This is a genomic window from Mariprofundus sp. NF, from assembly GCF_013387455.1.
Taxonomy (GTDB): Bacteria; Pseudomonadota; Zetaproteobacteria; order Mariprofundales; family Mariprofundaceae; genus Mariprofundus.
The window spans coordinates 57,672-115,342 of sequence record NZ_VWNC01000006.1 but is presented as its reverse complement, the minus strand read 5'-3'; the positions used below and the strand labels follow the sequence as shown (position 1 = coordinate 115,342).

The following is a 57,671-nucleotide window of genomic DNA, read 5'->3' as shown; positions in this document are numbered from 1 at the left end:
CATCTCGTGTTGGCGCAGGTGCTCTGGCTTCACTGTCGGCCTTGCTGAATGTGGCTGGCAGTGCACTCTCTTCGATCGCTGAGCGTACCCAGAAAGCGATCAGTTGCCGCTCTGGTGAGATTACCAGTGCCGGTACGCTAACCTGCAGTGCCTGCGGTAATGAGCTGCACTTCAAGAAGACCGGACGCGTACCACCATGTCCGAAATGTCATGCTACCGAGTTCACAAAGAGCTACTAATCGCGATCAATAAAAAAGGCCGGATCAATGATCCGGCCTTCTCTATGTCTTCTGTTCCTCGTGAACTGCGTGGGGAATGATCAGAAGCGGAAGAAAGCACCTGCGTAGGGGCCGCTAAAGGTGGCGTTGACGTAGACACTGTTACTGTCAATTTTAAGTTTCAGCTGGCGATAGCCGGCATAGACGCCAAGCGTCGGTAGCGGTGAAAATTCGATCTGGGCATCCGCATCAAGGATACTGTTACCCGAATAACCGAGGTAACCGACCCGGCCGGTGAGACCGATAAAATCAGCAAGTGCAACACGGGCGCGCAGGCCTACGGTAGGAATAGGAACGGTTGCACTTTTATTGGATGTGGCACCGGCACTTGTGATGGAGGTTTTGGCGTTGATGGTTTTTACAGAAGTCTCAATACCAAGCTGAAAACGGGATGGCAGATCATCCATATTGACGACGTAATAGGTGTAACCGATATCGATCATATCAGCTTTGAAATCACTGCTGACTGTTGTGCCTGCTGTATAGGTTGTTCCACCATAGGTGATGTTGCGACCTAGCAGGCTGGTGCCGCCAAAGCTCATTGGCACGAACGCCGCTGAGATGGATGAATCTCCCAGTTTGACAGTGATTTCACCAGTGGGCTGCTGACTGTTCTTCAGTGCCAGATCGGTCTCCATATCCACACGGGTGCCTACATTGTTAATCGTTGAGGCAAACTGGCCGGATGGGGAGAGCATCATATAGCCGACCTTTACGGCAATGGTTTCATCTGCGCTGGCAACACCCGCAAAGCCCAACATCATGGCTGAGAGAGCAGCCGATATTTTCAGTTTCATAAATAACACTCCAATCAAGAGATATGAATTTTTGTTCGCAAATCTTAAGTCTGCAATACTCAGTGGTCACACTACAAGGTATGTGCCCTGTCTCACAATGCTGCCTTTGATAAGGTTAGTTCATGTCAGCTTACAGCGTTAGCCATCAAAGGTTGCGACGGCTACAATCCTGACATGTTTTTAGGGGTTGATACAGGTGGCACCTTTACCGATTTTGTGTTGTTTGACCGGTCGGGGCTGCGTTTTCATAAAGAGCTCTCCACACCGGATGATCCATCACGGGCGATTGAGCAGGGGATCGCCAGCCTGGGTTTACATGCTGCTGAGCTGCATCTGATTCACGGCTCAACTGTGGCCACCAATGCGATTCTTGAACGCAAGGGGGTCAAAACCCTGTTTATCACCAACCGAGGCCTTGAAGATCTTCTCATCATTGGTCGGCAGACACGCCCCGAGCTCTATTCGTTGACACCCGTACCATCTGAGCCATGGATATCACGTTGTGATGCACTGGGTTTATCCGGGCATCTGGATTGTGATGGTCGGGAGATTGAAGCAACGCAACAGCAGGAGATTGCAGGGCTTGCTGATCTGATTGCAAAGGGCGATTACAGGGCGGTGGCTGTCTGCCAGCTCTTTTCATTTCTCAATGCGGGCCATGAGCAGCAGATTGCTGCGGCCCTGCCGGACGATGTTTTTATATCTCTCTCGCATCAGGTGCTTGCGGAGTATCGCGAGTATGAGCGGTCTGCAACCACATTTCTCAACGCTTATGTCGGGCCACTGGTTCAACGTTACCTCAAGCGCATCAGAGACACTTTGCGACCGAAACATCTGTTTGTGATGCACTCAGCCGGTGGTGTTATGGATGCCGAAGCTGCAGGTGCACAGGCCGTGAAACTTGCACTATCAGGGCCTGCAGGTGGTCTGGTGGCTGCGGAAGCGATTGGCAGGCAGCTGGGGGAGACCAATCTGCTCACTTTTGATATGGGCGGGACGAGCACAGATGTGGCGCTGATTCAGGGAAAAGTTGCGAAAACGACCGCATCCGGCATTGCCGGTATTCCGATTGCTATTCCTATGCTTGATATTCACACCATTGGTGCCGGTGGCGGCTCACTGGCCTGGATCGATGTGGCCGGACTGCCACAGGTTGGACCCGAGTCTGCAGGAGCAAGGCCCGGTCCGGTCTGTTATGGGTCAGGAGGTGTTACACCTGCGGTAACCGATGCCAATCTGGTGCTGGGTCGCATTCCATCTGATGCGCTGCTGGCAGGTCGTATGCCGCTTGATCGTGATGCTGCCATGGCTGCCTTTGAGCGTTACGGAAAGCCGTTTGGCCTGAGTGCTGAAGAGGCAGCCGATGCGGTGGTCCGTATTGCTGAAGAACATATGGCCGGAGCACTGCGTGTGGTATCTGTAGAGCGAGGGCATAATCCGGATGACTTTTCACTGCTCTGTTTTGGTGGAGCCGGTGGGCTTCATGCCTGCTCTCTGGCCGAGAAACTGGGCATGCACAGGGTCATTGTGCCGCTGGCCAGTGGTGCTTTTTCTGCACTGGGCATGTTGGCTGGACGCCAGCAGAGTGATTACTCGAGAAGCAGGCGTATTGCCGTCAATGATGAAAATGCGATGTCACAATTATCTGGGATGTTTGATGAACTGGAGCAGGAGGCGGCTGATGGTATGGCAGGGCTGAACCTCTCCTATGAGTCTGCTGTTGATATGCGTTATGCGGGGCAGGGATTTCATCTTACCATACCGTTTGAATCGGATATGCAGACGATGGTGAAAGCGTTTGAGGCTGAGCATCTGCGCTCCTACGGCCACTGCCTTGAGCGTCCGATAGAGATTATGACAGCGCGATTAACCGCATTTGTTGAGCGACCGGCTCTGAGCTTTCCAGAGTTGAGGGGTTGTGCTGAGCCTGTTGAGTCATCGGCTTTCTCATCTGTCTACGGGGCAGGAGAAGTGGGGCATCTGCAACGCTCTGAGCTCAGGCCCGGCTATAGATCATCCGGTCCGCTTCTGATTATAGAGGAGACCTCAACCTTGTGGCTGCCTCAGGGGTGGAGTATGCAGGTTTCTGCTCAGGGCCATCTGCTGCTGGAGAGAAGCAGTGTCTGTTAATGCGGTAGAGCTCAGCCTCTTCTCACACCGGCTTGCAGCGATCTGTGAGGAGATGGGGGCGGTGCTGAAACGCAGCGCGATCTCGCCAAATATCCGAGACCGTGAGGATTTCTCCTGTGCCCTGTTTGATGAGAAGGGAGCGTTGATTGCGCAGGCAGCACACATTCCTGTGCATCTGGGTTCAATGGCTTTTGCCATGGCCGACGTCATTCCTCTGTTCGCTTGGAAAAGCGGAGATGTGGTGGTGTTCAATGATCCGTTTCTCGGCGGCACCCATCTACCCGATATCACTGTTGTCACGCCGGTCTTTATGGCCGGTGAACTTGTCGCATTCTCTGCAGCACGGGCTCACCATGCTGATATCGGTGGCCGATCTCCCGGTTCGATGGGGGTGGAGACCCGGCTGCAGGATGAGGGGCTGATTATCTCTCCCCGCTACTGGTTTGAGGCGGGCATTGAAGACCCTGAGTTGGCTCGATTGTTCTATGGCTATGTTAGAGCACCTGCAGAACGTATGGGTGATCTCGCAGCGCAGAAGGCAGCCGCTATGGTCGGTGTTTCACGCCTGAACGATTTCCAAGCCTCTGAATTGCGCCAGATGTTTGCTGCACTTATTGCTGTGTCAGAAGGCTATGGGCGGACAGCTGTGGCTTCGATTCCGGATGGCGACTACTGTTTTGAAGATAGTCTGGAGGATGATGGCTGGGGTTCATCCGCGCTGGCTATTCGGGTCACTGTTTCGATCAGGGGTGAAGCTGCTATTGTCGATTTTGATGGTACTGCATTGCAGACCGTTGGTCCGGTCAACTGCCCGCTGGCAGTCACAGCTGCCAGTGTCTTTTATGTGTTCCGTTGTCTGATGCCTGACCATACACCGCAGACTGCAGCACTGTTTCACCCGATCTCCATTCGTGCGTCAAAAGGGTGCCTGGTGAACTCAGGGGAAGGGGCAGCTGTTGCTGCCGGTAATGTCGAGACAAGCCAACGTATTGTTGATGTGCTGCTGGGTGCTCTGGCCAAGGCGATTCCTGATCGTATCCCTGCTGCAGCGCAGGGCACCATGAACAACGTGATTTTCGGTGGCAAAAGCAACGGCGAGGATTGGGTCTATTATGAGACGCTGGCCGGAGGTATGGGTGCATATGCTGGCGGTGATGGTCTCTCCGCTGTTCAGTGTCATATGACCAACACCAAAAACTCATCGATTGAGGTGCTGGAGATGCACTACCCGTTGCGTATTTCAGCTTACGCGGTGCGTGAGAATTCCGGTGGAGCAGGGGTCTTTAGCGGTGGTGATGGTGTGGTGCGCGAATGGCGTGTGCTGGAGGATTGTCATCTCTCCCTGTTAACTGAGAGAAGAGAGTCTCAGCCCTATGGGTTGGCTGGTGGCGAATCGGGAAGCTCTGGTGTGAACAGCTTGTGGCGAAATGGTCAGTGGCGAAGTTTGCCTGCCAAGGGCAGCTTTGCGCTTAAAAGCGGTGACCGGATACGCATTGAGACGCCGGGTGGTGGTGGCTTTGGAAAAAAGAAGGGTGATGAATGAGAATTCTCGGTATTGAGACATCGTGTGACGAGACTGCGGTAGCGATTTATGAAGGTGATCCAGCTACAGGCAGGGGCACGCTTCTCGCTGAACAGGTGGCCTCACAGATTGAGACACATGCGCGTTTTGGTGGCGTGGTACCCGAGGTGGCATCGCGTGAGCATCTGGTCACACTGCCACCGATGGTTGAGTCGATATTGGCTGAGGCTGACTTGAGCTGGAAGCAGATTGATCATATCGCCGTTACCTCAGGCCCCGGTCTGATGGGGGCACTTCTGGTTGGTACCTCCTACGCCAGAGCAGCTGGCCTGGTACACAATATTCCTGTTGCACCTGTTCACCATATGGAGGGGCATCTGCTGGCACCGGGACTGGCCGGGCTGTTGCCTGAATTTCCCTTTATCACGCTTCTGGTCTCCGGTGGTCATACACAGCTGGTGCGGGTGGATCGCATTGGCTCATACAGTGTGATTGGCCAGACGCTGGATGATGCGGCAGGAGAGTGTTTCGACAAATCAGCAAGGCTGATGGGATTGCCTTATCCGGGTGGACCGGAGATTGCCATGCTGGCCAAGGGTGGGGACGCCAAATGTTTTAAACTGCCACGTCCGATGCTCAATAAAGACAATCTCGATTTCAGTTTCTCAGGCCTGAAAACTGCCGTGATGTATGCCGTAAAAAATGCAGGTGGTATCCAATCTTTTGATCTGCAGATGATGAAAGATATGGCTGCTGCCATTGAAGCTTCGATCAGTGAGGTGCTGGTCAAAAAGAGTATTCGCGCCTGCCTCAGAGAAGATGCGCCGAGACTGGTCATTGCCGGTGGCGTAGCTGCCAACCATACACTCAGGCATACACTGTTTGATCTGGCAGAAAAAAATGGTGTGGAAGTGCACCTGCCACACCCCAAACACTGTACCGACAATGCCGCCATGATCGCCTACGCCGGTTTTCAGCATCTCTATGCAGGTATCAGCGCTCCGGATGAGTGGGACGCCACACCACGCTGGGTTTTAACTGCAGGTTAAAGCTGGAAGGCATCTGGAGCGATGCCACTACATACGTCTGCATAGGCTTCACTGTTCGGTTCATTTCTCCAGTTCTGTTTCCTGATAAATATTCCGATTATGCATGCCTCATCCAGTTTGTTGTCGACAAGGTATGAGTAGAAGAGCTCTCTGTAGAGGCGTGGTCGCTCATGCAGTGAAAGTGCTCTGAGAATAAGCGAGTGCATCTCTGCAATCTGTCTCTGTTTGCCTGGAAGGTGGACCATCTCTGCTATTGAGAACTCAACAATATAGGGAAACAGTTGATCGTTAGCGGCCAGTTCAGTTGCGATTGAACCTTTGCGTGGATCTTTGTAGTCCATTTGCACCCATTGGCCAAATTTATGCCACGCTGTCGTAGTCTGGACAGTTCCTGACACCAGAAAAGCAAAGATAACAACGGTAATAGCCAATACCCACGTTTTCCTAGCTTGGAAAGTATGTGTTCGTAGCAGTGGCTTTGTACATATAGCAAGCATGAGTGCGAATAGAATCAAAGGAAAGGGTTCGGTTAAGGTCATGTTGAAATGGCCTTGTATCCATAGTACAACCACTGATGCAAGAGCAGGCCATCGCAGTGAATCGAGTTTGAGACGGTATAACCAAAGCAGACGAAATATTAACAGGGAGAGAGCCAGCCAGAGCAGAAAACCTGCAATACCAAACTCAGCCATAAGGTGCAGCAGAATATTGTGCGCGCTCTCTGTGTCGCGAAGCCCATGTGCATCAGGAGTTCTTTCCAGCGCTTTTGACTGGCCGGTAAGATAGTGCGCTTTAAGCTGAGATGGGCCAACGCCAAATAGTGGCGATGATTTCCACACCTCCCATGCACTTCTCCACAGCGTCACTCTCTCTGCCAGTCCTGCTTCTGTACTTTTCTCAAATTGATGCTGGATGCCGCCAATCTGCGGCAGATTGAATTGCGCCAGTGCATCTCCTGCACCCCAGGCAATGAATCCTGCAACTAGAAGTGTCGCTACTTTTTTTAAACACTTTCTTCTGAGTAGTTCAAACATGACCCATGCTAAAATGAAGAACTGTGCAAGCCATGCTCCCCGGGCCATTGAACTGAAGATAAATGTCCAGAAAAAGAGCAGGAGCAGCAACCAACCCCATTGATATCTGTTGGCGCTGTTCAGCCAGAACCAGACAGCGATAGACCATGCGCAAACAATGATGATGGCAAGTATATTGCCATTGGCGAATGGCCCGTTCATTTTGCCTTGGATGGTATCTGTGGTCAGGGCCCAACCATTAAAGTGTAACGCTTCACTGCCATTCCAGCCAAGCCACACATAGAGAGATATAAATATAATGGCTGCTATCGATATTGTGTAGATTTTATACAGTGGTCTCAGCTCATGGTGGGGTAGCAGGCTTGCATACAAATAGATCGCTGCCAGGGCGAAGCTGAACAGAAGCAGATCAGAGCCGATTAAAAAGGGAGTCGAGAGCAGGAAAAAAAAGATGGCAACGAACGGTGCTGGCAGGTAGCGATTTTTTTCAGCCAATAAATAGAGGATTAAACCTGCGAGTGAAATGGCCGGAACACTGTACATTGGTACGACGTTCGGATTGATCAGGTAGGGCGCAAAAAGCGGTGATAAAAAAAGTGCAAAAAGGGAGATACGAGTTGTGAACCTGGTGTTCTGTATCATTAGTTAAATGACAGCGTCTGGCTAATATTTTGCCCACGATGCGAGGTCATTTGCAGCAGTGGCAGCCGGAACATCAGCAGAGACTAGTGTGCCTGATTTATCAGTCTTTCTAAATTCAGAAAAATCGTTCTCAATAGCCAGAATCTGATCGCCGCCGGGATGGTAAGCACCAAAGTTCGCATATTGTCTGGTTCCATCAATGTTGACTACGATCTGTACATCCGGAGTTAATGATCTGATCTCAAACAGTTCAGTTGAGCCGTTATTAAGCGTGACATTTTTTGAGATGACGCCATCTGCACCTTTATCAGAAGGGACGACTGCAACATATTCCTGATGATCTGAATAAAAGCTGTGTTCAAACAGGGAGAGGTTACGAATGTCACTGGCTGCAGAGGCGTAATAACTTTTTACTCGATAACTTTGATAGGAGGGGATGGCAACAGCTAAAAGTATGCCAACAATAGCAACTGCGATCATCAGTTCGATCAGGGTAAATCCTTTCTCATTCACAATGCTGACTCCTTTAGCTCTCTCAAGCGTCGTTGGATCTGGCCATGGTAGGCTTCGGGCATCGTTGTAAGCAAGTACTGCAAAAAACTGATGCTTGCTTCCATACCCTGTTCCTGAGTAAGCATGCGGCTTGCCAAACCTATGGCTATTGGAGGTACACCCGGACGTTTGGTGGCCATTTTCATGAAATAGAAGGCCTGCTCATAATCTTTCAGACTGTCATAGGCAATAAAACCGGCCAGAAAAGGTAGTTCCCAGTCCCAGCTTCGGGCTTCTGCACCTTTTGCCAATATTGTAACTGCATCCCGCGTGCCATGCTCTGAGTAGGCCAGTAGGCCGCTTGAGAGGCGATAGGTGTCCATAAACAGGGGATCGATATCACTGGTGCGTTGAAGATATGACGCCAACTGTTGCCATGCATGCCGTTTTTCAGACTCAGGAAGTTTGTAGGTGATTTGATCATAGATCGTGAATACAGCCAGGATATTATAATCGGCGACCATGCCGACAAAAGGGCCAGCAACAATCTGTTGTGCCACACTTGGCAGAGGGCCGCTTTGAACAACTGTAGATAGTATTGAAGTGCTATCACTTACCAGCATACGACTTGCCCCATAGGTGATCGTTGCAAGTAGAAGCAGAGACCAGAGCAGACGTTGCATCAAAGATCGCGTCGCGAGAAAATGATCAGTGCCAGCACAAACATCATCAAGGCATAGCTGAAATGCTCTGTGAAGTGCAGAAAAATATCTCTGCTGCTGATGTTGACGCCATGCGCCAGTGCCACTGCGATATCACCCCCGTTGAGTTGGGGGAAGATATAACCAATGCTATTGGTCAGTGATGAAATCAGTGGTGGAACATGCTGCATCACCTCCTGATTCTGCAGGGCATGGATAATTGGTGGCAGTGTCCAAGTAAGAAAGATGGCCGCAATAGAGAAGACCAGCATTTCAGCCAATCCTGTGGCCCAGACGCAGATCATCATCACCATGGCCAGTGTGCTAATGTGTTGAAAGAAGCTTAAGATTGCCAGCGTAAAACCCTGCCCCTGTGTGATGCCGTGGCGATAGATCTCGGTCGTCTCCGCAAGGGTCAATGCAATCAAGAGCTCTCCTGAGATCATGGTGACGACCATCAACATCAGCATACAGAGGGTGAGACCTGCGAAACGGCCAGTGAGGTAAGCATGCCTGGATACCGGAGGCATAAGAAACTGATAACAGGTCTTCTGACCGATATCCCTTCCCATCAGTGTTATGGCAACAAACAGGATGTAGCAGGTGATCAGCAGACGCGTTGCCGCAGCAAAAACATCGATTCTTACTTTGCCAATATCGAATATAAAAATATTGGAGAAAACCAGCGCGATGATTGGGGTGATTAGAATGGCCACAGCAAAAAACTGAAAGATGCGCATGCGGATGATCTCTAAAATTGTGATGCGGCTAATTTCAATGGTTGTATTCATGGCTGGCTCAGTTTATCCAGTTGATCTTCAACAAAGGAGATCTCATCCATGGAGTGCTCCTGAATAGCTAAATCTGTCTCTAGCTTGCCGTTAGAGAGGATGAGAATGCGATCACAAAGTCTGACTAGATCAGGAACGATATGGCTGCAGACAAAGATGCCTGTACCCTGTTGATGTCGCAGTTTTAATAGCTTGAGCAGTTGTTTGCGCCCTACCGCATCAAGGCCGGACATCGGTTCATCCAACAGAAGCCAGGAGGGATTTCCTGCCAGCGCAAAAGCAAGGGCTGTACGCTGGCGCATGCCTTTGGAGTAGCTGCCTATTCTTCTGTTCCAGGCTGCATATTTCAGGCCAATCTCGTCAAGTGTGGCCTCTGCCAGGTGTGCGGAGGCTCCCTTAATACGCAGGGCGTGGCGTGTTAACTGCAGCGCAGTAAGGCTATCGGGCAGATGCGTCAGATCCGGCATATAACCGATGCTTGATGGGTGGGGCAGTACGGCTGAGCCTGCATCAGGAGAGATCAGCCCTAGCATCGATTTAAACAGGGAGCTTTTTCCGGCACCGTTAACACCTAGCAGTCCCGTAATCTGACTTGTCTTTAGTGTGAGGTCGATATCATCCAGTACAGTATCGCGCTGATACCGTTTTGTCAGATGTTGAATATGCCACGCTTGATCCATGCTGCCACCTTAGCAAAAAAAGGGCGGCTGTGAAGCCGCCCTTTTTAGGATATTACAATGCTTGTTACTAACAAGCAGTACCATCTATCAAGGACAAGTGCCTACGGCTGTAATGGCAGTACCTGCGGTTCCAGATTCAGCTACTGCTGTAGGAGCATCCTGATTTGCTGTGTAGCACGCATCACCACCAGTATGTTTGGTTCTGATCACGTAAGCGTTACCGCCACCAGTTGAACCACCGGTTACACCAGAAGAGAGGTTCCATGTGGTTGACGTTGCACCAGCAGAGCTGTCAAGTGTGGCTGAACCTGTAAACAGTGCTTCTGCCTGAGGGTAAGCATTTTGATCAGTGAAAAATGCTTCAAAAATAGTTACACCTGTACGTGTATCAGAAGCTGATGCTGTATTGAAAGCTTTAGTACGGTAGCTGGCGAACTGCGGAATTGCGATGGCAGCCAGAATACCGATGATGGCAACCACGATCATCAGTTCGATCAGTGTGAAACCCTTCTGTTTTTTAATTAAATTCATCATTGGATTGAATCTCCCTTTATTAAGTTACTGCCATCCATGGCAATGTGTACCTCTCTAATCGCAAGCATGATGCCAAGATAAATGTTGCTATATCGAGCTTTTTATCACCCTTGTGACAAAAAGTGTCAGCAAAGTGTGTCAAAAGAGGGCGCTTGCATGACTAATAATAGCACAATATTTGCATATAGGTATTTTATTTAGATGCGGTGTGTGCATAGTGTTAGGGATACACTGAACAATTCAGGGTATTCTTAGCTCATGGAGATATATTGTGGCTGTAAGACTGTTTAAGCTCAGGGATGTGCCGGATGATGAGGCAGAGGATGTGCGCCTGCTGTTAAGTGAGCATGATATCTCCTTTTATGAGACCCATGCTGGTGGCTTTGGCATTGGTACCCCTGCAATCTGGCTGCACGATGATGACAAGCAGGATCAGGCCAGAACTTTGATTGATGAATACCAGCAGAGGCGATCTGTTGAGCAGCAGGCTGAATATAACCGGTTGAAGGCAGAAGGGGAGCAGATGACCTTTTTCGACCGCTTTAGGCAGCACCCGGTTATGGTGATCGTTCTTATTCTTTTCTCGCTGTTTATTCTCTATGTCAGCCTTAGTCCATTTCTCAGTTTCGGAAAATAACACGCTCTGTAGCAGCTTCTCCACTTTCGAATCTATCTGTAATCCTCTACACTAATGCATATGAGAGTGCTTCTAATTCTTCTTGCTTTATGCCTATTGATATTGGGAACAACTGATCACCTGTATGCAGCTGAAGATCGAACCACCCTTATTCTGAACAGGGTTGATGATCTCTGGCGTGGTGATTCATCCTATGCAGTGGTGACGATGCGGGTGAAGACAGAGCATTATACCCGCACCATGCGTATGGAGGGGTGGTCCAAGGGCAAGGAAAAGACACTATTCCGTGTGCTGGAGCCGCTGCGTGAAAAGGGCACGATGACGCTTAAGTCCGATAATCATATCTACACCTACCTGCCCAAAACAGATCGCACGATACGCCTGACCAGTGGTATGATGATGGGCTCATGGATGGGCAGCCACCTCACGAATGATGATCTCGTCAAAGAGGCACGACTTGAGGAGGATTACGACGCCTCAATCAGCTTTGAAGGGGTGCGCGACGGTCAGGAAATTATTGAGTTCACGCTTACCCCTAAACCGGATGCACCGGTGGTGTGGGGCAAACTTCTACTGACGATTCTGGCTGATAGCTATACGCCGCTGGAGGAGCGATATTTCGATGAAGATATGCAGCTGGCCCGTACATTTACCTTTACCGATATGAAACTGCTTAGTGGTAAAATGCGGCCGGCACTATTGCGCGTAGTGCCTGCAGACAGACCCGATGAGTACACTGAATTTATCTATGAAGAGCTGGAACTGAATATCGAAGTTAGTGATGCGATGTTCACCAAAGCCAGTCTGAAACGCCGCTGATCCTCTTCTGATATGCGAATCCTGACGCTGGCATCAAGAAATGTGCGCAGAAACTGGCATCGCTCGCTGGTGACCATGCTGGCGATGGCGTTTGCCTGTTTCATCATGATTTTCTTCTCATCCCTGATGGAGGGGATGATGCAGGGCAGTGAGCGCAGTGTGGTGTCGATGAATATGGGGGATATCCAGATTCATGCGCAGGGCTACCGTGATGATCCTGATATCTATACGCGTATCGAGAGTCCGGACGCTCTGGTGGCGGAGATTGAGAAACAGGGCTTTAGAGCGGCCAGCCGTATCTACAGCTACGGGCTTCTGGCGGCCAACATGGCCTCCAGCGGCGTGCAGTTGCGCGGTGTTGATCTAAAACAGGAGATGAGCGTTACCGAGCTTCACAGGCATCTTGGCAGCGGTGTCTGGCTGGATGAGGATGATAGCAATGGCGTGGTAGTGGGTAAAAAACTGGCCGGCACACTTGGTGTTGAGCTGGGCGATGAGTTGGTCTTTGTCGGTCAGAGTGCAGATGGCTACATGGCCAATGAGCTGTTCAGGGTGCGCGGGGTGCTGAAGTCGGTCTCTGATGGTATCGACAGAATGGGTATGTTCATGCCGATGCAGACACTCAGGGATCTGATGGCCATGCCGGATGGGACGCATGAGATCGTGGTGATTCGCCCGGATCGAAGCAGTGATCTGGATATTGAGACAGCAAAAATTGCACTGTTGGCGGAGGGGCTGGAGGTAAAAAACTGGAAGCAGCTGATGCCGGTTGTCGCCCGTATGATCGAAACTGCCGATGTGCAGATTATGATCATGCTGGTGATCTTCTATATCGCCGTGGCAACAGTTGTACTCAATGCGATGCTGATGAATGTGTTTGAGCGCATCCATGAGTTTGGCATCATGAAGGCGCTCGGTGTCTCTCCATGGCAGCTGGTAGGTCTGGTCTTTGCCGAAACAATGATGATGGCACTACTGGCTGCGTTTACTGGCCTGCTTGGAGGCTGGTGGATTGCTGATTACTATCAGACACATGGTATTGATATGTCTGCCATTGCCGGCTCTATCTCCTATGGCGGCATTGCATTTGATCCGGTCTGGTATGCTGCTCTAACAGCTGAATCGTTGATCTACCCGTTTGTCTTCCTGCTGCTCGTTGCTGCGCTGGCCGTGATCTATCCGGCTGCTAAAGCCGCACTATTAAGTCCGGTCAAAGCGATCTATTTCCGATGAGTATGAAACCATGAATCTCAATCAACTGGCTTGGCGCAATATCTGGCGCAGGAAGCGACGCACGCTTATCACTGCCTTCTCCATCGGTTTCGGAGTTATGCTCTCGGTTACCTTTACCGGCTCCGGTGATTACACCTATACCAATATGATCGATATGGGGGCCAGCATGGGCATGGGCCATGTGACGGTGCAGCCGGTTGGGTATCATCTTAAACCGACGCTGGATAAACGCCTTAAACAGACAGAGAAACTGCACCAGCGCATTATGGGTATGGATGGTGTTGCCAATGTCACTGTGCGCATCACCGGCCAGGCGATGTTTGCCAGCGCTCGAAAAAGTGTGGGAGGGGCATTTATTGCGGTTGATCCGGCTTATGAGAGCAGTGCCAACAATCTGCTCAAACACTCCATTGTTGAAGGGGAACTGTTCTCCGACAAACAGGGGCGGGGCATTGTCATCGGTAGCAGACTGGCTAAAAAACTACATGTAAAGCTTGGTAAAAAGATCGTCTATACCACCACCGATGCCAACGGCGAGATCATCAGCGATATCACTCGCGTCACCGGCATCTTCACCACCGGCATTGATATGGTTGATGGCATCATGGCGCTGCTACCGATTGGCAGCGTGCAGAAGAATCTGAAATATGCGCCGGATGAGGCGACCGTGATCGCTGTGGTGATCAGCGATCAACGCCATGCCGAGGCCATGCGTGATGAGTTGGCGGCACTCCCTGAGGCGCATGAGGCAGAGGTGTTGACCTGGAAGAAGTCGCAGCCCGATCTGGCCGGTGTGATCGCCTTTGATAAAGCGGGTAACTATATCAGCCAGTTTCTTGTTGGCCTGCTGATTGCCGTTGGCATTCTTAATACCATGTTGATGAGTGTGCTGGAGCGAAGCCGTGAATTCGGAGTGATGATGGCCGTTGGTATGTCGCCGAAGGTGCTCTTTAAACTGGTGATGGTGGAGTCATTCTGGTTGGCCATTGTTGGACTGCTGCTGGGTATTATCATCACCGCACCCTGGTACTATTTTCTTTATAATACCGGCATCGATTTCTCCGGCGCATTCGGCACTGATTTCAGCTATGGCGGAGTACTGGTTGATCCGGTCTTCAAAGCCAGACTGTTCAAAGAGAGTATCATAGCGATCCTTGGCGGTCTGTTTATACTGGCTCTGCTGGCAGGAGTATATCCGGCATGGCGGGCAGGGCGCGTGCCTCCGGTTGAGAGCCTGAAGACGATATGAGGAGCGAAGATATGCCGTCTGAAGAGAGATATATTGTCCGTATGCAGGATGTCGTGAAAACCTATCGTCAGGGAAAAGTCGATGTGCATGCGGTCAATGGTGTGTCTCTGGCTATTGAGAGTGGCGATTTTGCTGTGCTCTGTGGGCCGTCTGGATCCGGTAAAACAAGCATACTGAATCTGATTGGTGGCCTTGATGTACCGACTTCGGGCCAGATTCTGGTTGATGGCATTGATCTCTCCACACTCGATAACAGCCAGCTATCCCAGGTGCGTAAGAATCGCATCGGATTTGTTTTTCAGGCCTATAATCTGATTCCAGTGATGACCGCTTATGAGAATGCGGAGTTTGTGCTGAATCTGCAGGGGGTAAGTGAGGCGGAAGCTCGTGAGCGGGTGATGGCAACATTGGCAGCAGTAGGGCTTGAAGGGCTGGAGCATCGGCGCCCTGATGAGATGAGTGGCGGTCAACAGCAACGGGTGGCGATTGCCAGGGCCATCGTAACTTCTCCGGCCATTGTTTTGGCCGATGAACCGACAGCTAATGTTGATTCACATACTGCAGAAGCACTACTTGATCTGATGCAGCAGTTGAACCGGGAGCAGGGCATTACCTTCCTTTTCTCCACCCATGATCAGCATGTGATGGATCGGGCTAAACGCACCATTCGTGTGCATGATGGCAAGATTGAGTCGGATGAAATTAGCGCTTAAAGCTGCCACCTTATCACTGTTGATGCTGTTTTTGTGTGTGCAGCCAGCGTATGCCTTTATCTCCTGGTCAGATGAGAAGAGCTCTCTGGAGATCAGAGGGCTGCTGCGCGGTTCCGGTCTGCTGTTAAAGAATCCGAATGCTCCTGTTTTTTACAATAAACGCTCTGTATCAGGTCTGGCTGGCTCTGGCCGGCTGATGATCGATGCAGGGATAAGTGACGCATGGAGCATTGAGATGCATGCTGTGCAAAATTATGTCCCGCTAACATTGCAACATGGTGGCAGCAATCTGCTCACCTTGCAGGGGGTGGAGCGCAGTGATCTTGTTGACTGGAGTTACTATAGCAGGGCGGCCCATCTGCTGATCGATCGTCTGAACCTGCAGTACGCATCAAACAGAGTGAACATCAAAGCAGGGCGGCAGCCGGTCAATCTGGCCACTACTTTCTATTTCACCCCCAACGATTTCTTTGCTCCTTTTGCTGCACAAACTTTTTTCCGCTCATATAAACCCGGCGTGGATGCGTTGCGGGCAGATGTTCAGTTGGCTGATATCTCACAGCTGTCGCTGATTTCGGTGCTGGGGTATCGACTTGATGCCGGCGGAGACAATGGTTGGAGCAATCGGGTTGATGCGGCTAGGAATTCGTACCTGGCCCGCATCTCCGCGCTGTTCGGTGATTTTGAACTGGCACTGCTGGCTGGTTCGGTGAAAAAGGATCGGGTGGTCGGTGGTGATCTGCAGGGTGAGTTGTTTGAGTGGTTGGGAGTCAGGGCGGAGGGACATGTGAATTTCCCTGATCAGGCAGGGCTAAAGCGACGGGTGGAGTTCGCTTTGGGGCTGGAGCATCGTTGGGAAAGTACATTGAGCCTGCGCGCAGAGCAGTTTTATCACGGTGGTGGTGCCTCAAACAGTGCGACTTATGGTGCAGTTCTGGCTACGCAAGGCAGCTATCTGGCGAGAAACTATAGTGCATTGGGAGCCAGCTATGAGTTTACACCGCTACTGAGCGGGGATCTGACAGTGATCTATAACTGGATGGATCACTCGGCGCTGGCGGCTGTTTACCTGCTCTACTCATTGAGTGATGAGTCCGAGCTTGCTTTCAGTGGGGCAGTGGCAAGGGGAGTAAGGCCGGTTGGTGCGCGCATCAACAGCGAGTTTGGTCTCTATCCTAATTCGCTAAGTGCAGAGATTCGCAGCTATTTTTAACCTTAACAGACACCTAGATAAATCTGCTCGTATTGACCTGCTCTACATGTTGTTCAAAGGATGCGTAGAGTTTCATAAAGGTGTTGAAAATATTCTCGGGCATCTCACACACCAGCGCACGCTCTTTTGTTCTTATTTCGGACTCAAAAGGCAGCTCGATGTGCGGATTAACCGTACCGAAGAAATCTCCACTGCAGAGGTTTATCTGTTGACCATCAGGTATACTCAACTCTGCTTCACCGGAGAGGATGATATGGCAGACAGGTGCAGAAAGATCGCTGATCGGGATCGCTTCCCCAGCTTCATATAAATTAACGACAGACTCTTCAGCAGCCCAGAGCTTGTCCTCTTCAGGCAGTTGGGAGAATGCAGGCATGGCATGAGTCATCGCATGTACCATGCGGGTCTGTACCGTACGGATAAGCTGATCACCTGCCAGAGGGGAGCGCTCTATCAGTTTGGTGATCGATTGGCTGGAGAACTCAAGCATTCGGGTCAAGCTGTTGGCCGTCACCGTTGCTGAACGATTCAGCTTATAGAGGCAGGCAAATTCGCCGAAGAAATCACCGGCTTTAAGTGTGGTCAGTGTTTTTGAACTGGCATCAGCCAGCATCAGGCGAACATCCACCGCACCTTCGAGGATCAGATAGAAGGTTTCGCTGGCCTCACCCTGGCTCACAATATCCTCACCGGCCTCAGCCTGTATCAGGGTTGCCTGTGTGATGAAATCGAGCGCTTCCTGATCAGAAAGTTGATCAATCAGGGCAAACAGGTGGCCTGATCCGGTACTTGATTCCTGAAAACCGGCGCTGGTGATCTGTGCCATATTCGAGAGTGCTTCGATCTCATCAGTTTTGGGATGATTAAGCTGTTTGCAGATCGCCAGAAATCCGAGCGCAAAACCGCCTTTGCCACTGGCCAGCATGCGTCTGGCCATGCTCAGCGCGAGATTGCGTGCCTCTTTGATACGCTCAGTTTTCTGCAACATCTGAATCAGTGGACGCACAATATGCATATCTTCGGGGAAGATATGATGCAGCAGCAGATAGCTGTGCAGGAGCTTTTGTTGACTCAGTGACATGGTTGCAAGCATAGCCTATGAAACGGGATTGTCATACATTGCTTGGGTATGGTCATGGTTGTCGCTAGTCTTAGCCCATGATTACAGAACATCCAATCTCTGGTAAGCCTCACGGCTCCATTTTATTCGCTCTTGAAGAGCAAGCAGGAGAAGCCAGTGCCAATTAAAGATGCGGTTACCCGACGCGGCGTATATCTGCTGCCTAGCCTGTTTACCACGATGGGCTTATTTGCCGGTTTCTATGCACTGCTTGCGGCTGTTCAAGGGCGCTTTGAACTTGCGGCCTGGGCGATTCTTGCTGCTGCTGTGTTTGATATGCTCGATGGCCGTGTGGCAAGACTTCTGCATGCCGAAACCTCCTTCGGTGCAGAGTATGACTCTCTCTGTGATATGCTCTCCTTCGGTATTGCACCTGCTGTGCTTCTCTATATGTGGGCACTGTTGAATCTTGGCCCTGACCTGCATAAATTGGCATGGCTGGGTGGTTTTTTCCTGGTTGCCGGAGCAGCTATCCGACTAGCGCGTTTTAATGTTCAGCTGGAGCATCAGGATAAACGTTATTTTCAGGGTCTGCCGACGCCGGGTGTGGCGCTGCTGATTGCCACCGCCGTACTTTACCATGTTGATGGTCAATTCAGCCCATGGCCATGGCTCTGGTTCTTCCTCTCGCTTTTACTTGCCTGGTTGATGCTAAGTAATGTCCGTTTTATTTCGGGTAAAGATATTGATCTGAAACAGCGTCACTCAACCGGTGTGCTGATCGGTATGATTCTGGTGATCGGTCTTGTTGCCATTGATCCGTATCGCGTGCCGTTCGGCATTATGTTTGTCTACTGCCTGCATGGGCCGATTTTGAGTCTGTGGCAGAACAGGCGCCTCACCCAGTACCGTCAGCAGCGAAAGCTCAACCGCAAACAGCAGAGTGATGGCGAAGAGTCTGATCAGGGTTAAGAGAATTGACCCGCCAGTTGCATGGTGCTTTAATGCGTCGCATGAACAAACAGTTGTCTGCATTCACCACTGCAACGAAGTACCTACTACTTCGAACGGGTCTGTGCGTCTGCTGATTGGATTCAGCTGATGATGTACAGGCCGCGGATTTCCGCGGCCTTTTTTGTTGGTGCTGATTTTATTGGATGAAGATAGGAGTTAATAATGTCTGATCGCTTGTATATATTCGATACAACACTGCGTGATGGCGAGCAGTCACCGGGCTGTTCGATGAACATTGAAGAGAAGATGCGCGTAGCCCATTCACTGGCCAAACTTGGCGTGGACATTATTGAGGCGGGTTTCCCGATCGCATCACCGGGTGATTTCGAAGCGGTTCACCGCATTGCCAGTGAAGTGCATGGCCCGGTCATTGCCGGTCTGGCAAGAGCCGCGCAGGGTGATATCGCCCGCGCTGGCGAGGCTGTAAAACCGGCTGGTGATCGTGCTCGCATTCACACTTTTATTGCGACAAGTCCGATTCATATGGAAGCCAAGCTGCGCATGAGCCCGGATCAGGTGGTCGAGCGTGCTGTTGCGGCAGTGAAGCAGGCCCGCTCACTGGTGCCTGAGGTTGAGTTCTCTGCTGAAGATGCAGGGCGTTCCGAGATGGATTTCCTCTGCCGAATCGTAGAGTCGGTAATTAAAGCCGGTGCCCGTGTGATTAATATTCCGGATACGGTCGGTTATATGACGCCTGATGAGTTCGGCTGGCGTATTCGCACTCTGATTGAACGTGTTCCAAACTCTGATCAGGCTATCTTCTCTGTGCATTGCCATAATGATCTGGGCCTTGCAGTGGCCAACTCACTGGCGGCAGTCGAAAACGGTGCGCGGCAGGTCGAGTGCACCATCAATGGACTGGGCGAGCGGGCAGGCAATGCGGCTCTGGAAGAGATCGTGATGATCATGAAAACCCGTGCCGACCGTTATGATGTTGAGATGGGCATTGATACCACCAAGATTGTGCCGACCTCAAAACTGGTTAGCCAGATTACCGGCATGCCGATTCAGCCGAACAAAGCGATTGTCGGGGCTAATGCTTTTGCCCATGAGTCCGGTATCCATCAGGACGGCATGCTCAAACATAAGAAAACCTATGAGATCATGACGCCTGAATCGGTCGGTTGGAGAGCCAATCGTATGGTTCTGGGTAAACACTCCGGTCGTGCAGCGCTTAAAGCCCGTTATGTTGAATTGGGCATAGAGCTGGATGATGAGCGTCTGATTGTGATCTTTGATCGCTTCAAGGTGTTGGCGGATAAGAAGAAGGATATCTTCGATGAAGATCTGATGTCGATTCTCTCTGATGACTCTAATATTGATACTGAACGTGTGAAGTTGATCAGTCTGCATGCGGCATCAGGCACCAATGACGCGCCGGTGGCTGCAGTTGAGTTGGAGATCGAGGGCGTTCGGCACAAGGCGACAGCACAAGGCGATGGCCCTGTGGATGCTGCTTTCCAGGCGATCAAATCGATGGTTGAGCCCAATGGCAAGCTCCTGCTCTATGCCGTGAACGCCATTACCGTCGGTACCGATGCTCAGGGTGAAGTGACAGTACGCTTGCAGGATGGTGAGCGTATTGTGAACGGGCAGGGGGCAGATACCGATATTATTGTGGCATCTGCCAAGGCACTGATCGCCGCACTGAATAAGCTTCCTAACATGCACGCCAGAGAGCTTCATGCGCAATACTCAGGGGTGTGAGGGGAGAGGAGTGAGGTGTCAGGCGTAAGGTGTCAGTCTCTCACTCCTAATCCTTCATCTGTTTGATGAAACATAGTGAAATCAAGAAAGGCCGGGCATTTGCCCGGCCTTTCTTTGTTATTGATTCCCTTACAGGTTCATGGTGAAGAGTGAGGTGAAAGGGTGAATAGTCAGGAGTGAGGTGTGAGCCCCTCACTCCTAACGCCTCCACTCCTAACCCTTCATCATAAACTCATCTGTTTCAGCCACTTCTCCAGGAAGTGAATATTGAACTCACCCTTCTGGAATCCGGGATTGGCCAGCAGACGCTGATGCAGCTCCTGATTGGTGGTGACTCCCAGAACGACCAGTTCATCAATCGCCCGCTGCATACGACGGATACACTTTTCGCGATCACGAGCATGGGTGATGATTTTACCGATCATCGAGTCGTAGTGGGGTGGGATTTTATAACCTGTATAGAGGTGTGAATCGACACGTACACTGCGACCGCCGGGTGCATGATAGAGCTCCACAGTGCCCGGTGACGGGGTGAACTTGAACGGGTGTTCCGCATTGATACGGCACTCAATCGCGTGCCCCTTGATCTTGAGGTCTTCCTGTTTGAAGGCGAGCTCTTCACCGTTGGCTACACGGATCTGCCACTCGATCAGATCAACACCGGTGATCCATTCTGTTACCGGATGTTCCACCTGAATGCGGGTGTTCATCTCCATGAAATAGAAGGAGTTATCCGCATTCATCAGGAATTCGATGGTGCCTGCGCCGACATAATTTACTGCCTTGGCTGCAGCCAGACCTGCGGCACAGATCTTCTCACGTGTTTCCGAATCTATTGACGGGCTTGGTGCCTCTTCAAGTACCTTCTGATTATTGCGCTGCATGGAACATTCGCGCTCGTAAAGGTGAACGAGATTACCGTGCGTATCGCCGAGCACCTGCACCTCGATGTGACGCGGCTCGACGAGGAACTTTTCGATAAAGACTGTATCATCACCAAATGCCGCACCGGCTTCTGCTTTGCACATGGAGAAAGCGTTTGAAAAAGATGCCTCGGAGTGCACCACCTTCATACCACGACCACCGCCGCCAGCAGATGCTTTGATAATCAGTGGGAAACCGGACTTTTTGGCGATTGCTCTGGCTTCTTCAATGTCGTTTACTGCACCGTCTGAACCTGGGACCAGAGGGACTCCAGCGATCTCCATCTTCTTCTTGGCAGTAACTTTATCACCCATGATACGCATCGATTCAGGCGTCGGGCCGATCCAGACAAGGCCGGATTCGTTAACGATATCGGCAAATTCGGCATTTTCAGCCAGAAAGCCGAAACCGGGATGAATGGCTTGCGCATCAGTCAGTTCAGCAGCTGCCATGATGGCCGCAATATTAAGGTAGGAGAGGGCGCTTGATGCAGGCCCGATACAGACCGACTCATCAGCGAGCCTTGTATGCATGCAGTCACGATCTGCTTCAGAGTAGACGGCGACCGAACGGATCCCAAGCTCTTTACAGGCACGGATAATGCGTACGGCAATTTCGCCACGGTTGGCGATCAGAATTTTGTGAAACATGTATCCTCCGATCAGCCCAGTGGTGTGATAACGAAAATCGGCTGGCCGTATTCTACTGACGTTGCATTATCGGCAAGAATGGCTTCAACCACACCATCATACTCCGACTCGATCTCATTCATCATCTTCATCGCTTCAATGATGCAGAGGGTATCACCCTTTTTAATTTTCTGGCCGATGGCAACAAAGGTATCAGCTTCAGGGCTAGGGGATGAGTAGAAGGTGCCTACCATTGGTGATTTAACCTGATTGGCCGTGCTTTCGGCAGGGCTTTCAGCTACGGCTGCTGGAGCAACAGGGGCTGCAACGGGTGCGGCAGGAGCTGCAGCATAAACCGGGGCTGCTGCCACAGGGGAGCCACGCGAGATGCGTACAGTTTCAGCACCTTCGGTGACTTCAATCTCTGTAACATCGGTGCTCTGAATCAGTTTAATAAGTTTGCGAATTTGAGAAATATCCAAGTTGATCTCCTTGTTTTAGTTAGTCTTTTATCTGACGCAAATGGTCTTGCAGGCCGCGCAGGGCCAGCTGGTATGAGGTTGCACCAAAGCCAGCCACGATACCTGTGGCGGCAGCCGCCAGCATGGAGTGATGACGAAACTCTTCACGGCGGTGAATATTAGATAGGTGCACTTCAATAAACGGGATGTTGATCGCCAGCATAGCATCACGAAGCGCAATGCTGGTGTGGGTGTAGGCTGCCGGATTGATAACAATACCATCGATATGGTCACTGGCAGCCTGATGGATGCGATCAACCAGCTCGCCTTCGTGATTGCTCTGGAAGCTGGATATCTCGATTCCGAGGTTGTCACCCAGCTCAATCAGTGACTGGTTGATATCAGCAAGCGTGAGATGTCCATAGTGGCCGGGTTCACGTGTGCCGAGAAGGTTGAGGTTTGGTCCATGCAGAACAAGAATGCGCAGGTTTTTCATGAGTCGGTCTCCCTCTCCCAATCGTTCTTAAGTGTTTGTAGTGAAGGATCTTCGGGCTGACGCATCATGAGCAGAGCAAGCATTTTAACTGCATGCTCTTTTTCGCCTTGCTGCCAGAGCAGTCTGGCCAGTGTGCTTGATGCGGGTGTTTGCGGCACCTGGCGGGCATTCTGCAATTTAAGTGCACGGGTAGCGCTCTGTATGCCTGCTTCAATCTTGCCGAGTTTTCTCTGTATGCGAGCCAGAAGCTGCCACGCAGATGTTTCAGAAGGGGCAAAGGCGATCAATTCATTGAGAATCTTCTCAGCTGATTTTAGATCACTGTTGGCAATCGCCTCTTTTGCCGCATGCATGCCAGCTGCGACACCGTACCAGTTGCCTGGCACAGGGGCTGACTTAGCTTTTAACTGCCGGGTATTGGGTGTGCTGGCGCTTGCTGTTAGCATGCGGCTCACACTAAGTGTTCGTATATACCGGGTCAATCGGGATGAATGCATAAACAGGTGAAAAAAGATCGATTCTGGTCAAAAAATGATCATTACGGTTGTTTTTTTGTGGATTTTATAGGGGCTTGCATGTCTGACGAGATTACCATCCATATCAATGGCGAAGACCGGATAGTGCAGGCAACCACCCTGAGTGAACTGGTAACTGAAATGGGACTGGAGAAACGGATGATTGCCATTGAGTGTAATCTTGAGGTGGTTCCCAGAAGCCAGTATGAGAGCGCCGCTTTGAAAAATGGTGACCGCATTGAACTGGTTCACATGATCGGTGGCGGATAAGGTTTGATCGATTCATAAAAGGCTTGCGTGGCTTTTACTTGTTTTCGCAGTCGGAAAGTGTGATTTTCGCCTGTTTACACAATTCGGAAGAATAGCCGAATTGGACGCATGCTGCGGGGCACAGCCTCGAAGGCTCAGGATAGCCTGAGTCAAAAGCCGCACGTCGTGTGCGGAAGGGAATTATTGCTTAGTGTATGGGATGATTCATCCCGTGCTTGCACAAAAGAGCAAAAGTTGCGACGTTTTCCCGTACAGATTGTGCGGAAGGGGAGTTTGATTAGATGTCTGATGATATGTTTAAAGTAGGTAGCCATGAGTTCAGATCGAGACTCATTGTAGGCTCTGGTAAATACAAAGATTTTCAGACCACCAAAGATGCTACCGAAGCATCAGATGCTGAGATGATTACTGTGGCTGTGCGTCGTGTGAATATTACTGACCCTGGCAAAGAGAATCTGCTCGATTATATCGATCCGAAAAAATATACCATTCTGCCTAATACAGCAGGCTGTTTTAATGCCGATGATGCGGTGCGCACCCTGCGTCTGGCTCGTGAAGCCGGTGGCTGGAACCTTGTGAAGCTGGAGGTGCTTGGCGATACACAGACGCTTTATCCCAATGTGGTTGAGACGATCAATGCCGCCGAGACGCTGGTTGCAGAGGGTTTTGAGGTGATGGTCTACACCAATGATGATCCGATTGTGGCAACACGGCTGGAGGAGATTGGTTGCGTGGCAGTGATGCCACTGGGTAATCCGATCGGTTCAGGACGTGGACTTGCTAATCCGTTCAATATTCGCGTCATCAAAGAGCGCGCATCGGTTCCGATTGTTGTCGATGCCGGCATTGGTACTGCTTCTGATGCTGCGAAATCGATGGAGCTGGGTGCAGATGCTGTACTGATTAATACTGCCATTGCAGAAGCCAAAGATGAGTGTCTGATGGCTAAAGCGATGCGCGATGCAGTCAGGGCAGGGCGTCAGGCCTATCTGGCCGGACGTATGCCAAAACGCGCCTTTGCCAGTGCTTCATCACCAACTGAAGGTTACATCTGGGATTAAATAAATTAGACGCTGATTAACGCAGATAAACACAGATAGTGTGCTTTTTTTGATCAGTAAATACGATAGAAATTGAGTGGAAGGATTAGGTGATATCGTTTTTGATAGTAATCCTGTTCATCAGCGATAATCTGCGTCCATCTGTGTCTAAAAAAGGAATATAATAAATGACTGAATTGAAAAATGATCTATTTTTGCGCGCCTGCCTGCGCCAGGATGTTGAGCGTACGCCGGTATGGATGATGCGCCAGGCTGGACGTTACCTTGCTGAATACAGGGCAACCCGAGCACGCGCTGGTGGTTTCCTGAATCTCTGCCGCTCACCTGAGCTGTGCTCCGAAGTAACCCTGCAGCCGATTGATATTCTTGATGCAGATGCTGCGATTCTCTTCTCCGATATTCTGGTTGTACCCGAAGCGATGGGCATGGAACTGACCTTTGGTGTCGGTGAAGGGCCTAAGTTCCCTGATCCAATCACCTGCCGTGCTGATGTAGAAAAACTGCCTGTATTGGATGATCCAACCAAAGAGTTGGGTTATGTGATGGATGCAGTGAGCACCATTCGGCGTGATCTCAATGGCCGCGTACCTCTGATCGGTTTTGCAGGCTCTCCGTGGACACTGGCGACCTACATGGTTGAGGGTGGCGGCTCCAAGAACTTCTCCAAAGTCAAAGCGATGGCATTCAATGATCCGGAAACTATGCATCTGCTGCTTGAGAAGCTAGCCGACTCTGTTGCCGCTTATCTCAATGGTCAGATTGCCAGTGGTGCACAGGCTGTACAGATCTTTGATACCTGGGGTGGCATCCTTAATACCCGTGATTATAAAGAGTTCTCCCTGCAGTATATGCAGAGGATTGTTTCACAGCTCACCCGTGAACATGACGGCCGTAAAGTGCCTGTAATCCTCTACTCCAAGGGTGGCATGGGCTGGTTGGAAGCGATGGCTGATACCGGTTGTGATGTGCTGGGTCTGGACTGGTCGATTGATATTGATGAGGCCAAAGCGCGTGTTGGTGATCGCGTGGCTCTGCAGGGTAATATGGATCCGACTATGTTATACGCTAAACCTGAGCGTATCCGTGCTGAGGTGAAGGATATTCTGGCCAAGTTCGGTCATGGTAATGGCCATGTCTTTAATCTTGGTCACGGCATCACTCCAGATGTGCCACCTGAGCACGCTATTGAGTTTTTCAAGGCTGTTCGCGAAGAGTCCGTTCAATATCATAAGTAACTGACTACTGCTTCACTTTAAAAAGGTCGCTCTCTGAGCGGCCTTTTTTGTTTACTGTCGCACTATTCCTATGCAGATTAAGGAGAAATGCATCATGGCATTTGAGTGGGGTAGATATCCTGAGATGGTGAAGAGCGAAGAGGTTGCTGACATGTCACATCTGCAAGCGGCAATAAAAGCCGAGCAGGTCTCTCTTCTGTTTAAGGCAATGGCCTCCTCTTCCATTGCGACTACCATTAACGCATCGATATTAACGCTCATGTTGTGGGATGTTATCAGGCACGACTATCTGATCGCATGGCTCGCTGTCCTGCTGTTTATCACATTGGGCCGACTGCTTCACAGCCACTATTTTCAACGTGATCAAGCTAAAGTCCAAAACTCTCAGCGTTGGGAGATATCTTTTTTAGCAGGAACCACGCTGGCGGCTTTGAGCTGGGGCTGCGCATCACTACTTCTGTTTGCCGACCAGTCTGTAGTACATCAGGTGTTTCTCGCCTTTGTGGTAGGTGGCATGTGCGCCGGGGCGATCACCTCACTCTCCCCACAAAAACTCCCCATTCTCATTTATCTATCTCTGAGCCTTTTGCCTCTCTCCCTCCGCTTTGTCATGGAGGCAACGCCTATGGCTTATGCCATGGGTTTTATGCTTTTCCTGTTTTGGATTATTCTGGTTATCAGTTCGCTAAGGATTCACCATCAAATTACTCAAAATATCTCGCTCAGGCTTGAGAGTCAGCATCAGAAAGATGAGCTGGAAAAGAGTGAGGGGCGATTCAGAGAGCTGTTTGAGAACAACAAGTGTGTGGAACTGGTTATTGATCCCGATACTGGAGCCATTATTGCCGCCAACAGAGCTGCGGAACTATTTTACGGTTACAGCCAGGATCAACTCATGTCGATGTCGATTTCTGCTATCAACAGTCTCTCTTCTGAAGAGATTGCGGTTGAGATGCAGCATGCAAAATCAGAGGGGCGAAGTCATTTCATCTTTAAACACAGGCTTGCTTCTGGAGAGGTAAAAGATGTTGAGGTCTATTCAGGTCCCTTGCACTGGAATGGAGAGCAGGTTCTCTACTCGATTATTCATGATATCACTGCCCGTATAAAAGCCGAAGATCAACTACGCAAACTATCTCAGGCTATCGAGCAGGCCGGCGAATCAATTATCATTACCGACAGAGAGGGGATCATTGAATATGTGAACCCGGCGTTTTCAATCATTACAGGTCATACTGCTGAGGAGGTCATGGGAGAGAGCCCGAGACTGCTTAAAAGTGGCAGGCAGAGTTCAGAGTTTTACGACGAGTTGTGGCAGACAATTTTGAGTGGCGAGGTATGGAAACGTTCACTGATTGAACGTCGTAAGGATGGCAGCCTCTATCCGGCATCGATGTCGATTGCTCCGATCTTCAATGAGGCCCATGAAATCACCCATTTTGTCGGTATCCAGCAGGATATGAGTGATCATGAGGAGCTGGAGAACAAGTTCCGGCAGGCCCAGAAGATGGAGGCGATCGGTACGCTTGTGGGTGGTATTGCCCATGATTTTAATAATATGCTGGGAGGCATGACCGGCAACCTCTATCTGGCCAAGAAACGCATGGTAGATTTTCCTGATGTGGTACACAGGCTGGAGGTTGTCGAGAGTCTGAGTTACAGGGCTTCAGATATGATCAAACAGCTGCTGATGTTTGCGCGCAAGGGTGTGCTGGAGATGCGACCTTTTGGCCTGACCTCATTTATTAAAGAGGTATCCAAGATCAATGAAGTCAGTATTCCTGAAAACATCTCATTCAAGACCCGCTTCTGTCTGGAGGAGTTGGTGGTCAATGGTGATGCCACGCAGCTGCATCAGGCGTTGATCAATCTTCTGAACAATGCCCGTGATGCTGTTGCTTCGGTTGCTGAACCGCAGGTCTCTCTCTCTCTTGATGAGTTTGAGGCAGATGCTGAGTTCTCACATCTGCATCCATCTATGAGCGGTACCCGGTTTGCAAGGCTGACAGTCAGTGATAACGGTTGCGGTATCAGCAAAGAGCAGCAGGAGCATATCTTCGAACCATTTTATACCTCAAAGGAGGTTGGTACAGGCACAGGCCTTGGTCTGGCCATGGTTTATGGTGCGATTGAAAGTCATGGTGGCATCGTTGAAGTGGAGAGCACTCCCGGTGAGGGCTCCTCATTTTATATCTATCTGCCGCTGCTGGAGGAGAAGCAGTCTGTAATCAGCCCTGAAGATTGTGACGCTATTATCAGTGGCCAGGGTGAGACGATTCTTGTGGTCGATGATAATGCCGACATTCGAATGAGTACCAAAGAGGTGTTGGAGAGCATCGGTTACAACGTGCTGGAGGCATCCGATGGACTGGAAGCCGTTGAAATATTCAGCACCAGTCATCGTGTTATTTCGTGTGTGCTAATGGATGTGGTGATGCCACGGCTGGGTGGTGTGAAAGCGGTAGAGAGGATGTGTGGCATTGATCCGGATGTGAAAGTGATCTTTACAACCGGTTACGATAAAGAGGATGCATTGAAAGGGGAGATGCCATCCAGTGATTACCTGATTCTCTCCAAACCATGTCATATTGAGATGTTGAGCAGGGTGATTCGTGAGCAACTGGACGCTTAACTATTCAGAGTAGCCAGTCAGGCTGGCCAACCCATCGCTAATCAGCAGTTCCGATCTCATCATTCACATCTTCAATCAGGCAGCGAATCTCTTCGATAGCACCTGTGTTGCCTGACTCGATAAGTCCGATGATGAAGCTTTCGATGGTGCGCGGCAGCAGGGTGGGTTCATCCACCGGGCCACGGGAGTAGAGAATGAAGCCGTTGAGGAAACCTTCAAACTGCTCTTCAGAGAGTTTCTCGTAGTTCTTGTTTTGTGATCCGGCCATAAATGCCTTGATCTGACTGCTACTGAATTCGAAGCCGCCAAGCTCGAAGATCTCTTTGATCTCGAAATGTTTGAGGTTGTTGGCGATGGTGATTTTCTTGAGAATATTGTTTTCGGTCATGGCCAAAGCTTAGTCGATCTGTGGTGGATTGGGACAGTTTTTTCTACAAACCTATTATATTCATGGTATCTTAATGCAATTATAGGCACTCTTCGCGGCCGGTAATTTCCGCAGGTATATAATTAAATGACTACAAATGAAGAAACTCAGCCTACATTCAGTGAGCTGAACCTACACCCGGACGTGCTTAAGGGCGTTCAAGATGTGGGATATGAAACACCATCTCCGATTCAGGCACAGACGATTCCACTGCTCTTAGAGGGCAGGGATCTTGTTGGCCAGGCACAGACGGGCACGGGCAAGACAGGCGCCTTTGCGCTGCCGCTGCTCTCCCATATCGATTTGAACAAAAGCACTCCGCAGCTGCTTGTGTTGGCACCAACACGTGAGCTTGCTATTCAGGTTGCCGAGGCGTTCCAGATCTATGCCAAGCATATGAGAGGCTTCCATGTGTTGCCGATCTACGGTGGTCAGAGCTATGAGATTCAGCTGCGTGCACTTAAACGTGGCGTACATGTTGTCGTCGGCACGCCCGGTCGTGTGATGGACCATATGCGTCGCGGCACACTCAATCTTGGTGGCCTGCGCGCTCTTGTTCTCGATGAAGCGGACGAGATGTTGCGCATGGGTTTCATCGATGATGTGAAGTGGGTTCTCGAACAGACTCCTTCAGATCGTCAGATCGCACTATTCTCCGCCACTATGCCACCGGTGATTCGCAAGATTGCTGAGCAGCATCTGAACAGTCCTGAACATGTTACCGTCAAGACGAAAACGTCGACAGTAGAAACGATTCGTCAGCGTTACCTTGTAGCTGGCGGCGTTCGTCAGAAGATGGATGCATTGACCCGTATTCTTGAGGCAGAGCCGTTTGATGGCATGATCATCTTTGTGCGCACCAAGTCTGCGACCGAAGAGATTGCTGAAAAGCTTGAAGCGCGAGGTTTCTCTGCATCAGCACTTAATGGTGATATCACCCAGAAAACACGTGAAGCGACTGTGAACCGACTGAAGAAGGGGCAGATCGATATTATTGTTGCTACAGATGTTGCAGCACGCGGTCTCGATGTGGATCGTATTTCGCATGTGATTAACTTTGATATCCCCAACGATACTGAGCCTTATGTTCATCGTATTGGCCGTACCGGTAGGGCAGGGCGCAAAGGTGATGCAATTCTTTTCATAGCCCCACGTGAAAAGCGCATGCTTTATGCGATTGAGCGGGCGACCAAGCAGACGATTGAGCAGTATGTCATGCCGACTACTGAAGATATCAACAACAAACGCATTGATGAATTCAAGCAGCGTATCAGTGACACACTGGAATCCAGTGATGGATTGGAGTTGTTTGCCGGTATCGTTGAAAAGTATCAGGCTGAACATGACGTTTCGGCTATTGAGATTGCAGCTGCACTGGCAAAAATGGCACAGGGTGATAAGTCTCTGCTGCTTAAGGATCAGCCTATGCGTGCAGTTCGTGAACGTGTCGAACGCAGTGATTCGCGTGATGAGAGTAGAGGCGAGAGAAGGCCAAGGGCTGAGCGTTCAAGTTCGTCTGTTAGTGCATCAGATCGTGCGTCGCGCAGGGACAAACCTGTAGCCAGAACCTTCAGCGGGCCAAAACCGGAGAGGGGCATGGCACGCTACCGCCTTGAAGTCGGTGAAACCCACGGTGTGAAACCGGGCAACATTGTAGGCGCTATCGCCAATGAGATGGGGCTGGAATCTGAATTTATTGATAAAATCAACATTATGGATGATCACAGTACCGTTGATTTGCCAGAGGGTATGCCCAGTGAACTGTTCAAGCAGTTCCGTGAGATCAGGGTTGCAGGTCGCACACTGGATGCCACATGCCTCAGCGATTCAGGCTCTGAGGGCCCATCAAGGCCACCTGCTGCCAAAAAAAGGAACATCAGGCCTTCGGGATCAAGGGGCGGTGATCGTCCTCCGCGTCGTGGTAATGTGGTGAAAGGCAGAGGTAAACCGCCACGCAAGTCATAGAACAGGCAAATTGAAGAGATAAAAAGAGCCGCCCGATTCGGGTGGCTCTTTTTTTGTTCAGTTTATATCACTATGGTGAATGCGATCTCTCCTGTGTATTGAATAGATTTCCTGTTGTGGCGTTCCCTGCTTGCACTGTTATGATTAATGCAGTCAGAAACATGACCGATAGAAGAGTATCGGAGGCGATATGCGGTTGGATGCCAATTCATCGAAAAAAGCTTTTGCCAAGAGGGCAGATAGAGGTCCGCTACGCAACCTCTTGAATATGATGTTTTTCGATGTGCATACCCAACTGGGACGCACTGTAAACTTAAGCATCACCATTTTGATTGTTGTCAGTGTGCTGGTTTCAATGACTGGGACCATGCCGGATCTTGAACAAATCTGGGTAGAGCGTGTTCATCAGTTTGAGATGATTGTCACCTTTGTTTTTGCCATGGAATTTGTTCTTCGCTGTTATGCGGCAAGAAGTGCCCGAGCCTATATTTTTAGTTTTTATGGCATCGTTGATATGCTGGCAATTCTGCCGATGTTATTGATTGGTGATCCGAATGTGGCCATCAGAATGCTCAGAATTCTGCGTCTGTTAAAGCTGGTGCGTTATCTGCGTGCCTTGCGCCTGTTTATATCGAGTATGCGTGACACGATGGAGATGCTGGCCATGGTGCTGGGTAGCATCGGACTGGGTGCCATACTCGCCGGAAACCTGATCTATACCATTGAGCCGGAGACCTTCAAAAGTGCCTTTGATGGTGCCTGGTGGGGTATCGTGACCATGACCACAGTCGGTTATGGTGATGTGGTGCCGCACACGCTGGCAGGACGTGCAGTGGCTGTCTGTCTGATGGTGGTGGGTATCTGTATGTTTGCTGCAGTGACCGGTGTGGTGTCGATTAAAATCGCCCGTGCTGTTCATCATGGCGTGAAGTGCCAGAGCTGTGAAAAGTCAATGGCTCCTGAGTTTCATTACTGCCCACATTGTGGTTACAAGCAGATTGATGAGAACGAAGAAGAGATCAACCCTGAGGGAAACAGAAAACAGTAAGTCTGCTGAATTTAGTTTGGCCTTTTCCAATCAGATCTATTCCAGCCAGAATTAAGCCTTAACCTTCGTTGTCGGAATCCTCTTTTTCCATGCCTTCCTGATATCGGATCACCTGATTACGTCCGGTATCCTTGGCAACATACAGTGCTGTATCAGCCAGATGAATACACTTGTCCAGATCATCAGAATCATCTGCATAGATCGCCACACCGATAGATAGTGTTTTATTAAAAGTACTGCCCTCGGCATTGAACTGATTCTCTTCCAGTGTTTTACGGATGCGCTCGGCAATCTCCAGCGTCTTCTCCTCTTCAGCCTCGGAAATAACAACCAGAAACTCCTCGCCGCCATAGCGGATGACGTAATCTGATGGGCGTATCGCCTTGGCAAGAATATTGGCCGTAGCAATCAATACGGTGTCGCCGACCTTATGACCATAGGTGTCATTGGTATCTTTGAAAAAATCGACATCGCACATCAGCAGGCCGATCTTCTTTTTACTGCGCTGGGCTGAAGCAATCAGCCGTGATTTGAATTGATCAAGGAAACGGCGGTTATAAAGATCAGTCATCGGATCCTTGAGAGTCGATGCATGCAACACCTCTGTGAGGCGCTTGGACTCAATCACCGGCGAAGCTTCACTGAAGTAAGTACGGATAAACGGCAGCTTCTTTTTGATCTCTGCGGCTTCGCTGTCGGCATGGATGATTTGCAACACAACCCCGATACGGCCACCCTGCATCAGCGGGATGCAGAAGTGGTGCAGATGAATCTCATCTTTGGAGCAGATGCGGTTACCGGCAAATGAGGTGCAGATATTCTCCTCCTCTTCAGAATTAACATCGTGGGCAGTTCTGCAGGCTCTGCATGCAGACGAATCGACATTGACCTCAGGGTTGCACCAGAGCGTTTGCTCTTCCGGAAGCCCATGCGCATAAATAAGCTTCATCAGCTGTTTGTCATGGTTCACTTCATAGAGTGAAAAGCGTTTGATCTGGAAGGTGTCTGTGAGTGCCTGAAAAATGCGTTCATAGACATCACCAAGGTTGCGATCCTCTTCAATAGTCTGTTTAAAGCGTACGGCACCCACCATAGTTTTTACCGAGTCCACCGTACGGGTGAGCAGGTTACCCTCACCAGTTGTGATGCTGTGAACCTCCATCGATTCGACCTCTTTGATAATGGTGCCAAAACTCTGCTCCAGCGTATCCATGAGGTGATTGGTTTGGGTTGCTACCTGACCCAGTTCATCATTGCGACCCTCTTCCATACGGCCAGAAAAGTTACCCTCCTTGGCATGGGCAACCACATCACGCATCGATGTGGCGGTAGCAACAATGGGCATAAGAAGTTGGCGAAGGATGTAACCGAGCACAATGGCGAAGACTATAAATGCAGCAATGAGAGCATAGGTTGAGGATAAGGCACTGGCACGCTGATCTGTAAGATCCAGTTCGATATTTACCAGGCCGAGCAGTGTACCTTCGTTGACGTCGTGGCACTGCAGGCATGTTTTTTCAGCGTAGTAGGGGGTGATGTACTGGTATTTTACACCCTCGGCCGTTTCGATCATGCGATCATTTGAAGTGCCGGTTCTCAGGGCTATTTTTTCTGCATCATTGGGCTCATGAGTCCCTTTGCCGTACTGCTTCTCTGTCGCCTGCGTGCGCACGATGCGGATTTCATGCAGATCGGCAATATGACTTCTAATATGTTTTTCCAATGCCTCATGATCGTAGTCGCCAGCAAGAAAGCTCAGTAGTAGTTCATTGCGAGCCAGTTCAGATGCCATCTCTCCATGTTCTCTCTCATTCTCCAGTGAAGTGGAGCGGAAGGAGAGCAGTGATACACCGGCCAGCATCACCACCATGGCCAGTGTGGATAGCAGAATAAGAATAGAAACTTTGGTCCGAATGCGCATATATTCACCCCGTTGAATATGACCTGATTCACTTTTATACGCATAAATCGGGCCAACTTAATGGTGATTCAGTCACGCTAACTCAACTGAAGCGAAGCGTTTAAGACAAATCTATGGAATGGGTGTCAGAGCTTTATCGAAGAGACGCTCTTACTAGTGAGGTCGGTCACAGTTGATGCATGTCAGGAGGTTAGTTTTAGTGCTGTGGATAAAGTGACGTTGTTTCAAAGGAGTAGATGTTATGATTGAAAAACAGGTTGAAAATGAAAAAGTGAACGCGAAAGCTGATCAGAACGACACGCGTCAGACCATTTACCCGTTTCCACGGCCGCTGTTTGCCAAATAACAGTTAAGATTTAACGTCTCCTCACGCGCCTTTTATGCAACGGGCGCTGAGGTTTTGCAGCTGATGACCCTCCTGCCTCATGCCTCCTCATCGAAGTGGATGGGATCAGCTGATCCGGGCCGTTACCGATAAGATCGGTGCGGCCCATTTTTTTGAGTGCTTCACGCAGTAGCGGCCAGTTTTCAGGATCGTGATAACGCAGAAAGGCCTTGTGCAGGTCTCGCTGTTTTTTTCGTTTGGGTGTAAATACCGTTTCACTTTTGTTGCTTATTTTGCGCAACGGATTTCTCTCCGAATAATACATCGCACTGGCTGTAGCCATGGGTGATGGCAGGAAAGCCTGCACCTGATCAGGCCTGAACTGGTTGGCTTTCAGCCATAGCGCCAGATTAAGCATATCCTCATCACTTGTGCCCGGATGGGCGGCGATAAAGTAGGGGATGAGATACTGTTTTTTGCCGGCTCGTTTTGATGCGGATTCAAACATCTTCCTGAACCGGTCAAAGCTGCCGATACCCGGTTTCATCATCTTGTTCAGCGGCCCGTCTTCTGTGTGTTCCGGCGCGATTTTCAGATAACCACCGACGTGATGCGTGGCTAACTCTTCAATATATTCCGGTGATTCAACAGCTAGGTCGTAGCGCAAGCCCGATGCGATAAAGATGCGTTTGATGCCGCGAATGGAGCGTGCTCTGCGATAGAGTCTGATCAGAGGGGCATGATCGGTGCCCAGGTTTTTGCATATGCCGGGAAATACACAGGATGGTTTGCGGCAGGCCGCCTCAATCTCTTTCGACTTGCAGGCCAGCCGATACATATTGGCAGTAGGTCCGCCCAGATCGGAGATGGTGCCGGCAAAACCCGGTGTTTTATCACGAATCTCTTCGATCTCATGGATGATCGAATCTTCAGAGCGGCTCTGGATGATGCGCCCCTCATGCTCGGTGATTGAGCAGAAGGTACAGCCCCCAAAGCAGCCGCGCATGATGTTCACGGAGTGTTTGATCATGTCATAGGCTGGAATTCTACGGTTTCCATAACTCTGGTGCGGTGTGCGTGAGTAGGGCAGTCCGAACACAAAATCCATTTCACCGGTGCTCAGCGGGATAGGGGGAGGATTAAGCCAGACATCCCGATTGCCATGGCGTTGCACCAGCGCCCGCGCATTGCCCGGATTGGTCTCCAGATGCATCAGACGGGAGGCGTGGGCGTAGAGAACCGGACTCTCTTTGACCTCTTCATATGAGGGGAGGCGAATCACTGTGTTGGCACTCTCCAGTGAGCGGGACATCAGACGCAGCGGTTCTGCCTCATCCTGAGTCGCACAGGCCTGTGTGGCACTATCTTTCATGGCATAAGGGTCAGGGTGCTCAATTAGCTTGCCCGGTGTGTCCAGTTCACGTGAGTCGATCTCATGCCAGCCATCGGGAATCGTGTTGCGCATGATGGCTGTGCCGCGCAGATCGGTAATCTCTTTGACCGAGTCACCATCAGCTAATCTATGTGCGACCTCGATGATCTGAGACTCAGCATTACCAAAAACCAGCATGTCCGCTTTGGAGTCAGGCAGAACGGAGCGGCGAACCGTGTCTGACCAGTAGTCGTAGTGGGCGATACGGCGCAGGCTGGCCTCAATACTACCGATAATCACCGGCACACCTTTAAAGGCTTCGCGGCAGCGCTGGGCATAGACGGTAACGGCCCTATCCGGCCGTTTGCCTGCTACGCCATCCGGGGTATAGGCATCATCAGAGCGGATACGGCGCTCGGATGTGTAGTGATTGACCATCGAATCCATATTGCCGGCAGTCACACCGAAAAAGAGGTTCGGCGCACCGAGCGTGCGGAATGCATCAGCAGATTTCCAGTCCGGTTGAGAGATAATGCCAACCCGAAAGCCCTGCGCCTCGAGTACACGGCCAATCACAGCCATGCCAAAGCTAGGGTGATCGATATAGGCATCACCGGTTACGATGATGATGTCGCAACTATCCCAACCCAATTGATCCATCTCGGCTCTGCTCATAGGGAGTTGCTGAGCAGGGGTAAGCTCAGACCGATATTTCGGCCAACTCAGAATCGAGCGTTTGTGAGTTTTCTGCTCTTTGGTCATGGCCGCATCCTATCAGTCAAAGCCGGTTGATGCTTATATCGAAAGTTGTGCCTATTCGATGTTCTGAGTTGCTTTTAAATTTAACTGGTTTTTAATCACAGGGTGGCCAAAATCGCATCCATCAAAGTGATGGAGTTACAATGATTTCAGCAATCAGATCTTTTCTTAAACTGGAGTCAGCCAGTGGTATCCTGCTCATTGCAGCGGCCTGTCTGGCTGTGATACTGGCCAACTCACCACTCTCACACTACTACGATCTTCTGCTTGATACGCCTGTAGAGGTGCGTGTCGGTGCACTGCAGATCGCCAAACCTCTGCTGTTGTGGATTAATGATGGCTTGATGGCTGTGTTCTTCTTCATTGTCGGTCTGGAGTTAAAGCGCGAGATGCTTGAAGGGGAACTATCCTCAGCCAGAGCGATTGCTCTTCCTGCTTTTGCTGCAGTGGGTGGCATGGTCGTGCCTGCGCTGATCTATATCCTTATCAATCGTGGTGATCCGGTAGCACTTGAAGGGTGGGCTGTGCCCACAGCAACAGACATCGCTTTTGCGCTTGCCATTCTCACTCTGCTTGGTGATCGCGTACCGCTGGCACTGAAAACTTTTCTGGTCTCTCTGGCAATTTTCGATGATCTGGGGGCGATCATCATTATTGCTATCTTCTATACCTCTGAGATCTCGACCATCAGCTTGATCATTGCTGCTGTTTGCATTGCCGGATTGGCGCTACTGAATCGCTCTCATGTATACAGATTGACCCCCTATATCCTTTTTGCAGTGATTATGTGGGTGGCAGTACTGAAATCGGGTGTGCACGCGACACTGGCAGGTGTGATCGTGGCGATGTTTATTCCACTGGCTCGTGACCCGGAGAGAGATCGCTCTCCGCTTAAAGAGTTGGAACATGATCTGCATGCTCTGGTGGCTTTTGTGGTCCTTCCTCTGTTTGCTTTTGCCAATTCAGGGCTGAGTTTTAAAGAGACGGGCTTGGATCAACTGCTGCATCCGGTGACCGTTGGTATTGCTCTGGGCCTGTTTGTCGGTAAACAGCTGGGTGTTTTTACCTTTGCCTGGCTGGCTGTGAAGATGGGGCTGGCGACGCTGCCTTCTAAGGTGAACTGGTCACTGATCTATGGCGTTTCACTGCTTTGCGGCGTTGGCTTTACGATGAGTCTGTTTATCGGTTCGCTGGCCTTTGAGAGTGGGGGGGAGAACCTCTTCTTCGATGAGCGCCTGGGTATCATTGCTGCCTCCACACTCTCCGCAATATGTGGCTACCTGTGGCTGAAGAGGGCTTTGATTAATCCTCAATAAGTTTCTGTCGATAGAATAGATGGTGATTGGGTGATACGCTCTCCAATGAGCTTTACCTTTTCTATTTCGACAGGAGTTGATTGAACTAGATGCTATCTTTCCGACTGAAGCGGTTCCTTACATTTTTTGTGCCGCTTGTGTTGATTACCACTGCCATTTCGTTGAACCTCTATTTTGCCACCATAGAGGCAGATCAGGCTCGACTGCAATCCAAACATGCCTCTCTGCTTACGTATCAGAAAGATGGTATTGAGAAGACCCTGAATCTGTTCATGTCGGATTTGATGGTGCTCTCCTCACAGCATGAACTGAAACTCCTGTTTGCCAGTGATGGCGAAACTCATCGTCATGATCTGGCCAATGAGATTGTAGCATTTATGGAGCATAAGGATATTTATGATCAGGCTCGAATCCTCGATCTTGATGGTAATGAAATTTTTCGCGTTAACAGCAATAGCGGAGCTCCCGTGGTTATTCAAGCATCCAAACTGCAGAATAAAAGCGAGAGGTATTACTTTAAAGAGATTGTCGCACTGGGTGAGGGCGAATTCTATATCTCTCCATTTGATCTGAATATCGAACACGGGGCAATCCAACAGCCACTGAATCCTGTCATTCGGATGGCAACTCCAATATTTGATGAGCGTGGCAATAAACGCGCCATAATCATTCTTAATATGGTTGGTGAGGGGCTGCTTAGTCCGTTTGAGAAGCTGGTATCTGCAGGCGTCGGGAAAACATTGTTGATCAATGCCGAGGGCTATTGGTTGAAGGGGTTGCAGCGTGAGGATGAGTGGGGGTTTATGTTTTCCGAAGGTAGGGATAGAACATTCCAGAAACGCTTTCCTGAAGCTGCAAAAATAGTGATGAGCAGTGAAAATGGCACCCTCTCTCTGGATTCCGGCTTTTTTGCCTATACGAGGATTTCAGCAGCCCCAACACTGGAAGGGCATTCGATTAATCCTTCTGCAACTTCGAATTGGTGGTGGATCATCTCCTATGTATCACCGCAGGAACTGGATTTGATGAGTCAGGTTCAACGTGAACGCTATATTCTTTTCAATGTTATTTTTGCCCTGCTGTTTGCTATTGGTTCATGGATTGGTGCCGATGCGATGAATAGGCACCATCTTGCCGAGAAGCAGTTAATGGTTTCAGAGCGGCGCTTTAGATCAGTCACTGAGACTGCAAAAGATGCCATTATTATTACCGATGGAGATGGAGAAATTGTTTCATGGAATGGCGGCGCCACCTATACCTTCGGTTATACGGAGTCTGAGACGCTTGGTGAACAGGTGACCATGATCATGCCTGAACGCTATCGGGAGATGCACAATCAGGGTATCCAGCACTATAAAGAGAACGGTTATCCAGTACTTATTGATAAAACCATGGAGTTGCATGGCCTGAAGAAAGATGGAGAAGAGATCGATATACGTTTTTCTCTCTCAACCTGGGGTTCGGATGGCGAGCACTATTATGGTGCGATTATTCATGATATCACCGAAACGAAAAAACTGGAGCGCCAACTGGAGGCTATGGCCAGCAAGGATGGCCTGACCGGGCTCTATAACCGCATCACATTTGATACGCGAATTATTGAAGAGCTCTCGCGCGCTAAGCGATATAAACATCCGATATCACTTATGTTTCTTGATATCGATTATTTTAAAAAGGTGAATGATCACTACGGCCATGCCGCAGGTGATGCCTGCCTGATCGAATTTGCTGAACTGATGCGCAAAATGACGCGAACTGTGGATGTGGTGGCGCGCTATGGTGGTGAAGAGTTTGTGATCATTCTGCCTCATACCGATTCAAAGAGTGCCACTATCCTTGCTGAGCGGTTGCGGGAGGCCGCTGAGCAGATGAGTACCATCTATAAAAATGAGCATATATCCTGGACTATATCCATCGGCCTGGCTTCTCTTGAGCAGAGCTGGGATATCTCTATTGAGTCCTGGTTGGAGCGTGCGGATGGTGCCCTCTACAAAGCCAAGGATAGTGGGCGAAACCAGGTTGTGATCTCTCCAGAAGAGCACGTTTAAAGAGGTGATGCTATTATCAACCCATCTGATTGCGGTATGAGATATAGCAATCCAGAGTAGAGCGCAATTATGACCACACTTCGCTTTAATAAACCCTATCAGGTACTGACCCAGTTCACTGATGAAACGGGTCGCCAGACTTTGGCCGATTATATCGATATGCCGGGGATCTATGCCGCAGGTCGACTCGATCGCGATAGCGAGGGGTTGCTGCTGTTAACCAGTGACGGCCAGCTACAGAACCGCATCTCACATCCGGACCACAAGCTTAGCAAGGTCTACTGGGTTCAGGTGGATGGCCAGGTTAGTGCTGAAGCGCTACAGAAGCTGCGTGACGGCGTTCAACTCAAGGATGGCATGACGTTAGCCGCACGGGCGGAAGAGATCCCTCCACCAGCATCATTGTGGCCGCGAGACCCGCCGATTCGTATGCGGGCGGAGATTCCCACCTCATGGCTTCAAATCGAGATATGCGAAGGGCGCAACCGTCAGGTGCGTCGTATGACGGCCGCAGTCGGTTTTCCAACCCTGCGCTTGATTCGTTATGCTATCGGCCCGATCAGCCTCGATGGATTGAGTCCCGGTGAATATGCCGAAGTAGAAGAGCAACCGTTGTGGGAGCTCTTTCCTAAACAGAAGGCCTCGCGTTCAAGAGGTAGCAACAAGCCGGGCTCGACAGCCAGAGATCGAGGTTCGAACAGAGGCAGAGAAAAGAGAGTTCGCAGATGAGTGAAAGCTGGCAAGAGGGAATCAAGGCGCTGCTTAGTCATTCGAAAATAAGTTTTTTAGCTACACAGGGAAAACATGGCCCAGAGACATCGATGGCACCCTTTGCCATTTGTGAGGGTTATGTTCTTCTGCATCTATCAAAACTGGCAGCCCATACTACGAACATTGAGAACAGTGCCAGTATTGGTCTGATGATCTGCACGCCTGAAGCCAGAGGTAATTCACCTTTGGCACTACCCAGACTTAGTTTGCAGGGAGAAGTCAGACTTGTTACAGATGAAGAGTTTGAAACAGCGAAACTCACTTATCTAAAAGCCCTTCCGGATGCTGAGCAGCTATTTGCTTTTACGGATTTCTCTCTGTTTCAATTTAAACCTGAGTCTATTCATTGGGTTGGGGGCTTTGGCAAGGCTCGAAAGGTTACATTGGGTCAATGGCATAACATCACTCTGGCTCTATAAAAAAAAAGGCGACCCGAGGGCCGCCTTTTTATTGTGAATAAATGAATGGCGTTATTTCAGACCATTGAGAAATGCAATGACCTCATCAGCTTTGGCACCAGTTACCTTCTGAGAACTCATCTTGCTCTTGCCGCCTGCTGCTTTTGCCATGCCTTTGGAGTCGGCAATCCAAGCCTTCATATTCTCTTCATTCCATACGAAATCAGCACCTTTCAGATACGTTCCATATTTAAAGCCTTCAACAGAACCAGCCTTCTTACCCATGATACCAAACAGGTTAGGGCCAACCTTATTTTTATCACCCTGATCAAAGGTGTGGCATGACTTACACTTACTCTCTGCTCCGGCTACCGCTTCTGTAATAGCAACGCCGCTCATTAACATGGTTGCTGCTGTGGTGATCATGATAATTTTTTTCATCGTCTGCTCCTGTTGTTAAAGAATTAACGCATAATATTATGATATAATTATATGTCAATGGGTCACAGGGTGTAAAAATTACTCATGCATAAAAAAGGGAGCCAGAAGGCTCCCTTTTAAAGTTGAGTCGAGGATGGTTGCCTCGAAAAATCAGTTTTTGGACTGATCCACGATCTTGTTAATCCACGGCATCATTGCACGAAGCTTGCCACCGGTTACTTCGATTGGATGAGCTGCGTTGTTACGACGTGCTGCAGTCATGGAAGCGTAGTTGGTCGCGCCTTCAAGGATGAACTGTTTGGCATATTCACCAGTCTGGATGTTGTGCAGGCACTCTTTCATCGCTTTGCGGGACTCATCATTGATCACTTTAGGACCAGTAACGTATTCGCCATACTCTGCATTGTTGGAGATGGAGTAGTTCATGTTGGCGATGCCGCCTTCATACATCAGATCAACAATCAGTTTCAGCTCGTGCAGGCACTCAAAGTATGCCATCTCAGGTGCGTAACCCGCTTCAGTCAGGGTTTCGAAACCGGCTTTAACCAGCTCAACTGCGCCACCACAAAGAACAGCCTGCTCACCAAACAGATCGGTTTCAGTCTCATCTTTGAATGTGGTCTCGATGATGCCGGTACGGCCGCCACCGATCGCTGATGCGTAAGAGAGGCAGACCTCTTTAGCCGTGCCTGTTGCATCCTGATGAATCGCGATCAGATCAGGGATGCCGCCGCCTCTGACAAATTCAGAGCGAACAGTGTGACCCGGTGCTTTAGGTGCGATCATGACAACGTCGAGATCGGCGCGTGGTACAACCTGATTATAATGAATAGCAAAACCGTGCGCGAAGGCGAGGGTGGCACCCTGTTTCAGGTTTGGCTCAAGCTCATCGCGGTAGAGGACGGACTGGAACTCATCAGGGGTGAGTACCATGACGATATCAGCACCGGCAACAGCATCAGCTACGTTGGTAACTTTCAGGCCGTGAGCCTCAGCCTTGGCAACAGATGAAGAGCCTGCACGCAGGCCGACAGTAACGTCTACGCCGGAATCATTGAGGTTGGTAGCATGAGCATGGCCCTGTGATCCGTAACCAATGATCGCTACTTTTTTACTTTTGATGATCGAAAGATCTGCGTCTTTATCGTAATAGACGTTTAGAGCCATGAGGTTTTCTCCTGTGCAAATGGTTGTAATAAAATTTTAAAGGCGGCGCAGCATATACGTTTCACCGCTAAAGTTCACCCACTTTTGAACTGTCTGCCACGAAGAACACGGAGAGCACGAAGAAATAAATAGAGTTTAGAATCTGCGCGGTACAGATGTTTGATCTTCTTGCTCTGTTTTGTGCTGTTCGAGGTAGGTATTAATCCTCGCTGAAGACTGTGCCGACACCGTCATCGGTGAGGATTTCCAATAGCAGTGCATGCGGAACACGACCATCAATAATATGCGCCTGTTTTACGCCTGCCGCAACAGCATCCAGACAGCATGTAACCTTGGGGATCATGCCGCCGGCAATAGTGCCATCAGCGATCATCGCCCTGGTTTCCGACGGAGTCAGCTTGGAGCAGAGGTTTTTATCACTATCGAGTACACCGGCAACATCGGTCAGCAGGATCAGCTTGGCCGCCCCCAGCGCCTGAGCAATAGCACCGGCAACCAGATCGGCATTGATGTTGTAGCTCTGACCCTCATCCTTGTGATAACCGACCGGAGCAATCACCGGAATAAAACGGTCGGTATCCAGCAGGTTGAGGATTTCGGTGTTGATCGAGTGAACCTGTCCAACATGACCGAGATCAATAATCTCCGGCACATCCAGCTCGGGTGCATTCTTCTCAAACTTCATCTTGCGAGCGCAGATCAGCCCGCCATCCTTGCCGGATAGACCGATAGCCTTACCGCCAGCTCTGTTGACGTTGCCGACAATCTCTTTATTCACCAAACCAGCCAGTACCATCTCAACTACATCCATCGTTTCACTGTCGGTGACCCGCATGCCATCGATAAACTTGGCCTCTTTGCCGATCTTGGCCAGATGCCTGCCGATCTGAGGGCCACCACCATGGATAACAACCGGATTGATACCCACCTGCTTGAGCAGTGTGATGTCCGAAGCGAAACTGGCTTTCAGATCCTCTTCCACCATGGCGTTGCCACCATATTTAATAACGATGGTCTTATCGGCAAAACGTTGCAGATAGGGGAGGGCCTCAACCAGCGTTGCGGCACGTGCGCTACTGTGTTTCATCATTGACTCATCTCCTCAAGCGGCACGGTTTTCCGCACATGCTCAGGTTCGCAGTCCAGTAGTTTTGACCAGAGCCAGATCAGGGCAATGGCCACAGCGGTAATGCCGAGGCTTAGCAGAAGACGGGAATCATTAGGATCCTGCAGTTGCCGTCCCAGCGGGATCAATACAATAATAGCTGTAGTCAGCACAGCCAGCCGTGTCCAGATCACCGGCTGCCGGAACAGAACGCTGGCAGCACCGGGAATAGAGATCAGAGCGTAGAGGGTGATCACAATCCAGTGGTTCTCTTTGTTTACACTGGTAAGTCCGGCCCAAATGCCACTGCCGTTACCAAGTTGCTGCTCAATGGCTGCACCAATAATAAGGATCAACATTGCTGATGTGCTCCACAGCAGCCATCCCAGCCACGCTCTGTTTCTGGCCAGATGGTTCATCCATACGCCATTGCCGATGATGAGCATCGCTGCTGCGAATGCCATACCCCATGGCGCAAAAGTAAAATCGATATTCATGCTGCTCCCTTTCCTGATCGTGATTGACGAAGACTAACTGGTTTCAGCGCTGAAATCACGCCGACCTGATCCAGCTATTTCTACAGGCTGCTCGATATCAGTTTGAATGCTCAATTATGATGCATGCCTGCCTATTTATTAGGCATGTACAGATTGATCGCTAATGGTAGAATTATTCTAACTATTTGAAAATAAACGTGTTATATGATTTGGCACGGGTGGCACCAGCCCTGCTATAAGAGAGTATCTGATTCAGCACAATAAAAAAAGTAACATGAGGAGATAAATATGAAGGTACAAAATAGTGCAATGGCTGCATTACTGGGTCTCGGGTTGATGGCTGGGCCATCAATCGGCTGGTCTGGCAGCTTGAAGGACAAACTTGATAATATCCAGATCAGTGGTTTTGTTGATGCAGCATGGTCTGATAGCAACGCTAGGCCTCCTGCCAAGGGTGGAATCACGCTCGATCAGGTAGAGATCGATATTGAATACGCATCCGATAATGTGGGTCTGCGCTTTGACCTTGAATCCACTGCGGATGGATTTGGTGCCACACCATTTGAACAGGGTTATATCTACTACACCTTCAATGGTATCGGTGAAGGTGTGACTTTCACCTTCGGTAAGTTTAATGCACCCATTGGCTGGGAACTGCTTGATGCACCTGATATGTATCAGTACTCACATGCGCTGGTGTTTAATAATGCACTGCCAACCAACATGACAGGTGCTTCGCTTGCGACAAGTTTCGGTATTGCTGATCTGATCGTTTATGCAGCAAACGGTACCGACACCAATGCAGCGAACACAACTACAGGCGTGAACACCTTCGGTGGTCGTCTGGGACTTACTCCGATCGAAGGCATGAATATCGGCTTCTCTTATCTGACCGGTGACAATATTGCAGGCGTTTATCAGCTGCAGAAGTTCAAAACATATGATATCGATCTGACGCTTGAGCTTGTAGATGGTCTGATTATCGGCGCTGAGTATGCGCAGAATAAAAACTGGACTGCATTGAACACCAAGTCTCAGGGTTTCTTTGTAACTGCTCACTACGATTTCACCGACATGCTCGGTGTCACCGGTCGCTACGGTGTTTGGGATCCGGATACAGTCGCAGCAGGTAAAATGACCGCAACAACAGTCGCCTTAACTGCAGCACTGGGTGATGGCCTGGGTGCTCTGTTTGAGTTCCGTAATGATAAAGACCGTACTGTTATCCCAAGCACAAGTATCAACACTTACGCCTTTGAAATGACGTACAGCTTCTAATCAATCCCCGATTGGAAATGGAAAGGGAGACGGCTGCAACCGTCTCCCGGACCCCAAGTTCACGTGTGAGAGAATCTTAAGGAGATGCAATTATGAAAATGATTCGAGCCATTATCAAGCCATTCAGGCTGGACGATGTGAAAGAAAAATTAATTGCAGTCGGGGTAACAGGCCTGACTGTGACAGAAGTAAGAGGCCACGGCCGCCAAAAAGGGCATACCGAGCTCTATCGCGGTGCCGAGTACAGTGTCGATTTTGTACCCAAAACCGAGATCACTGTCGTTGTTATGGCTGATATGGTTGATGAGGTGGTTGATGCCATCGTTGAGGCCGCCAGGAGTGGTAAGGTTGGCGATGGTAAAATCTTCGTCAGTGATGTTGAAAAAGTAATTCGTATCCGCACCGGTGAATCCGATGCGGAAGCATTAAGTTAAAAGGAGGTAAAACATGGAACAGATTACAGGAGATATCCTGCAAACTAAATATGCACTGGACACTTTTTACTTTCTGGTGATGGGCGCATTCGTTATGTGGATGGCCGCTGGCTTCTCCATGCTGGAGGCTGGCCTTGTCCGCTCAAAAAACACGGCCGAGATTCTGACCAAGAATGTCGTGCTCTACTCCATTGCATGTATCATGTACATGCTGATCGGTTATAACATCATGTATGGTGATTCGATCTCATCGATTATCCCGGGCATCAGTTTCGGTCTCGGTGCTGATAATGAGGCTGCTGCAGTGCTGGCCGGTGGCGATGATGCGCCGTACTACTCCAACCTGTCGGACTTCTTCTTCCAGGTGGTGTTTGTAGCTACCGCGATGTCGATTGTTTCCGGTGCCGTTGCCGAGCGTATGAAGCTGTGGGCCTTCTTTGCCTTTGCTATCGTATTTACCGGTATCATCTATCCAACGCAGGGTATGTGGAAGTGGGGCGGTGGTTTCCTTGATGAAGCAGGCTTCCTTGATTTCGCAGGTTCCGGTGTGGTTCATATGGCTGGTGCTGCTGCAGCACTTGCCGGTGTACTGCTGCTTGGTGCTCGTAAAGGCAAGTATGGTAAAGATGGTTCGGTCAACGCTATTCCGGGTGCCAATCTACCGATGGCAACACTGGGTACCTTTATCCTCTGGATGGGCTGGTTCGGCTTTAACGGTGGTTCAGAGCTGAAGGTTTCTGATATTGCCGAGGCAAATGCAACAGCGATGGTGTTTGTGAATACCAACATGGCTGCTGCTGGTGGTTGTGTCGCGGCTCTTCTATTGGCACGTCTCTGGTTCGGTAAGGCTGATCTTACCATGGCACTCAATGGTGCACTGGCAGGGCTTGTGTCGATCACTGCTGAACCGCTGACGCCTTCACCTGAACTGGCTACCCTGATTGGTGCCATCGGTGGTGCACTGGTTGTGATTTCAATCGTCACCCTTGACAACAAGTTCAAGATTGATGATCCGGTAGGTGCGATCTCGGTGCATGGTGTGGTTGGTCTCTGGGGGCTGCTGGCAGTTTGCATCTCCAATCCTGATGCTACACTTTCAGCGCAGTTGCTGGGTATCGGTGTGATCTTTGCCTGGGTGTTTGCGACCAGTCTGGTTGTCTGGGGTATTGTGAAGGCAGTCATGGGTATTCGTGTATCCGAAGAGGAGGAGTATGAAGGTCTGGATGTTGGCGAGTGTGGTCTTGAGGCCTATCCGGAATTTAGTCAGGACAGGAAGTAATAAAAAAAGGAGTCTTAGCAGATCATAGGTTTAAGATTACTTTATGACAGATGGATTGGGAGCGGATTTTTATCCGCTCCCAATTCCCGTTTGTATACTGGATTCAAGACTGAAGTCAGGAATCCTTTTTATGAATAAGGAGGTATAGATTGAGTGGTTCACTTTTACTACATGCACTTTCACTTAATGATCGAATGCTGGAGCCTAATCAGCTGCCTGTTTCAGGGCACGTATGGGGTTATGATAAAGAGAGTTTCAGCCGCGAAGAGTTTGTCGGAAACTGCCTGAATATGCTCTCGCTGCTTGGTATTCAAGATGCCGAGATCAGTTGGGAAGATGATATAATGGCCTTTGATGTGAAGCGAAAGGGGCAGCCGGTAACGGTGATTATCTCTCTGCAGGATGATTCACTGACTTCCGATTACTTCTATTTCCTTGGTATCTGGTTACAGCCGCATTCGGATAGCCTCTCCGAAGTGGAGTTGCTCAGTGATCAGATCGACTGGCAGGAGGAGGATCTGCTGCAGCCGGCCATCTCCTATTCGGTTCGTTTTGCCGCAGAGCCGCTGCAGATGCCCGATATCAGGAGCATGCTGGGTAGTGAGATCTTTGCTCAGCGCCTCTATGGCGATGCCTTTTATCTCTGTGGCATGACAGAAGCTTATCCTGTTCCCTCCGGTAAATTTGTAATCTGTCCATCCAGCCATGCTCAGAATCATCAGCGTTATGAGATTCGTCATGCGCTCTATTCGTTGCGTAATCTGATGGGTTTGATGGGCAGTGTGATGAATCTCTATGATCAAATCAGTGAGAAGAGTGAGGCGGCCACACTGTGTCAGGAGATGATGGATCTGATGAGTGCTGTTGAGAGTCAAAACCCGACTCCGGCTGAGTGGGACGCTCTTGTCAGGAGAAATGGATCGATTGCACTGCGTCTGGCGTCAGAGTCAGACGAGAGTAGGAGGCTGCATGCCAAGCTGAAGGGGATCCAACGACTGTTCGATGTTATTTTGGCAGAGCTGGAGATCTCTGAAATGCAGGGTTTGGCTTCGCTGGTCAGTCGTATGTTAACGCCGTTTGATCATGTTAAGGATAGTCTCAATGCATATGATGAGATGCTCAGGCAGGTTGAAAAACAGTCGCAGATTCTACAGCCGTTGATGCATTCTCGCATGTTGGCTAATCAGCAAATGTTGCTGGAGAAGTTACTCAACCATGGATCAACAGATTCGTGTGATCTTTAGGAGGTGGTTATGAAGATGATTAAAGCGGTGGTCAAGCCGTTTAAACTTGATGATATTAAAGATGCGCTGTTGAGAGCAGGAGTTACAGGCATGACCGTGATGGAGGTGCGAGGACACGGTCGGCAAAAGGGGCACACGGAGCTTTATCGTGGCGCTGAGTACCTCGTTGAGTTTGTGCCGAAAACGGAGATCACTATTGTTGTGACTGACGAGCTTGTTGATCCGGCTGTGGATGCGATTTGTAGTGCGGCATGTACAGAGAAGGTGGGCGATGGAAAAATATTCGTGACTTCGGTTGAACGTGTGGTTCGTATACGCACTGGCGAAGAAAATGACGACGCTTTATCATGATTATAGGAGAGTGGTGATTTATCTCTTGCGTTAATGAGCCACACCAGGTCAAAACGAGCAGCAGTGCTCACAATCTAAGTTTATGGGGAGCTGCAAACGGTTTCCTTGATAGAAAAATAATATAAAACAGGGAGTTATATTAAAATGAACACAGCAGGATTTGACGTCTTTTTCCTTACCTTGGGTGCTGCCATGGTATTGGCAATGCATGCGGGTTTCGCTTTTCTGGAAGTTGGAACGGTTCGCAAGAAAAATCAGGTGAACGCACTGGTGCGTGTGATTACCGATTTCGGTTTCTCTACCATTGCCTATTTCTTTGTCGGTTTTTCCGTCGCTTATGGCATCAACTTTTTTGCGCCGGTATCAGAGCTGAACAGGCTTGCAGATATCTCTAACGGTTACAAAATGGTTCACTTTTTCTTTTTGTTGACCTTCGCGGCAGCCATTCCGGCTATTATCTCCGGTGGTGTCACCGAACGTATAAGATTCTGGCCCAACGCATTGGCAACGGTGTTGCTGGTAGCTGTGATCTACCCGTTTTTCGAAGGCATGATCTGGAATGGTAATTTTGGTTATCAGGCATGGCTGGAGGCGAACTTTGGCGCTGCCTTTCATGATTTTGCCGGCTCTGTCGTAGTGCATGCTATGGGCGGATTCCTGGCGCTGGGTGCAGTGGTGGTGTTGGGTGCACGCAGAGGCCGATATAACAGGGAGGGCCGCATGATGGCCATACTGCCCTCGAATATTCCATTCCTGGCGCTGGGTTCATGGATTCTCTGTGTCGGCTGGTTCGGATTTAATGTGATGAGTGCAGGCACAGCAGAGGGGGCATCAGGCCTTGTCGCTATGAACTCGCTATTGGCTATGGTTGGTGGTCTGCTGGCGGCACTTGTGGCTGGTAAAAATGACCCCGGTTTTGTTCATAACGGGGCACTGGCCGGGTTGGTGGCGATCTGTGCCGGCTCCGATATCGTGCACCCCATTGGCGCACTGAGCATTGGCGCTATTGCCGGTGTTATATTTGTAGTTGGATTTGAATTTATTCAGATTAAGCTGAAAATTGATGACGTGCTGGGTGTGATTCCACTGCACGGTGTCTGTGGCGCCTGGGGCGGTATCGCTGCCGGTATCTTCGGTACTACAGCCATGGGTGGTGCTGGCGGCGTGACATTTATGTCACAGTTGATCGGCACGGGCACTGGTGTTGGCATCGCAGTAGTCGGTGGTTTTGCCGTATATGGTCTTGTTAAGGCTATTATGGGCATCCGTCTCTCTGAGGAGGATGAACATATGGGCGCGGATCTGGCTGTTCACAATATCAGCTCAACACCTGAGCAGGATATGGCCAATCACTGATCTGTAGTTGATGAATATAGCTATGACGGGCCTGTGGAAACGCGGGCCCGTTTTGCATCTTGTCTTCAACCTTTGCAAACGTTAGAAACCGGACATGCGACTGCTATCTGTTTTTCTACTGTTTTTCTCACTCACACTGCCTGTATCGGCTGCCGAATTTGATATCTACCAGTCCGGTTATCGGCCACTTCAGCTGGGCCTGCTGGTCTCGGTTGATGATGGCGAAAATGAACGACGCCTGTTTAATGGTGTGGTCAGTGATGATCTGGAGTCGAGCCAGTCGTTTAAAGTGATTGATCCACTGGCTTATCTGGCAACCTTTGATGATAGCTGGGCCAAGGTTGAATATGGTGACTGGCGCATTGTCGGTGCCGATATCCTTGCCTTGTGCAAATTGCGCAGGGAGGGGGAGCGCTGGAAAGCCGAGGTGAGGGTTTACGACCTGTTCAGGACCAAAGAGCTGGCCACGGTCACCATTGAGGGTGGCGCCAAACAGATTCGCAGACTTGCCCATCGGGTGGCTGATCAGATCTACAGCGCAGCTCTCGGTATTCCCGGTTATTTTACCAGTCATATTCTCTACGTACATAAACGAGGTGATTACTCCGATCTGATCTATATGGATCAGGATGGGGCCAATAATCAGGTGGTGGGTAAGAACTTCACGCTGCTACTCTCTCCTGACTGGGCGCCGGACGGGCAGAAAGTGGCACTCAATACCTATGTGGGTAATCGACCACGACTGGAGTTTTTTGATCTGCAGAGCGGTGGCCGCACCGCCTTTGGTGAGTTCAAAGGTTTGAACTCTACCCCTGAGTTCTCTCCCGATGGCCGTTATGTGGCAGCTACGCTATCGCACAATACCGGTAATACCGATATTCACATCTATGATATCAAAACCAGGAAGTGGCGTCGTTTCACAACCAATAACGGTATTGATACCACGCCGACATGGTCGCCGGATGGCAAATGGATCGCTTTTGTCAGCAATCGCAGCGGTCAGCCTCAGATCTACCGTAAGGCAGTATCCGGCGGTAAAGCACACAGGGTGAGTACCCAGGGCTCTTACAACAGTTCACCGGCCTGGTCTCCGGCGGGTGATCGCATTGCCATGATCTCTCTGAAGAACTGGTCCTATGCTGTGGCAACGGTGCGTCCCGATGGTAGTGATATCCGCTATCTGGTGGCAGGTAAGCGGGTTGAATCACCTTCGTGGTCGCCTAACGGGCAGATGATTCTCTATTCTGCTGAGGAGCACAGGGTTCGTCGTGTTTACCGTGTGCCGAGTTGGGGTGGCAGGGCTGAGCCGATAACCTCACCTGCTGTGGATGCTTCAGACCCGGCCTGGTCTCGCCATTGATGGTTGCCAGTGAGTTAAATAAATGTGGATTCCTGATGCTATCAATGCTTAATATTCAGCTTGATGGTTGACTAGTAAAAAGGGAATGTCACTATACGCTAACTAGAAGCGCTAAGGGAGAAAAATATGAATTTCAATCGTTCAAAAAAACAGATCCTCCTGGTAGCTATCGCATCGGCTGGATTGCTGTTTGCTGGCTGTCAGAAGAAGGTGGAAGTGACCACCGATAAGCCAACTGAGACCACGCGTGCAGTGGATTCAGGTGTGGCTAAACCATCATCAAATGCTGTCTATTTTGCTTTTGATAAATCTGATCTGGATGCCGCAGCAAGGGCAACTCTGGATGCGAATGCAGCATGGTTGAATGCCAACCGTAGTGCAAATGTTACCGTTGAGGGTAATGCTGATGAACGCGGAAGCCGTGAATACAACCTGGCTCTGGGTCAGCGTCGTGCTGATGCAGTTCGTGATTTCCTCTCCTCTCGTGGCGTAAGTGCAGATCGTATTGATACTGTATCATTCGGTGAAGAGCGTGCGGCATGTAAGGGTACTGGTGAAGCGTGCTGGGCTCAGAATCGTCGTGGTGACATTGTCACCCGTTAACACCATCAACAGTGGATTAGTGAGGCGGCCATTGGTTTATCCAATGGCCGTCCTTGCATTGTGCTCGTTTCTCTTTGCCGGTTGCGCAAAAGAGAGTGTTGGCCCCAGCTGGGCTGAGGATAAAGATAGTGTTGCTGATTCGATCAAGGCGTTGTCAAAATCCCAGGAGATCGCTGAATCAACAGCACAAATCGAACATATCAAACTGAATAAGCAGTTGAAAGACCTGGAGACGGTTAATCGTACTCAGCAGGCTCAGATTGATGCACTGACTGCCCGTATTGAAAAGCTGCATCGTAAGAGAAAAGTTGTAGCCAAACCTGTTGCGAAAAAGAAGCCAGAAGCCGCCGTGGAAACTCAGGTTGCACAACATCGGACTACACCGGTGAAGGCGCCTGAACTGCCACCCGTAGCTGTTAAGCGCGCTGTTGTTATTAATCGTGCAGCACATGCTGAAGAAGAGAAGAATGCCTATACCTCTGCCTATCTGGCACTGAAAAGTGGTCGTTTTGATGAAGCATCCAAGGGTTTCAATGAGCAGCTTGATGCTTACCCGCAAGGTGAATATGCAGATCAGGCCTGGTACTGGTTAGGTGAAGCACGACTGGCGCAACAGGCGTTGGACAATGCCCATAACGCTTTTAAATATGTAGCTGATCACTATCCTGAAAGTGTTAAACACGCATCTGCACTGCTGAAGCTTGGCCAGCTCTCTGAGATGGAAGAGAAAAATGGCGCTGCTATCGAGTATTACAGTCGCCTGATCAAACAACATCCTGAATCTTCACTGGCTGAGCAGGCGCGTGAGGCCCTTGTTGATCTGCAGCAGAGCAGCGGTGTGGAGCAGCAACAATAACAGTTTCAGCCTCGCGTCTTCGCATTCATGAGATTTACGACAGCATCCAGGGTGAAAGTACACTGGCGGGCATGCCGTGCACCTTTATCCGGCTGGCAGGTTGTCCGTTACGCTGCAACTATTGTGATACGACACAAGCCATTCCGACCGATAGTGGTAGCTGGATGGATATTGATGCCATTATTGAAGATGTGCGTCAGAGGGCGCGCCCGTTGGTGCTGGTGACCGGTGGTGAGCCCCTTGCCCAGCGCAATTGCGGTGAACTACTGAGCAGGCTGCTTGGACTTGGCATTGAGGTGCAGTTGGAGACTTCAGGTGCATACAGTGTAGCCGCTGTGCCTGATGGAGTGCACCGCATTGTTGATGTGAAAACCCCCGATAGTGGTGAAGTGGCGCGCAATCAACTTGATAATATGCAACGGCTTGGGGCCGGGGATGAGATCAAGTTTGTCATCTGCAGTCGCAGTGATTACGAGTGGTCGCGTGATTTTATCCGCAACCATAGGCTGGGTGAGGGGGCCGTAGTCCTGCTCTCGGCTGCATGGAATGAGATCTCCAGCAGCGATCTCTGTGCATGGATGCTGGAAGATGCGTTGCCGGCGCGTCTGCAACTACAACTACATAAGGTGATCTGGGGTGCCGAGGCCTCAGGTGTCTAAGGTAAAATATGAATCAAACTAAAGCTGTTGTTCTGCTCTCGGGTGGACTGGATTCCAGTACTGCACTGGCCTGGGCTGTTAAAAAAATGGGCTGGTTGTGCCATACCGTTGCCTTTGACTATGGCCAGCGCCACCGTGTTGAGCTGCAGGCCTCAGAAAATGTAGCCCGTTATTTCGGGGTGGCAGACCACCGTGTGATTAAAGTGGATATGCGTATGATAGGCCACTCATCGTTAACCTCAGATATGCCTGTGCCCAAGGATGAAGCCGGTGGATCAGATGTGCCGACTACCTATGTGCCGGCTCGAAATCTTATTTTCCTCTCCCTGGCTGCGGGTCTTGCCGAAACAGTAGAGGCGACCAAACTGGTGATTGGTGCCAATGTCGTTGATTACTCCGGTTATCCCGACTGTCGTCCGGAGTTTCTTGAAGCCTTTGCCCGCTGTGCCCATATCGGTACCCGGGCAGGCAGTGAAGGTGGCGTACTGGATATTGAAGCGCCTTTGATCAAGCTCGGTAAAGCTGAAATTATCGCGATGGGGCTTGAACTTGGTCTTGATTATGGTCTTACGCGCTCCTGCTATGATCCACTGCCTGATGGTATGCCGTGCGGGCACTGTGACTCGTGCTATTACAGGCAGCTTGGCTTTAGTGAGCTTGGCAGCGCTGACCCGTTACCATACTCCTGAATTATCTGCCTCAGCAGATCATCGCTCTATTCACAATTCAATATTATAATCTTCTCTTTTTAACCTTGGAAGTTGCCTGCACCTCCTCTAGAGTGCCGCACCCCGCAGTGGGAAGCTGTCGGGTTTATTAAGGGGGCCTCTAATGCCAGTTCAACGTACACTATCAATTATTAAGCCGGACGCTGTAGCCAAGAATGTTATCGGTGACATTATCCGCCGTTTTGAAGAGAACGGACTCTCTGTGATCGCAACCAATTTGACGCATCTCAGTGCAGCTGAAGCAGGCCGTTTTTATGCCGTTCATGCCGCGCGTCCGTTCTTCGCAGACCTCTGCTCGTTCATGAGCTCCGGCCCGATCCTGGCCATGGTTCTGGAAGGTAAGAATGCAGTTACACTTAATCGTCAGTTGATGGGTGCAACCAACCCTAAAGAGGCTGAGGCCGGCACTATCCGTGCAGACCATGCTGACTCTATCGATGCCAACGCTGTTCACGGTTCCGACTCCGAAGAGAATGCTGCAATTGAAGTTGCTTTCTTCTTTTCTGATCTGGATTTGCATAGCCGCGGTTAATATAAAACATGAATGATAACGTAGTGGGGCAGGTTGATCCGAAGCCTCAGGCCACAGCACAGAGCTCAGAACAGATTCAGGTTCGTCGCGAAAAACTTGCGCGTATGCGTGAGGCTGGCGAGGCCTATCCGAATACATGGCGCAGTGATCACACTGTGGCTGCTATTTTTGAGCGCTTTGCAGAGCAGGAGAGTGAACTTCTTAATGAGGTCTCTCACCGTGTTCGTATTGCCGGTCGTATTATGGCCCACCGCGTTATGGGGAAATCGAGCTTTGTCAAAATTCAGGATGGTAGCGGTCAGATCCAGCTCTTCCTGAATCGTGATGAGCTGGGTGGTCCTGATATCTATAATCCGACCCGCAAGTGGGATCTTGGTGATATTGTGGGTGCAGAGGGTGTTCTGTTCAGAACCAAATCTGATGAGCTTTCGGTACGTGTGTCGCATATCGAGATGGTCTCCAAATGTCTGCGTCCTCTGCCTGAGAAGTGGCATGGACTTGCCGATATTGAAACCCGATATCGTCAGCGTTATGTGGATCTAATGGTGACGCCGGAATCACGGGAGACATTCAGAACACGTTCCAAAGTTGTCTCGCTGCTGCGTCAGGGTCTAGAGACACGCGATTTTATCGAAGTGGAGACACCGATGTTGCAGACGCAACCCGGTGGCGCTGCTGCCCGACCATTTACAACGCATCATAATGCTCTGGATATGGAGCTGTTCCTGCGTATCGCTCCGGAGCTCTATCTTAAACGGCTGCTGGTGGGCGGTTTTGAGCGTGTGTTCGAGATTAATCGTAACTTCCGTAATGAGGGGCTGGATGCGACCCATAATCCGGAATTCACCATGGTTGAGTTTTATCAGGCCTATGCCGATTTTGCCGATGCGATGGATACCACTGAGGCGCTGATTCGCGGTATTGCCGATGGCCTTGGCGTAACACTGGTAGAGTGGGAAGGGGTTGATATTGATCTCTCCCAACCTTTCAGGCGCCTTCGCCTTGATGAGTCGGTCATTGAGAAGCTTCCCGAAGTGTCTGGGCATGCCAATGATAAAGCACTGCTGGCGACTGTCTGCATGCGTGTAATCCCCAACTTCAAGCCGTTAATCACCTGGAAAGCGGGTCACTATCTGGTGGCACTGTTTGAAGAGTTTGTTGAACCTGAACTGGATCAGCCGACCTTTATCACCCATTATCCTGTTGATGTTTCCCCGCTGGCACGTCGCAACAATGATGAACCGACAGTCACCGATCGCTTTGAGCTGTTTGTTGCCGGACGCGAAATTGCTAATGGTTTCTCTGAGTTGAATGATCCTGATGATCAGCGTGGCCGTTTTGTGGCACAGGCACAGGCCAAAGCAGCCGGTGATCTTGAAGCTGCCGGCATTGATGAGGATTATCTGCGCGCCCTTGAATTCGGTATGCCCCCGGCTGCCGGTGTCGGTATCGGTGTCGACAGGCTGGTGATGATGCTGACAGGTCAGCACTCGATCCGTGATGTACTGCTCTTCCCGCATATGAGACCGGAATAATATCTCTGTCTGGCCCGCCTCTGGCGGGCCTTTTTCATTTCTCTTGCCCCTTGCTGCACAATTCATAACACTTCCTCTCTATGGCTATCTTCCGCATAAAAGCTGGTACAAATAATGAGTGAGCATACAGCCGCATCCGTTATCTTAGGGCTTGATCCAACATGGGTCGCTGTTTCGATTCTGCTTGTTGTATATGGCGTGATTATGATGGAGCGCTATAACCGTGCGGTGCTGGCGCTGCTCGGTGCGGGTCTGATGATACTCTGTGGTGTGATTACCCAGCAGCAGGCTATTGCCGGTGTAGATTTCAATACCATCGGGCTGCTTACCGGCATGATGGTGATTGTAGCGATCAGTCAGAAGACCGGCATGTTCCAGTATGTGGCTATCAAAGCGGCCAAGAGTGTGAAAGGTAAGCCGTGGGGCATTCTGGTGATGCTCTCGGTGGTGACAGCCGTCTTCTCTGCCTTTCTCGATAATGTAACGACTGTGCTGCTTGTAGCTCCGGTGACGCTGCTGATCACTGATGCGCTGGGCGTACGTCCATACCCGTATCTCTTTGCCCAGATTCTCGCCTCCAATATAGGTGGCACGGCTACATTGATCGGTGATCCGCCGAACATCATGATCGGCTCTGCTGCTAATCTCAGTTTTCTCGATTTTCTGGTTAACCTTGCTCCGATCACACCGTTGATTTTTGCCGTTACCCTGCTGGCTATCTGGTTTATGTTTGGTCGTGATCTCAGTGCCACAGAGGAGAATCAGGCTAAAGTGATGCGCTTTGACGAGGATCAGGCGATCAAGGATGTTCCACTTCTGATCAAGAGTCTGAGTGTGCTGACGCTGGTGATTATCGGGTTCACCTTTGCTCACAGCTTAGGTCTGGAGCCGGCAACCATTGCCATGTTTGGCGCAGCCGTACTGCTTTTTCTGCATACACTCGGCCTGCCTATGCAGGATAAGGATCACGCCTATGAGAAGGTGATGGCAGATACGGAGTGGACCACCATCTTCTTCTTTGTCGGGCTGTTTATTATCGTCACAGGTGTTGAGCATACAGGCCTGATTGAAGCGATGGCGCATCAAACGCTTGAGCTGACTGGCGGTGATTTCGTGGCCACGGCCGGGGCGATTTTATGGGTTTCAGCCATTGCATCGGCGCTTATCGATAATATTCCCTTTGTAGCCACGATGATTCCGTTGATTGAGAATATGGCGCCCACCTTTGGTGGTGAGGCTGCCATTGTACCGCTCTGGTGGGCACTGGCACTGGGCGCATGCCTTGGTGGTAACGGTTCACTGATCGGTGCATCTGCCAATCTGATCGTCGCCGGTTTTGCCCAGCGGGCAGGGCACCCGATAATCTTTCTGGTATTTA

Annotated in this window: 55 protein-coding genes (2 of these 55 cut by a window edge); 36 read left to right on the top strand and 19 right to left on the bottom strand. The window is 50.2% G+C overall.

Features of this window, described 5'->3' with window-relative positions:
- A protein-coding gene (gene icd, locus F3F96_RS09630) for an NADP-dependent isocitrate dehydrogenase (protein ID WP_176963041.1) crosses the window boundary here: on the top strand, nt 1–239 show its 3' portion. Its footprint begins 1,501 nt before the window's first position; only the last 239 of its 1,740 coding nucleotides appear in the window; its start codon lies off the left edge, out of view; the stop codon is at nt 237–239.
- Between the two features lie 80 nt (nt 240–319).
- Here icd and F3F96_RS09625 read toward each other — a convergent pair whose 3' ends face one another.
- Complete coding sequence (locus tag F3F96_RS09625; RefSeq protein WP_176963040.1) at nt 320–1,075, bottom strand: hypothetical protein; 756 nt, start codon at nt 1,073–1,075, stop codon at nt 320–322.
- Nucleotides 1,076–1,249: 174 nt separating this feature from the next.
- On the opposite strand from F3F96_RS09625, the gene F3F96_RS09620 reads away from it, so the two are divergent.
- Genes F3F96_RS09620 through tsaD form a run of 3 tightly spaced genes read left to right on the top strand, consistent with a single transcriptional unit; the run spans nt 1,250 to nt 5,776 of the window.
- Nucleotides 1,250–3,205 (top strand): hydantoinase/oxoprolinase family protein, encoded by a 1,956-nt coding sequence (locus F3F96_RS09620; RefSeq protein ID WP_176963039.1) that lies wholly within the window; start codon nt 1,250–1,252, stop codon nt 3,203–3,205.
- Nucleotides 3,195–4,748, top strand: coding sequence for a hydantoinase B/oxoprolinase family protein (locus F3F96_RS09615; RefSeq protein WP_176963038.1), 1,554 nt, complete (start codon nt 3,195–3,197; stop codon nt 4,746–4,748). The genes F3F96_RS09620 and F3F96_RS09615 overlap by 11 nt, the downstream gene beginning before the upstream one ends.
- On the top strand, nt 4,745–5,776 hold the full coding sequence (gene tsaD, locus F3F96_RS09610) for a tRNA (adenosine(37)-N6)-threonylcarbamoyltransferase complex transferase subunit TsaD (protein ID WP_176963037.1): 1,032 nt from the start codon (nt 4,745–4,747) through the stop codon (nt 5,774–5,776). Before F3F96_RS09615 ends, tsaD begins: the two co-directional genes overlap by 4 nt.
- Here the strand turns inward: tsaD and F3F96_RS09605 are convergent.
- The 6 genes from F3F96_RS09605 to F3F96_RS12620 all read right to left on the bottom strand — a co-directional run bounded on the left by F3F96_RS09605 (nt 5,773) and on the right by F3F96_RS12620 (nt 10,638).
- A complete protein-coding gene (locus F3F96_RS09605; protein WP_176963036.1) occupies nt 5,773–7,305 on the bottom strand; it encodes an O-antigen ligase in 1,533 nt (510 codons plus the stop codon). The genes tsaD and F3F96_RS09605 overlap by 4 nt on opposite strands.
- Nucleotides 7,306–7,473: 168 nt before the next feature.
- Nucleotides 7,474–7,965, bottom strand: a complete 492-nt coding sequence (locus tag F3F96_RS12625) for a type IV pilin protein (RefSeq protein WP_370465531.1) — start codon at nt 7,963–7,965, stop codon at nt 7,474–7,476.
- Nucleotides 7,962–8,627: a hypothetical protein gene (locus tag F3F96_RS09595; protein WP_176963035.1), complete on the bottom strand. Its 666-nt coding sequence runs from the start codon at nt 8,625–8,627 to the stop codon at nt 7,962–7,964. Before F3F96_RS09595 ends, F3F96_RS12625 begins: the two co-directional genes overlap by 4 nt.
- Nucleotides 8,627–9,436 (bottom strand): hypothetical protein, encoded by an 810-nt coding sequence (locus F3F96_RS09590; protein WP_176963034.1) that lies wholly within the window; start codon nt 9,434–9,436, stop codon nt 8,627–8,629. The genes F3F96_RS09595 and F3F96_RS09590 overlap by 1 nt, the downstream gene beginning before the upstream one ends.
- Nucleotides 9,433–10,116 (bottom strand): ABC transporter ATP-binding protein, encoded by a 684-nt coding sequence (locus tag F3F96_RS09585; protein ID WP_176963033.1) that lies wholly within the window; start codon nt 10,114–10,116, stop codon nt 9,433–9,435. Before F3F96_RS09585 ends, F3F96_RS09590 begins: the two co-directional genes overlap by 4 nt.
- Before the next feature lie 87 nt (nt 10,117–10,203).
- Nucleotides 10,204–10,638: a prepilin-type N-terminal cleavage/methylation domain-containing protein gene (locus F3F96_RS12620; protein ID WP_370465535.1), complete on the bottom strand. Its 435-nt coding sequence runs from the start codon at nt 10,636–10,638 to the stop codon at nt 10,204–10,206.
- Nucleotides 10,639–10,921: 283 nt separating this feature from the next.
- Between F3F96_RS12620 and F3F96_RS09575 the strand changes: the two genes are divergently transcribed.
- The 6 genes from F3F96_RS09575 (at nt 10,922) to F3F96_RS09550 (ending at nt 16,514) form a co-directional block, all read left to right on the top strand.
- Nucleotides 10,922–11,287: a DUF6164 family protein gene (locus F3F96_RS09575; RefSeq protein ID WP_176963032.1), complete on the top strand. Its 366-nt coding sequence runs from the start codon at nt 10,922–10,924 to the stop codon at nt 11,285–11,287.
- 102 nt (nt 11,288–11,389) lie between these two features.
- Nucleotides 11,390–12,106 carry an outer membrane lipoprotein-sorting protein gene (locus tag F3F96_RS09570; protein ID WP_241697769.1) on the top strand — a complete coding sequence of 239 codons (717 nt, stop codon included), beginning with the start codon at nt 11,390–11,392 and terminating at the stop codon, nt 12,104–12,106.
- Nucleotides 12,107–12,118: 12 nt separating this feature from the next.
- Nucleotides 12,119–13,339: an FtsX-like permease family protein gene (locus F3F96_RS09565; protein WP_241697768.1), complete on the top strand. Its 1,221-nt coding sequence runs from the start codon at nt 12,119–12,121 to the stop codon at nt 13,337–13,339.
- Between the two features lie 10 nt (nt 13,340–13,349).
- The gene (locus F3F96_RS09560) at nt 13,350–14,588 is read left to right on the top strand and encodes an FtsX-like permease family protein (protein WP_176963030.1); all 1,239 of its coding nucleotides are present in this window, start codon (nt 13,350–13,352) and stop codon (nt 14,586–14,588) included.
- Between the two features lie 11 nt (nt 14,589–14,599).
- Nucleotides 14,600–15,301 (top strand): ABC transporter ATP-binding protein, encoded by a 702-nt coding sequence (locus tag F3F96_RS09555; protein ID WP_176963029.1) that lies wholly within the window; start codon nt 14,600–14,602, stop codon nt 15,299–15,301.
- Entirely contained in the window at nt 15,285–16,514 is a 1,230-nt protein-coding gene (locus F3F96_RS09550) for a hypothetical protein (RefSeq protein ID WP_176963123.1), read from the top strand. The genes F3F96_RS09555 and F3F96_RS09550 overlap by 17 nt, the downstream gene beginning before the upstream one ends.
- A 13-nt stretch (nt 16,515–16,527) precedes the next feature.
- On the opposite strand, the gene F3F96_RS09545 is transcribed toward F3F96_RS09550, so the two are convergent.
- The gene (locus F3F96_RS09545; protein ID WP_176963028.1) at nt 16,528–17,595 is read right to left on the bottom strand and encodes a cyclic nucleotide-binding domain-containing protein; all 1,068 of its coding nucleotides are present in this window, start codon (nt 17,593–17,595) and stop codon (nt 16,528–16,530) included.
- A gap of 156 nt (nt 17,596–17,751) precedes the next feature.
- Between F3F96_RS09545 and pssA the strand changes: the two genes are divergently transcribed.
- Nucleotides 17,752–18,546 carry a CDP-diacylglycerol--serine O-phosphatidyltransferase gene (pssA, locus tag F3F96_RS09540; RefSeq protein ID WP_370465530.1) on the top strand — a complete coding sequence of 265 codons (795 nt, stop codon included), beginning with the start codon at nt 17,752–17,754 and terminating at the stop codon, nt 18,544–18,546.
- 204 nt (nt 18,547–18,750) lie between these two features.
- Complete coding sequence (locus F3F96_RS09535; RefSeq protein WP_176963027.1) at nt 18,751–20,295, top strand: 2-isopropylmalate synthase; 1,545 nt, start codon at nt 18,751–18,753, stop codon at nt 20,293–20,295.
- Between the two features lie 224 nt (nt 20,296–20,519).
- Here the strand turns inward: F3F96_RS09535 and accC are convergent, their stop codons facing one another.
- The 4 genes from accC to F3F96_RS09515 are packed head-to-tail and all read right to left on the bottom strand — an operon-like array spanning nt 20,520 to nt 23,251.
- Nucleotides 20,520–21,869 (bottom strand): acetyl-CoA carboxylase biotin carboxylase subunit, encoded by a 1,350-nt coding sequence (gene accC / locus F3F96_RS09530; RefSeq protein ID WP_176963026.1) that lies wholly within the window; start codon nt 21,867–21,869, stop codon nt 20,520–20,522.
- 11 nt (nt 21,870–21,880) lie between these two features.
- Nucleotides 21,881–22,330, bottom strand: coding sequence for an acetyl-CoA carboxylase biotin carboxyl carrier protein (gene accB, locus F3F96_RS09525; protein ID WP_176963025.1), 450 nt, complete (start codon nt 22,328–22,330; stop codon nt 21,881–21,883).
- A gap of 19 nt (nt 22,331–22,349) precedes the next feature.
- Nucleotides 22,350–22,796 (bottom strand): type II 3-dehydroquinate dehydratase, encoded by a 447-nt coding sequence (gene aroQ, locus F3F96_RS09520; RefSeq protein ID WP_176963121.1) that lies wholly within the window; start codon nt 22,794–22,796, stop codon nt 22,350–22,352.
- Nucleotides 22,797–22,801: 5 nt separating this feature from the next.
- The gene (locus F3F96_RS09515) at nt 22,802–23,251 is read right to left on the bottom strand and encodes a M48 family metallopeptidase (RefSeq protein ID WP_241697767.1); all 450 of its coding nucleotides are present in this window, start codon (nt 23,249–23,251) and stop codon (nt 22,802–22,804) included.
- Nucleotides 23,252–23,380: 129 nt separating this feature from the next.
- Between F3F96_RS09515 and thiS the strand changes: the two genes are divergently transcribed.
- The 4 genes from thiS to F3F96_RS09495 all read left to right on the top strand — a co-directional run bounded on the left by thiS (nt 23,381) and on the right by F3F96_RS09495 (nt 28,518).
- Entirely contained in the window at nt 23,381–23,590 is a 210-nt protein-coding gene (gene thiS / locus F3F96_RS09510) for a sulfur carrier protein ThiS (RefSeq protein ID WP_176963024.1), read from the top strand.
- Between the two features lie 281 nt (nt 23,591–23,871).
- The gene (locus F3F96_RS09505) at nt 23,872–24,651 is read left to right on the top strand and encodes a thiazole synthase (protein ID WP_305058164.1); all 780 of its coding nucleotides are present in this window, start codon (nt 23,872–23,874) and stop codon (nt 24,649–24,651) included.
- Nucleotides 24,652–24,818: 167 nt separating this feature from the next.
- On the top strand, nt 24,819–25,886 hold the full coding sequence (hemE, locus tag F3F96_RS09500; protein WP_176963023.1) for a uroporphyrinogen decarboxylase: 1,068 nt from the start codon (nt 24,819–24,821) through the stop codon (nt 25,884–25,886).
- 94 nt (nt 25,887–25,980) lie between these two features.
- Nucleotides 25,981–28,518: a PAS domain S-box protein gene (locus F3F96_RS09495; RefSeq protein ID WP_241697766.1), complete on the top strand. Its 2,538-nt coding sequence runs from the start codon at nt 25,981–25,983 to the stop codon at nt 28,516–28,518.
- Nucleotides 28,519–28,555: 37 nt separating this feature from the next.
- Here the strand turns inward: F3F96_RS09495 and F3F96_RS09490 are convergent, their stop codons facing one another.
- Nucleotides 28,556–28,906 (bottom strand): DUF1456 family protein, encoded by a 351-nt coding sequence (locus F3F96_RS09490; RefSeq protein ID WP_176963022.1) that lies wholly within the window; start codon nt 28,904–28,906, stop codon nt 28,556–28,558.
- 126 nt (nt 28,907–29,032) lie between these two features.
- Here F3F96_RS09490 and F3F96_RS09485 point away from each other — a divergent pair, with 126 nt between their 5' ends.
- Nucleotides 29,033–30,910 carry a DEAD/DEAH box helicase gene (locus F3F96_RS09485; RefSeq protein WP_176963021.1) on the top strand — a complete coding sequence of 626 codons (1,878 nt, stop codon included), beginning with the start codon at nt 29,033–29,035 and terminating at the stop codon, nt 30,908–30,910.
- 190 nt (nt 30,911–31,100) lie between these two features.
- On the top strand, nt 31,101–31,958 hold the full coding sequence (locus tag F3F96_RS09480; protein WP_176963020.1) for an ion transporter: 858 nt from the start codon (nt 31,101–31,103) through the stop codon (nt 31,956–31,958).
- 58 nt (nt 31,959–32,016) lie between these two features.
- Here F3F96_RS09480 and F3F96_RS09475 read toward each other — a convergent pair whose 3' ends face one another.
- Together F3F96_RS09475 and F3F96_RS09470 are read right to left on the bottom strand one after the other, a co-directional pair.
- Complete coding sequence (locus F3F96_RS09475; RefSeq protein ID WP_176963019.1) at nt 32,017–33,879, bottom strand: diguanylate cyclase; 1,863 nt, start codon at nt 33,877–33,879, stop codon at nt 32,017–32,019.
- A 356-nt stretch (nt 33,880–34,235) separates the two neighbouring features.
- Nucleotides 34,236–36,251: a YgiQ family radical SAM protein gene (locus F3F96_RS09470; protein WP_241697765.1), complete on the bottom strand. Its 2,016-nt coding sequence runs from the start codon at nt 36,249–36,251 to the stop codon at nt 34,236–34,238.
- Nucleotides 36,252–36,478: 227 nt separating this feature from the next.
- Here F3F96_RS09470 and nhaA point away from each other — a divergent pair, with 227 nt between their 5' ends.
- The 4 genes from nhaA (at nt 36,479) to F3F96_RS09450 (ending at nt 40,889) form a co-directional block, all read left to right on the top strand.
- The gene (nhaA, locus tag F3F96_RS09465) at nt 36,479–37,651 is read left to right on the top strand and encodes a Na+/H+ antiporter NhaA (protein WP_176963017.1); all 1,173 of its coding nucleotides are present in this window, start codon (nt 36,479–36,481) and stop codon (nt 37,649–37,651) included.
- Nucleotides 37,652–37,740: 89 nt separating this feature from the next.
- The gene (locus F3F96_RS09460) at nt 37,741–39,699 is read left to right on the top strand and encodes a diguanylate cyclase (RefSeq protein ID WP_176963016.1); all 1,959 of its coding nucleotides are present in this window, start codon (nt 37,741–37,743) and stop codon (nt 39,697–39,699) included.
- 69 nt (nt 39,700–39,768) lie between these two features.
- Nucleotides 39,769–40,428 (top strand): pseudouridine synthase, encoded by a 660-nt coding sequence (locus F3F96_RS09455; protein WP_176963015.1) that lies wholly within the window; start codon nt 39,769–39,771, stop codon nt 40,426–40,428.
- The gene (locus tag F3F96_RS09450; protein WP_176963014.1) at nt 40,425–40,889 is read left to right on the top strand and encodes a pyridoxamine 5'-phosphate oxidase family protein; all 465 of its coding nucleotides are present in this window, start codon (nt 40,425–40,427) and stop codon (nt 40,887–40,889) included. The genes F3F96_RS09455 and F3F96_RS09450 overlap by 4 nt, the downstream gene beginning before the upstream one ends.
- 51 nt (nt 40,890–40,940) lie before the next feature.
- On the opposite strand, the gene F3F96_RS09445 is transcribed toward F3F96_RS09450, so the two are convergent.
- From F3F96_RS09445 to F3F96_RS09430, 4 genes are all read right to left on the bottom strand, one after another.
- A complete protein-coding gene (locus F3F96_RS09445) occupies nt 40,941–41,309 on the bottom strand; it encodes a cytochrome c family protein (RefSeq protein WP_176963013.1) in 369 nt (122 codons plus the stop codon).
- Nucleotides 41,310–41,459: 150 nt separating this feature from the next.
- Nucleotides 41,460–42,476, bottom strand: a complete 1,017-nt coding sequence (ilvC, locus tag F3F96_RS09440) for a ketol-acid reductoisomerase (protein ID WP_176963012.1) — start codon at nt 42,474–42,476, stop codon at nt 41,460–41,462.
- 199 nt (nt 42,477–42,675) lie between these two features.
- A complete protein-coding gene (gene argB / locus F3F96_RS09435; protein WP_176963117.1) occupies nt 42,676–43,563 on the bottom strand; it encodes an acetylglutamate kinase in 888 nt (295 codons plus the stop codon).
- Entirely contained in the window at nt 43,563–44,078 is a 516-nt protein-coding gene (locus F3F96_RS09430; RefSeq protein ID WP_176963011.1) for a hypothetical protein, read from the bottom strand. Before F3F96_RS09430 ends, argB begins: the two co-directional genes overlap by 1 nt.
- Nucleotides 44,079–44,366: 288 nt before the next feature.
- Here F3F96_RS09430 and F3F96_RS09425 point away from each other — a divergent pair, with 288 nt between their 5' ends.
- The 14 genes from F3F96_RS09425 to F3F96_RS09360 form a co-directional block, all read left to right on the top strand.
- The gene (locus tag F3F96_RS09425; protein WP_176963010.1) at nt 44,367–45,356 is read left to right on the top strand and encodes an outer membrane beta-barrel protein; all 990 of its coding nucleotides are present in this window, start codon (nt 44,367–44,369) and stop codon (nt 45,354–45,356) included.
- Nucleotides 45,357–45,448: 92 nt separating this feature from the next.
- On the top strand, nt 45,449–45,790 hold the full coding sequence (locus F3F96_RS09420; protein WP_176963009.1) for a P-II family nitrogen regulator: 342 nt from the start codon (nt 45,449–45,451) through the stop codon (nt 45,788–45,790).
- Between the two features lie 13 nt (nt 45,791–45,803).
- Nucleotides 45,804–47,069, top strand: coding sequence for an ammonium transporter (locus F3F96_RS09415; protein WP_176963008.1), 1,266 nt, complete (start codon nt 45,804–45,806; stop codon nt 47,067–47,069).
- Between the two features lie 149 nt (nt 47,070–47,218).
- Nucleotides 47,219–48,313, top strand: a complete 1,095-nt coding sequence (locus F3F96_RS09410) for a hypothetical protein (RefSeq protein ID WP_176963007.1) — start codon at nt 47,219–47,221, stop codon at nt 48,311–48,313.
- Nucleotides 48,314–48,322: 9 nt separating this feature from the next.
- Nucleotides 48,323–48,664 (top strand): P-II family nitrogen regulator, encoded by a 342-nt coding sequence (locus F3F96_RS09405; protein WP_176963006.1) that lies wholly within the window; start codon nt 48,323–48,325, stop codon nt 48,662–48,664.
- A gap of 144 nt (nt 48,665–48,808) precedes the next feature.
- Entirely contained in the window at nt 48,809–50,020 is a 1,212-nt protein-coding gene (locus tag F3F96_RS09400) for an ammonium transporter (RefSeq protein WP_176963005.1), read from the top strand.
- Nucleotides 50,021–50,114: 94 nt separating this feature from the next.
- Nucleotides 50,115–51,380: a Tol-Pal system beta propeller repeat protein TolB gene (gene tolB, locus F3F96_RS09395; RefSeq protein WP_176963004.1), complete on the top strand. Its 1,266-nt coding sequence runs from the start codon at nt 50,115–50,117 to the stop codon at nt 51,378–51,380.
- A gap of 126 nt (nt 51,381–51,506) precedes the next feature.
- Nucleotides 51,507–51,983 carry a peptidoglycan-associated lipoprotein Pal gene (gene pal, locus F3F96_RS09390; RefSeq protein WP_176963003.1) on the top strand — a complete coding sequence of 159 codons (477 nt, stop codon included), beginning with the start codon at nt 51,507–51,509 and terminating at the stop codon, nt 51,981–51,983.
- A 43-nt stretch (nt 51,984–52,026) separates the two neighbouring features.
- The gene (gene ybgF, locus F3F96_RS09385; protein WP_176963002.1) at nt 52,027–52,839 is read left to right on the top strand and encodes a tol-pal system protein YbgF; all 813 of its coding nucleotides are present in this window, start codon (nt 52,027–52,029) and stop codon (nt 52,837–52,839) included.
- Nucleotides 52,840–52,910: 71 nt separating this feature from the next.
- The gene (locus tag F3F96_RS09380; RefSeq protein WP_176963001.1) at nt 52,911–53,498 is read left to right on the top strand and encodes a radical SAM protein; all 588 of its coding nucleotides are present in this window, start codon (nt 52,911–52,913) and stop codon (nt 53,496–53,498) included.
- An 8-nt stretch (nt 53,499–53,506) separates the two neighbouring features.
- Entirely contained in the window at nt 53,507–54,187 is a 681-nt protein-coding gene (gene queC / locus F3F96_RS09375; RefSeq protein ID WP_176963000.1) for a 7-cyano-7-deazaguanine synthase QueC, read from the top strand.
- Nucleotides 54,188–54,329: 142 nt separating this feature from the next.
- On the top strand, nt 54,330–54,758 hold the full coding sequence (ndk, locus tag F3F96_RS09370) for a nucleoside-diphosphate kinase (RefSeq protein ID WP_176962999.1): 429 nt from the start codon (nt 54,330–54,332) through the stop codon (nt 54,756–54,758).
- 8 nt (nt 54,759–54,766) lie between these two features.
- Complete coding sequence (lysS, locus tag F3F96_RS09365) at nt 54,767–56,293, top strand: lysine--tRNA ligase (protein WP_176962998.1); 1,527 nt, start codon at nt 54,767–54,769, stop codon at nt 56,291–56,293.
- A gap of 114 nt (nt 56,294–56,407) precedes the next feature.
- Nucleotides 56,408–57,671, top strand: the 5' portion of a protein-coding gene (locus F3F96_RS09360; protein WP_176962997.1) for an SLC13 family permease. 77 nt of this gene lie beyond the right edge of the window; the window shows 1,264 of its 1,341 coding nt (coding positions 1–1,264); the start codon lies at nt 56,408–56,410; the stop codon falls past the right edge of the window.

Bases quoted from the DNA above. Each gene is read 5' to 3' on its own strand.
- F3F96_RS09625 (WP_176963040.1), bottom strand. From the start codon at position 1,075: ATGAAACTGAAAATATCGGCTGCTCTCTCAGCCATGATGTTGGGCTTT.
- F3F96_RS09620 (WP_176963039.1), top strand. From the start codon at position 1,250: ATGTTTTTAGGGGTTGATACAGGTGGCACCTTTACCGATTTTGTGTTG.
- tsaD (WP_176963037.1), top strand. From the start codon at position 4,745: ATGAGAATTCTCGGTATTGAGACATCGTGTGACGAGACTGCGGTAGCG.
- F3F96_RS09595 (WP_176963035.1), bottom strand. From the start codon at position 8,627: ATGCAACGTCTGCTCTGGTCTCTGCTTCTACTTGCAACGATCACCTAT.
- F3F96_RS09590 (WP_176963034.1), bottom strand. From the start codon at position 9,436: ATGAATACAACCATTGAAATTAGCCGCATCACAATTTTAGAGATCATC.
- F3F96_RS09585 (WP_176963033.1), bottom strand. From the start codon at position 10,116: ATGGATCAAGCGTGGCATATTCAACATCTGACAAAACGGTATCAGCGC.
- F3F96_RS09565 (WP_241697768.1), top strand. From the start codon at position 12,119: ATGCGAATCCTGACGCTGGCATCAAGAAATGTGCGCAGAAACTGGCAT.
- F3F96_RS09560 (WP_176963030.1), top strand. From the start codon at position 13,350: ATGAATCTCAATCAACTGGCTTGGCGCAATATCTGGCGCAGGAAGCGA.
- F3F96_RS09555 (WP_176963029.1), top strand. From the start codon at position 14,600: ATGCCGTCTGAAGAGAGATATATTGTCCGTATGCAGGATGTCGTGAAA.
- F3F96_RS09550 (WP_176963123.1), top strand. From the start codon at position 15,285: ATGAAATTAGCGCTTAAAGCTGCCACCTTATCACTGTTGATGCTGTTT.
- F3F96_RS09545 (WP_176963028.1), bottom strand. From the start codon at position 17,595: ATGTCACTGAGTCAACAAAAGCTCCTGCACAGCTATCTGCTGCTGCAT.
- F3F96_RS09535 (WP_176963027.1), top strand. From the start codon at position 18,751: ATGTCTGATCGCTTGTATATATTCGATACAACACTGCGTGATGGCGAG.
- accC (WP_176963026.1), bottom strand. From the start codon at position 21,869: ATGTTTCACAAAATTCTGATCGCCAACCGTGGCGAAATTGCCGTACGC.
- F3F96_RS09515 (WP_241697767.1), bottom strand. From the start codon at position 23,251: ATGCTAACAGCAAGCGCCAGCACACCCAATACCCGGCAGTTAAAAGCT.
- thiS (WP_176963024.1), top strand. From the start codon at position 23,381: ATGTCTGACGAGATTACCATCCATATCAATGGCGAAGACCGGATAGTG.
- F3F96_RS09505 (WP_305058164.1), top strand. From the start codon at position 23,872: ATGTCTGATGATATGTTTAAAGTAGGTAGCCATGAGTTCAGATCGAGA.
- hemE (WP_176963023.1), top strand. From the start codon at position 24,819: ATGACTGAATTGAAAAATGATCTATTTTTGCGCGCCTGCCTGCGCCAG.
- F3F96_RS09495 (WP_241697766.1), top strand. From the start codon at position 25,981: ATGGCATTTGAGTGGGGTAGATATCCTGAGATGGTGAAGAGCGAAGAG.
- F3F96_RS09490 (WP_176963022.1), bottom strand. From the start codon at position 28,906: ATGACCGAAAACAATATTCTCAAGAAAATCACCATCGCCAACAACCTC.
- F3F96_RS09485 (WP_176963021.1), top strand. From the start codon at position 29,033: ATGACTACAAATGAAGAAACTCAGCCTACATTCAGTGAGCTGAACCTA.
- F3F96_RS09480 (WP_176963020.1), top strand. From the start codon at position 31,101: ATGCGGTTGGATGCCAATTCATCGAAAAAAGCTTTTGCCAAGAGGGCA.
- F3F96_RS09475 (WP_176963019.1), bottom strand. From the start codon at position 33,879: ATGCGCATTCGGACCAAAGTTTCTATTCTTATTCTGCTATCCACACTG.
- F3F96_RS09470 (WP_241697765.1), bottom strand. From the start codon at position 36,251: ATGAGCAGAGCCGAGATGGATCAATTGGGTTGGGATAGTTGCGACATC.
- nhaA (WP_176963017.1), top strand. From the start codon at position 36,479: ATGATTTCAGCAATCAGATCTTTTCTTAAACTGGAGTCAGCCAGTGGT.
- F3F96_RS09460 (WP_176963016.1), top strand. From the start codon at position 37,741: ATGCTATCTTTCCGACTGAAGCGGTTCCTTACATTTTTTGTGCCGCTT.
- F3F96_RS09455 (WP_176963015.1), top strand. From the start codon at position 39,769: ATGACCACACTTCGCTTTAATAAACCCTATCAGGTACTGACCCAGTTC.
- F3F96_RS09450 (WP_176963014.1), top strand. From the start codon at position 40,425: ATGAGTGAAAGCTGGCAAGAGGGAATCAAGGCGCTGCTTAGTCATTCG.
- F3F96_RS09445 (WP_176963013.1), bottom strand. From the start codon at position 41,309: ATGAAAAAAATTATCATGATCACCACAGCAGCAACCATGTTAATGAGC.
- ilvC (WP_176963012.1), bottom strand. From the start codon at position 42,476: ATGGCTCTAAACGTCTATTACGATAAAGACGCAGATCTTTCGATCATC.
- argB (WP_176963117.1), bottom strand. From the start codon at position 43,563: ATGAAACACAGTAGCGCACGTGCCGCAACGCTGGTTGAGGCCCTCCCC.
- F3F96_RS09430 (WP_176963011.1), bottom strand. From the start codon at position 44,078: ATGAATATCGATTTTACTTTTGCGCCATGGGGTATGGCATTCGCAGCA.
- F3F96_RS09425 (WP_176963010.1), top strand. From the start codon at position 44,367: ATGAAGGTACAAAATAGTGCAATGGCTGCATTACTGGGTCTCGGGTTG.
- F3F96_RS09420 (WP_176963009.1), top strand. From the start codon at position 45,449: ATGAAAATGATTCGAGCCATTATCAAGCCATTCAGGCTGGACGATGTG.
- F3F96_RS09415 (WP_176963008.1), top strand. From the start codon at position 45,804: ATGGAACAGATTACAGGAGATATCCTGCAAACTAAATATGCACTGGAC.
- F3F96_RS09405 (WP_176963006.1), top strand. From the start codon at position 48,323: ATGAAGATGATTAAAGCGGTGGTCAAGCCGTTTAAACTTGATGATATT.
- F3F96_RS09400 (WP_176963005.1), top strand. From the start codon at position 48,809: ATGAACACAGCAGGATTTGACGTCTTTTTCCTTACCTTGGGTGCTGCC.
- tolB (WP_176963004.1), top strand. From the start codon at position 50,115: ATGCGACTGCTATCTGTTTTTCTACTGTTTTTCTCACTCACACTGCCT.
- pal (WP_176963003.1), top strand. From the start codon at position 51,507: ATGAATTTCAATCGTTCAAAAAAACAGATCCTCCTGGTAGCTATCGCA.
- ybgF (WP_176963002.1), top strand. From the start codon at position 52,027: ATGGCCGTCCTTGCATTGTGCTCGTTTCTCTTTGCCGGTTGCGCAAAA.
- F3F96_RS09380 (WP_176963001.1), top strand. From the start codon at position 52,911: ATGCCGTGCACCTTTATCCGGCTGGCAGGTTGTCCGTTACGCTGCAAC.
- queC (WP_176963000.1), top strand. From the start codon at position 53,507: ATGAATCAAACTAAAGCTGTTGTTCTGCTCTCGGGTGGACTGGATTCC.
- ndk (WP_176962999.1), top strand. From the start codon at position 54,330: ATGCCAGTTCAACGTACACTATCAATTATTAAGCCGGACGCTGTAGCC.
- lysS (WP_176962998.1), top strand. From the start codon at position 54,767: ATGAATGATAACGTAGTGGGGCAGGTTGATCCGAAGCCTCAGGCCACA.